The organism is Pontiella desulfatans (genome assembly GCF_900890425.1).
Classification (GTDB): Bacteria; Verrucomicrobiota; Kiritimatiellia; order Kiritimatiellales; family Pontiellaceae; genus Pontiella; species Pontiella desulfatans.
On record NZ_CAAHFG010000005.1, the window covers coordinates 400,281 to 456,172 of the forward strand.

At 57.7% G+C, this 55,892-nt stretch carries 44 protein-coding genes, 1 tRNA gene and 1 pseudogene (1 of these 46 only partly in view); 30 read left to right on the forward strand and 16 right to left on the reverse strand.

Annotation, left to right across the window (positions count from 1 at the left end):
- The 4 genes from E9954_RS31945 to E9954_RS31960 form a co-directional block, all read right to left on the reverse strand.
- Positions 1-779, reverse strand: the 5' portion of a protein-coding gene (locus E9954_RS31945) for a Gfo/Idh/MocA family oxidoreductase (RefSeq protein ID WP_136083361.1). The gene continues 508 nt to the left of window position 1, outside the view; only the first 779 of its 1,287 coding nucleotides appear in the window; its start codon is at positions 777-779; its stop codon lies off the left edge, out of view.
- A gap of 64 nt (positions 780-843) precedes the next feature.
- Positions 844-1,836, reverse strand: a complete 993-nt coding sequence (locus E9954_RS31950) for a sugar phosphate isomerase/epimerase family protein (RefSeq protein ID WP_136083362.1) — start codon at positions 1,834-1,836, stop codon at positions 844-846.
- 101 nt (positions 1,837-1,937) lie between these two features.
- On the reverse strand, positions 1,938-3,098 hold the full coding sequence (locus E9954_RS31955; protein ID WP_136083363.1) for a Gfo/Idh/MocA family protein: 1,161 nt from the start codon (positions 3,096-3,098) through the stop codon (positions 1,938-1,940).
- 108 nt (positions 3,099-3,206) lie between these two features.
- Positions 3,207-4,475, reverse strand: coding sequence for an MFS transporter (locus tag E9954_RS31960; RefSeq protein ID WP_136083364.1), 1,269 nt, complete (start codon positions 4,473-4,475; stop codon positions 3,207-3,209).
- A 195-nt stretch (positions 4,476-4,670) separates the two neighbouring features.
- Between E9954_RS31960 and E9954_RS31965 the strand changes: the two genes are divergently transcribed.
- The 3 genes from E9954_RS31965 to E9954_RS31975 all read left to right on the forward strand — a co-directional run bounded on the left by E9954_RS31965 (position 4,671) and on the right by E9954_RS31975 (position 6,750).
- Positions 4,671-5,414 carry an AraC family transcriptional regulator gene (locus E9954_RS31965; protein ID WP_168442748.1) on the forward strand — a complete coding sequence of 248 codons (744 nt, stop codon included), beginning with the start codon at positions 4,671-4,673 and terminating at the stop codon, positions 5,412-5,414.
- A 662-nt stretch (positions 5,415-6,076) separates the two neighbouring features.
- Positions 6,077-6,343: a DUF1573 domain-containing protein gene (locus E9954_RS34015; RefSeq protein WP_136083366.1), complete on the forward strand. Its 267-nt coding sequence runs from the start codon at positions 6,077-6,079 to the stop codon at positions 6,341-6,343.
- Positions 6,292-6,750 (forward strand): hypothetical protein, encoded by a 459-nt coding sequence (locus tag E9954_RS31975; protein ID WP_168442702.1) that lies wholly within the window; start codon positions 6,292-6,294, stop codon positions 6,748-6,750. Before E9954_RS34015 ends, E9954_RS31975 begins: the two co-directional genes overlap by 52 nt.
- A gap of 44 nt (positions 6,751-6,794) precedes the next feature.
- Here the strand turns inward: E9954_RS31975 and E9954_RS31980 are convergent, their stop codons facing one another.
- Positions 6,795-7,505 carry a hypothetical protein gene (locus E9954_RS31980; RefSeq protein ID WP_136083368.1) on the reverse strand — a complete coding sequence of 237 codons (711 nt, stop codon included), beginning with the start codon at positions 7,503-7,505 and terminating at the stop codon, positions 6,795-6,797.
- Positions 7,506-7,592: 87 nt separating this feature from the next.
- On the opposite strand from E9954_RS31980, the gene E9954_RS31985 reads away from it, so the two are divergent.
- The 6 genes from E9954_RS31985 to E9954_RS32010 all read left to right on the forward strand — a co-directional run bounded on the left by E9954_RS31985 (position 7,593) and on the right by E9954_RS32010 (position 13,999).
- Positions 7,593-8,333 carry a metallophosphoesterase family protein gene (locus tag E9954_RS31985; protein ID WP_136083369.1) on the forward strand — a complete coding sequence of 247 codons (741 nt, stop codon included), beginning with the start codon at positions 7,593-7,595 and terminating at the stop codon, positions 8,331-8,333.
- Positions 8,334-8,335: 2 nt separating this feature from the next.
- Positions 8,336-9,241: a CDF family Co(II)/Ni(II) efflux transporter DmeF gene (gene dmeF / locus E9954_RS31990; protein ID WP_136083370.1), complete on the forward strand. Its 906-nt coding sequence runs from the start codon at positions 8,336-8,338 to the stop codon at positions 9,239-9,241.
- Positions 9,242-9,451: 210 nt separating this feature from the next.
- On the forward strand, positions 9,452-12,115 hold the full coding sequence (gene alaS, locus E9954_RS31995) for an alanine--tRNA ligase (protein ID WP_136083371.1): 2,664 nt from the start codon (positions 9,452-9,454) through the stop codon (positions 12,113-12,115).
- Between the two features lie 105 nt (positions 12,116-12,220).
- A complete protein-coding gene (locus tag E9954_RS32000; protein WP_136083372.1) occupies positions 12,221-12,466 on the forward strand; it encodes a DUF504 domain-containing protein in 246 nt (81 codons plus the stop codon).
- 51 nt (positions 12,467-12,517) lie between these two features.
- A complete protein-coding gene (locus E9954_RS32005; RefSeq protein ID WP_136083373.1) occupies positions 12,518-13,198 on the forward strand; it encodes a GOLPH3/VPS74 family protein in 681 nt (226 codons plus the stop codon).
- Between the two features lie 54 nt (positions 13,199-13,252).
- Positions 13,253-13,999 carry a DUF2007 domain-containing protein gene (locus E9954_RS32010; RefSeq protein WP_136083374.1) on the forward strand — a complete coding sequence of 249 codons (747 nt, stop codon included), beginning with the start codon at positions 13,253-13,255 and terminating at the stop codon, positions 13,997-13,999.
- Positions 14,000-14,006: 7 nt separating this feature from the next.
- Here the strand turns inward: E9954_RS32010 and E9954_RS32015 are convergent, their stop codons facing one another.
- Entirely contained in the window at positions 14,007-15,407 is a 1,401-nt protein-coding gene (locus E9954_RS32015; RefSeq protein ID WP_168442749.1) for a PQQ-dependent sugar dehydrogenase, read from the reverse strand.
- Between the two features lie 61 nt (positions 15,408-15,468).
- On the opposite strand from E9954_RS32015, the gene E9954_RS32020 reads away from it, so the two are divergent.
- The 3 genes from E9954_RS32020 to E9954_RS32030 are packed head-to-tail and all read left to right on the forward strand — an operon-like array spanning position 15,469 to position 17,491.
- The gene (locus E9954_RS32020; RefSeq protein WP_168442750.1) at positions 15,469-16,401 is read left to right on the forward strand and encodes a radical SAM protein; all 933 of its coding nucleotides are present in this window, start codon (positions 15,469-15,471) and stop codon (positions 16,399-16,401) included.
- A gap of 1 nt (position 16,402) precedes the next feature.
- Entirely contained in the window at positions 16,403-17,065 is a 663-nt protein-coding gene (locus tag E9954_RS32025) for an alpha/beta fold hydrolase (protein ID WP_136083377.1), read from the forward strand.
- A 15-nt stretch (positions 17,066-17,080) separates the two neighbouring features.
- The gene (locus E9954_RS32030; protein WP_136083378.1) at positions 17,081-17,491 is read left to right on the forward strand and encodes an Ig-like domain-containing protein; all 411 of its coding nucleotides are present in this window, start codon (positions 17,081-17,083) and stop codon (positions 17,489-17,491) included.
- A 97-nt stretch (positions 17,492-17,588) separates the two neighbouring features.
- On the opposite strand, the gene E9954_RS32035 is transcribed toward E9954_RS32030, so the two are convergent.
- On the reverse strand, positions 17,589-18,245 hold the full coding sequence (locus E9954_RS32035) for a c-type cytochrome (protein ID WP_168442751.1): 657 nt from the start codon (positions 18,243-18,245) through the stop codon (positions 17,589-17,591).
- A gap of 172 nt (positions 18,246-18,417) precedes the next feature.
- On the opposite strand from E9954_RS32035, the gene E9954_RS32040 reads away from it, so the two are divergent.
- The 9 genes from E9954_RS32040 (at position 18,418) to E9954_RS32075 (ending at position 32,012) form a co-directional block, all read left to right on the forward strand.
- Entirely contained in the window at positions 18,418-19,893 is a 1,476-nt protein-coding gene (locus E9954_RS32040) for a PQQ-binding-like beta-propeller repeat protein (protein ID WP_136083380.1), read from the forward strand.
- Between the two features lie 49 nt (positions 19,894-19,942).
- Complete coding sequence (locus tag E9954_RS32045; protein ID WP_136083381.1) at positions 19,943-20,884, forward strand: radical SAM protein; 942 nt, start codon at positions 19,943-19,945, stop codon at positions 20,882-20,884.
- 244 nt (positions 20,885-21,128) lie between these two features.
- Positions 21,129-21,254, forward strand: a complete 126-nt coding sequence (locus E9954_RS33575; protein WP_281281283.1) for a hypothetical protein — start codon at positions 21,129-21,131, stop codon at positions 21,252-21,254.
- Entirely contained in the window at positions 21,251-21,454 is a 204-nt protein-coding gene (locus E9954_RS33230) for a PH domain-containing protein (protein ID WP_222847395.1), read from the forward strand. The genes E9954_RS33575 and E9954_RS33230 overlap by 4 nt, the downstream gene beginning before the upstream one ends.
- A gap of 127 nt (positions 21,455-21,581) precedes the next feature.
- A complete protein-coding gene (locus E9954_RS32055) occupies positions 21,582-23,180 on the forward strand; it encodes an RDD family protein (RefSeq protein WP_136083382.1) in 1,599 nt (532 codons plus the stop codon).
- Between the two features lie 75 nt (positions 23,181-23,255).
- Positions 23,256-24,530 (forward strand): hypothetical protein, encoded by a 1,275-nt coding sequence (locus tag E9954_RS32060; RefSeq protein ID WP_136083383.1) that lies wholly within the window; start codon positions 23,256-23,258, stop codon positions 24,528-24,530.
- Positions 24,531-24,641: 111 nt separating this feature from the next.
- Complete coding sequence (locus E9954_RS32065) at positions 24,642-28,946, forward strand: DUF3108 domain-containing protein (RefSeq protein WP_136083384.1); 4,305 nt, start codon at positions 24,642-24,644, stop codon at positions 28,944-28,946.
- A gap of 1 nt (position 28,947) precedes the next feature.
- Positions 28,948-31,215 (forward strand): sensor histidine kinase, encoded by a 2,268-nt coding sequence (locus E9954_RS32070; RefSeq protein ID WP_168442752.1) that lies wholly within the window; start codon positions 28,948-28,950, stop codon positions 31,213-31,215.
- Between the two features lie 116 nt (positions 31,216-31,331).
- Positions 31,332-32,012, forward strand: coding sequence for a response regulator transcription factor (locus E9954_RS32075; protein ID WP_136083386.1), 681 nt, complete (start codon positions 31,332-31,334; stop codon positions 32,010-32,012).
- An 88-nt stretch (positions 32,013-32,100) separates the two neighbouring features.
- On the opposite strand, the gene E9954_RS32080 is transcribed toward E9954_RS32075, so the two are convergent.
- Positions 32,101-32,574 carry a nucleoside deaminase gene (locus E9954_RS32080; RefSeq protein WP_136083387.1) on the reverse strand — a complete coding sequence of 158 codons (474 nt, stop codon included), beginning with the start codon at positions 32,572-32,574 and terminating at the stop codon, positions 32,101-32,103.
- Positions 32,574-33,179 (reverse strand): ankyrin repeat domain-containing protein, encoded by a 606-nt coding sequence (locus E9954_RS32085; protein ID WP_136083388.1) that lies wholly within the window; start codon positions 33,177-33,179, stop codon positions 32,574-32,576. The genes E9954_RS32080 and E9954_RS32085 overlap by 1 nt, the downstream gene beginning before the upstream one ends.
- Before the next feature lie 134 nt (positions 33,180-33,313).
- Here E9954_RS32085 and E9954_RS32090 point away from each other — a divergent pair, with 134 nt between their 5' ends.
- Complete coding sequence (locus E9954_RS32090) at positions 33,314-34,738, forward strand: peptidoglycan DD-metalloendopeptidase family protein (protein ID WP_168442753.1); 1,425 nt, start codon at positions 33,314-33,316, stop codon at positions 34,736-34,738.
- A 147-nt stretch (positions 34,739-34,885) separates the two neighbouring features.
- Here the strand turns inward: E9954_RS32090 and E9954_RS32095 are convergent, their stop codons facing one another.
- From E9954_RS32095 to E9954_RS32105, 3 genes are all read right to left on the reverse strand, one after another.
- Positions 34,886-36,052 carry a phosphopentomutase gene (locus E9954_RS32095; RefSeq protein WP_136083390.1) on the reverse strand — a complete coding sequence of 389 codons (1,167 nt, stop codon included), beginning with the start codon at positions 36,050-36,052 and terminating at the stop codon, positions 34,886-34,888.
- Positions 36,053-36,212: 160 nt separating this feature from the next.
- Positions 36,213-39,146, reverse strand: a complete 2,934-nt coding sequence (locus tag E9954_RS32100; RefSeq protein ID WP_136083391.1) for a hypothetical protein — start codon at positions 39,144-39,146, stop codon at positions 36,213-36,215.
- Positions 39,147-39,162: 16 nt separating this feature from the next.
- Entirely contained in the window at positions 39,163-42,363 is a 3,201-nt protein-coding gene (locus tag E9954_RS32105; protein WP_136083392.1) for a choice-of-anchor Q domain-containing protein, read from the reverse strand.
- A gap of 270 nt (positions 42,364-42,633) precedes the next feature.
- On the opposite strand from E9954_RS32105, the gene E9954_RS32110 reads away from it, so the two are divergent.
- The 5 genes from E9954_RS32110 to E9954_RS32130 all read left to right on the forward strand — a co-directional run bounded on the left by E9954_RS32110 (position 42,634) and on the right by E9954_RS32130 (position 48,796).
- Complete coding sequence (locus E9954_RS32110; protein ID WP_136083393.1) at positions 42,634-43,212, forward strand: thioredoxin family protein; 579 nt, start codon at positions 42,634-42,636, stop codon at positions 43,210-43,212.
- 124 nt (positions 43,213-43,336) lie between these two features.
- Positions 43,337-43,933 carry a hypothetical protein gene (locus E9954_RS32115; RefSeq protein WP_136083394.1) on the forward strand — a complete coding sequence of 199 codons (597 nt, stop codon included), beginning with the start codon at positions 43,337-43,339 and terminating at the stop codon, positions 43,931-43,933.
- A 75-nt stretch (positions 43,934-44,008) separates the two neighbouring features.
- Positions 44,009-44,653 carry an HAD family hydrolase gene (locus E9954_RS32120; RefSeq protein ID WP_136083395.1) on the forward strand — a complete coding sequence of 215 codons (645 nt, stop codon included), beginning with the start codon at positions 44,009-44,011 and terminating at the stop codon, positions 44,651-44,653.
- Positions 44,654-44,806: 153 nt separating this feature from the next.
- Positions 44,807-47,401: a glycoside hydrolase family 2 protein gene (locus E9954_RS32125; protein ID WP_136083396.1), complete on the forward strand. Its 2,595-nt coding sequence runs from the start codon at positions 44,807-44,809 to the stop codon at positions 47,399-47,401.
- 30 nt (positions 47,402-47,431) lie between these two features.
- On the forward strand, positions 47,432-48,796 hold the full coding sequence (locus tag E9954_RS32130; protein WP_222847396.1) for a glycoside hydrolase family protein: 1,365 nt from the start codon (positions 47,432-47,434) through the stop codon (positions 48,794-48,796).
- A gap of 92 nt (positions 48,797-48,888) precedes the next feature.
- Here the strand turns inward: E9954_RS32130 and E9954_RS32135 are convergent, their stop codons facing one another.
- The 3 genes from E9954_RS32135 to E9954_RS32145 all read right to left on the reverse strand — a co-directional run bounded on the left by E9954_RS32135 (position 48,889) and on the right by E9954_RS32145 (position 52,677).
- On the reverse strand, positions 48,889-50,037 hold the full coding sequence (locus E9954_RS32135; protein WP_168442754.1) for an AraC family transcriptional regulator: 1,149 nt from the start codon (positions 50,035-50,037) through the stop codon (positions 48,889-48,891).
- A 1,015-nt stretch (positions 50,038-51,052) separates the two neighbouring features.
- Positions 51,053-52,173 (reverse strand): IS3 family transposase gene (locus tag E9954_RS32140; protein ID WP_407947718.1). Its coding sequence is split into 2 segments (ribosomal slippage): positions 51,053-51,907 and positions 51,910-52,173, totalling 1,119 coding nucleotides; the frame shifts between segments, so codons are not numbered across the junction.
- 321 nt (positions 52,174-52,494) lie between these two features.
- Positions 52,495-52,677, reverse strand: a complete 183-nt coding sequence (locus E9954_RS32145; protein ID WP_136083398.1) for a hypothetical protein — start codon at positions 52,675-52,677, stop codon at positions 52,495-52,497.
- Between the two features lie 220 nt (positions 52,678-52,897).
- Between E9954_RS32145 and E9954_RS32150 the strand changes: the two genes are divergently transcribed.
- The 3 genes from E9954_RS32150 to E9954_RS32160 all read left to right on the forward strand — a co-directional run bounded on the left by E9954_RS32150 (position 52,898) and on the right by E9954_RS32160 (position 55,156).
- Positions 52,898-53,863: a CRISPR-associated protein Cas4 gene (locus tag E9954_RS32150; protein ID WP_136083399.1), complete on the forward strand. Its 966-nt coding sequence runs from the start codon at positions 52,898-52,900 to the stop codon at positions 53,861-53,863.
- An 84-nt stretch (positions 53,864-53,947) separates the two neighbouring features.
- Positions 53,948-54,024: transfer RNA gene (locus E9954_RS32155), tRNA-Arg, on the forward strand.
- Between the two features lie 193 nt (positions 54,025-54,217).
- Positions 54,218-55,156 carry a hypothetical protein gene (locus tag E9954_RS32160; protein ID WP_136083400.1) on the forward strand — a complete coding sequence of 313 codons (939 nt, stop codon included), beginning with the start codon at positions 54,218-54,220 and terminating at the stop codon, positions 55,154-55,156.
- A gap of 105 nt (positions 55,157-55,261) precedes the next feature.
- Here E9954_RS32160 and E9954_RS32165 read toward each other — a convergent pair.
- Positions 55,262-55,892, reverse strand: a pseudogene (locus tag E9954_RS32165) (IS3 family transposase); the annotation flags it as partial.

Below are 55,892 nucleotides of genomic sequence, written 5' to 3' on the forward strand. Positions count from 1 at the left end.
ATGTTGTGTCCCGCCCAGTCGGTGATCTGGCCGCCGGAGAAGTCGCGCATCCAGCGCCAGTTCCAGTGCATGCTGCCGCCGCGGCCGAGGTCGCGGTGCGGCTGGGAGGGCGCCGGGCCGAGCCACATGTCGTAGTCGAACCCTTCCGGAACCGGCACCGGTTTCGGGTTGGAGCCCCCATAGCCCCCCGGCAGGCGGGCTTCGGCGAATTTCATTTTTCCAAGGCGGCCGTTGCGCACGAGCTCGCAGGCCAGACGGAAGCGGCCGTCGGAGCGCTGCTGGCTACCGGTCTGCCAGATCACGCCGTTGCGTTCGACGGCATCGACGATGGCGCGGCCTTCGGTGATGGTGCGGGCGAGGGGCTTCTGGCCATAGATATCCTTGCCGGCATTGGCGGCGGCCACGCAGATGATGCCGTGCCAATGGTCGGGCAGGGCGTGGAAGATGGCATCGATGTCGTCGCGGGCGAGCAACGCGCGGTAGTCGTTGTATTCCGCGCAATCGGTGTTGCCGTATTTGCCATCGATGACCCGTTTGGCGGTGGCGCGGTGCTTTTTGTCGACATCGCACACGGCAAGCAGGCGGGTGCCGTTGGCGTTCAGGAAGCCTTTGAGGTTGCCCATGCCCATCGAGCCGGTGCCGATGCCGCCGATGGTGATCGTGTTGCTTGGCGCCGATGCGCCCAGCACCGTGGAGGGTACGATCGACGGAAAGCCCGCCGCCGCACCGAGCACGGCCGAGGATTTCAGCAGGTTGCGTCTGGATAAACGGTTTTTCATAACGTTCTCATTGGGGTGGAAAAAAACGGACGGATCGGTCGGATCCGTCCGGTCTTGAGGAGGATTAACTATCGAAGGCTTCGTCGAAGACGCGGTCCGATTTCGGGAAATCGACCTGCTTGGTGAACGCGCACGATTCGGTTGCGCCGTGGACGCGATCCATCATGGCATCTTCCCACTCAACGGAAAGCGGGCCGTCGTAGTTCTGTGCATTGAGCGTACGGATGATGTCTTCGAAGTTGACATCGCCCCGGCCCACGCTGCGGAAATCCCATCCGCGGCCCGGGGTGCCGAAGTTCAGGTGCGAACCCAGAATGCCGCTTTCGCCATCGAGCGTAACGGAGCAATCCTTCATGTGGACGTGGTAGATGCGGTCGGGGAACGCCTTGAGGAACTTCACGGGATCAACGCCCTGCCATTCCAGGTGCGAAGGATCGAAGTTGAAGCCGAATGCCTTGCGGTTGTTGACGGCGGCCAGCGCGCGGCGCGCGGTAACGATGTCGAACGCGATTTCGGTCGGGTGGACTTCGAGGGCGAACCGGACACCCACCTTGTCGAACACGTCGAGGATCGGGTTCCACATCTTGGCGAAAAACGCAAAGCCGTCGTCGAGCATTTTATCGGATGCCGGCGGGAAGGAGTAGAGCATGTGCCAGATGGAGGAACCGGTGAAGCCGTTGACGACCTTCACGCCCATGTTGGCCGCCGCCTTCGCGGTGTTTTTCATGGTTTTCACGGCCCACTTGCGCTGCCCTTCGGGGTCGCCCGCGAGTTCCGCCGGGGCGAACATGTCGGAACGGCCGTCGTTGTTGAGGTCGCACACCAGCTGGCCGGCCAGATGGTGGCTGATGGCATGGCACTGGAGGCCGTGGTCGGCCAGCAGTTCTTTTTTCTCGGTGCAGTATTTTTTGGATTTGGCGGCTTTGTCGACATCCATATGGTCGCCCCAGCAGGCGAGTTCGAGGCCGTCGAAGCCCATATCCTTGGCCAGCGGGGCCAGCTCCGCGAGCGGAATGTCCGCCCACTGTCCGGTAAAGAGTGTTACAGGTCTGCTCATTTTGATGCTCCTTGATTATTGCGTATTACGTACTACGTATTGCAAATGCCCGTCTCGGCGGGAGTTCCTTCAGCAATACGTAATACGCAGTACGAAGTACGTTATAATTTAGTCCACGCCGCGTTGTTGTTGGAGCTAGCAACGACGGCTTCGATGAATTTCATGCCGAGAACGCCTTCCTTAATGCCCGGGAAGTCCTTCTCGAGGTCGGTCGGCTTGCGCTTTGCCGCTTTGGCGCGAATGGTGTCGGCAAAGTTGCAGTAGTTGTTGGCGAAGGCTTCGAGGAAGGCTTCCGGGTGGCCGAACGGCAGGCGCGTGGCCCGGCCGGCGGCTTCGGATTTGGCGCCGATGTAGTCGTTGCCGCGCTTCCAGATCTGGGTCGGTTCGCCGAGCTTGTCGACGTAGAGCCAGTTCGGATGCTCCTGGTGCCATTCCAGCGAACCGTCTTCGCCATGAATCCAGATGGCGAGGTTGTTTTCCTGGCCGATCGAAACCTGGCTGGCGTGCAGCAGGCCCTTGGCCCCCTTGCTCAGCCGAAGCAGGCAGTTGCCGTCGTCGTCGAGGCGGCGGCCCTTGACAAAGGTCGTCAGGTCGGCGGCGATTTCCTTGATCGCCAGGCCCGTGATGTATTCGGCCAGGTTGGCGGCGTGGGTGCCGATGTCGCCCATGCAGCCGGCAATGCCCGATTTTTTGGGATCGGTACGCCAGGCGGCCTGTTGGGAACCTTCTTTTTCGGTGGCGCGCGCCAGCCAGCCCTGCGGATACTGCACGATCACTTTGCGGATCTTGCCGATGTCGCCCTGCTTCACCATGTCCTTGGCCAGCTTGACCATCGGGTAGGCGGTATAGTTGTGCATCAGGCCGAACACCTTCTTCGACTTCTGCGCAACCACCTTGAGCTGCTCCGCCTCATCGACCGAGAGGGTCATCGGTTTTTCGCACATGACGTTGAAGCCCGCTTCGAGGAATGCCTTGGCGATCGGGAAGTGGGTGTGGTTCGGCGTGCAGACCGAGACAAAGTCGATGCGCTCTTCTTCCGAAAGGGCCAGCTCGCCCTCGATCATCGCCGCAACATCGCCATAGACGCGCTTCGGGTCGATGGCCAGTTCCTTGCCCATCTGCTTCGACTTCTTGGGGTCGATATCGAAGGCGCCGGCCACGATTTCGATCTGCCCGTCCATGCGGGCCGCTTTGCGGTGTACGTCGCCGATGAAGGCGCCCGGGCCGCCACCGACCATTCCCATGCGTAGTTTTCTGTCCATTGTTTAACTCCTTGAATTTAGATTGCTGGATTCGTGGATCATTGGATGGCTGGATGGGGCGCTGTTTTCAGCAATCCTCGCATCCAGTAATGCATCATTCCATTGCCCTTACTCTTCGTCCGAAACGTGGACGGCCTTGTAGCCGCCCTTCATCTGGAAGCCGATATGCAACGCGGTGAAGACCACGATCAGCGCGATCGCCAAGTAGGACACCATTTTCAGTGCCGCGCCGGCACCGGCGGTATCAAGCTGCCCACCCATGATCGGCAGAACGAAGGCGATGGAAGCCATGCCGGCTCCGCCCATCAGGTTCATGGCCAGTGCGCCGCCTTTCGGGAAGCGTTCGGCAACAATGCCGAGCATGGTCGGCCAGAAGAAACTCTTGCCGATTCCGAAGATGGTTGCCGCAGTGAAGGCCACTGCCGCTGAAGCGCCGGTTTTCAGTGTGCCCAGCCAGAAGAGGCCAATGAAGGTCAGCACGGAACAGACAATCAGAACGATCAGCGGGGAAAACTTGTGAACGAGGCCGCCACCGAAGAAGCGGATCACAAACACGAGGCCGGCGGTGTAGCAGAGGAAGATGATGCCTTCCATGCCGGTCAGCTCTTTCATCAGCGCCGGGAACCATTGGTCGGGGCCAAGCTCAACGGCAGCGGTGAGCCACATGAGAAGGAAGAGCAGGATAAAGAGCGGTTTGAAGGTGCCCTTGACCATGTCGGCCGTGGAAACTTTTGCCGCAACGCGTTCGGTCTGCGGATATTTGCGCATCAGGCACATCACCAGATAAATGACGGTCGGAATGGCGATCATGCCCATTTTAGCCTGCCAGCTGGCACCGCCTTTGGTCAGTGCGAGGGCGAGCAATCCGCCGATAATCATACCGCCCGGCCACCAGGCATGCAGTACGTTGAGCATCTGGCCTTTCTTGTCCGGATAAATCGTCGCCGCCAGCGGATTGATGACACCTTCCACAATGCCCTGGGCAATGCCCATGATCAGGAATCCGATAAATAGCATACTGGTTCCTGGAGTTGCGAAGATGCCCGAGACGATCTCTCCCTCGGCCAATTCAGGCATTGGAGCGGCGATAATGCAGCCAAGCCCAACCAGGAATCCGACGGCTGAGAGCACATGCATGACCTTCATCCCGAGCGCATCAACGGCAAATCCGCAGATAAAGATCGAGAAGGTGAAGCCGAGAAAGGCGGGCGACCACATTTTACCCATCAGTTCTGCATTCAGATGGAAGTCGGCACTCAGGGCCGCTGAAATGTCGCCTCGAATGGCAAAAATCATCGAGGTGGTTAGCAATGAAATGCAGCTGGCTATAAAGAGCCACATGCGGTGGGCGTGTACGGTATTGTCGTTGTCGGACATGTTCTCATCCTCCTGGTTGTTTTTCTCCTGTGCGGGATTTGGATGATCGGAACAATGATTCTTTCCCTATGTCCCTGCCCGATGTTTCATCCACCCACACCACTCAAGTGTCGGACAAAGTACCCGAAAGCATAAAGAGAGGTCTTGTAGATGCCTAGCCTATTCTTGTATATTTTCGGCACAAATGGGAGCCACATGGACAAGGTTGGATTTAAGAAGGACTTTCTGGCAAGGATGCATAGCCCGGAGCAGATGCAACTGCTCTTCAACCACCTGCCGGACGTCTACTATTTCGTGAAGGATCGCGACGGACGCTTTGTGATGGCGAACGATACGTTCGTGAAACAGTGCGGCGCCTCCACGGAGGACGAGATCATCGGCAAAACCGATTTCGACTTCTTCCCGCTCGGCCGCGCCGAAACCTATGTCAACGACGACAACCACGTGATGTCGACCGGCGAAAGCATCATCGACCGCGTCGAGCTGGCTCCGGACCCCGGCAACTCCATCAACTGGTTCATCACCTGCAAGGTGCCGGTCTACTCCAACGAAGGCGACATCATCGGCCTCGCCGGAACCGCGCGCGACATCACCCGCGCCGGCCTCGCCCTGCGGCCCTACACCGAAATGCGCGCCGTGCTCGAATTCGTGCGCGACAACTATCCCCAGGCGATCGAGATCAAGGAACTGGCCGCGCTGGTGCACCTCTCCATCAGCCAGTTCGAACGGCGCTTCCGCAAGGTCTTCCAGATTTCACCCCTCAAGCACATCATGAACGTGCGCATCCGCGCCGCCAGCCTGCGGCTCACCACCACCAACGACACCATCGCCGCCATCGCACTCGACTGCGGCTTCTACGACCACTCCCACTTCACCCGCAACTTCCGCAAGGTCATGGGCGTCTCTCCCAAGGAATATCGCAAGCAATATATGGGGTAGGCGCAATGCCATCTTCAGTTTGCTTGTGGGAGAAACTTGCTTTTGGGGGCGTAGAAGCGACACCCTCGTCGATTACAGTGCAGTGGCAAGCGGTGGGGGCACCGCTTCTACGATTAGGACGATTCCAAAATGAAGATGGTATAAGTGCCAAGGTGGAGATGGGTCATCTCACGACGGTCAGCCGGGCGATGAAGTTTTACGATGAAGCAGAGGGCGTCCGGGCGTAGGAGAAGGAACGGATTCTAAAATTCATCGGCCGACCCCTTTTTGGACCCCTCGAATTCAAGTTATGTCCGGGGGGGGGGAGGAACCCAAAGAGGGGTCGTTATGGGAGTTGAAAGTTAAAATGACGATTTAGGCGGCCTGACCCTTTGGCTAGGCGGCCTGACCCTTTGGCCCCTGACCTTTTTTTCTGACCCTTTTTTTCCGGGGTGTTCCTCTTCTGGTGGAGGGTCGTTGTCCTCAACGACCGATTCCGACCGGGCGGCAGACCGGGAGGAACCGGTTTCTCCCAATGTGGAGCAGGCTTTCTTGCCTGCCCATGGCGGGGATGGGCAGACAGGAATGTCCGCCGCCCCACAGCTTACCAATCCGGTGCTGGCGCTGCTTGGGCAGGATGGGGAGATGCCTATGCGTTCTGTGCGTTCTTTTGCGGTTAAAAAATGATCCTGTCATTCCATCATCCTGACCAAAAGCTTTTGTCTTTGTGTTTCTTGAACCTTTTTGTGGCCATCCCCTCGTTGGCTAGGCCGAAGCTGGGTTGCGAGTCTCCGAAGTATGATTTCGGGACGGTGATTGGCCAGGAGAAGATCCCCCATGAATTCATCCTGAAGAATACGGGCGACGAGCCGGTGGTTGTGTCGAGGATCAAGACCTGTTGCAATCCGGTAATGCAATCTACCAAGTGCTTACGGCAACCAACCTGTTGAAAGAAAACGTGGTTCTTGAATCTGTGCGGTCAACCATTCAGGGGATCGTGGGCGAGCTGGCGGACGCGGATCGGATATCCACGCCACGACGCAATTGGACGATCAAACTCAAAGCCACGGATGCGCTGAAGCCAGGCAAGCTGAATGGCCGCATCCAACTCAAATTTTCAACCGGAGCCATAAACATTCCGGTTTTGGGCAACGTCAAGCCGGCCATCCAGGTGGTGCCCGAGCGCCTTGTCATGCTGCGTAGCGCAAAGCCGTTCGAGGTTTTGTCCGCAAAGCTGGAAAACGCCGAAGGTTCGGTGGAACCCAAACGGCTTACGGACGGCAAGTGGCAACTAAGAATTGTTCTTGATGCCTCAACCGTTCGGCCTGGTTCGGGGCTGGTGGCCGGAACCTCCTAACAGCCTCAAGTGCTTGTCCCGTTGTTGCTCCCCAAGCCGTAACCTCACAGCCCCAGGAACTGGATCGCTAGTCCGGAGAGGCAGACGGCGGCCCCGGCGAGGGCGTGGCTGAAGCGCTCGAGCGAGCCGATTTTGACGAACTGGATGCCCCATGCGGAAACCAGCACCACGGTTAACATGGTGCCGATCGTGGTGAGGGCGAAGATGCCGGCCACCAGCAGCATGCCGCCGAAGCTGTGTTCCGCCGCGGGATACATGATTAGCGGAATGAGCGGTTCGCAGGGGCCGAGGACAAAAATGGTGAACAGCACCCAGGGGGTGATGCTGCGGGTTTTCATTTCGTGGGGATGGGCGTGGTCTTTCAGGTGCGAATGCTTGTGCGTGTGCAATACCTCGTCTGTATGGGCATGTGCGTGGGTGTGGGGCTTTTTCTTGATGGCGCGGTGGACGCCCCAGATGCAGTAGGTGAACCCGAAGATGATCAGCAGTTGCGCCGCCAGGTTGCCGCGCCACGCCTCGAACAGTTCCAGCTTGCCGAGCGCCACGCCCAGCATTGCACCTAGCAGGCCCAGCACGATGGAGCCGATCACATGCCCAATGCCGCACAGGAAGGTGATCCACAGGGTCTTGCCCATCGACCAGTTCCGCGCCTTGCCCATCACGATGAAGGGAAGATAGTGGTCGGGGCCGGCCAGGGTGTGGCCGAGGCCGATCAGGGCGGCGGTGCCGGCGAGGATGGGAATGGCATCGTTCATTTGCCGTACAACATGCTATTCCCGGGCGGTAAAGTCCAATGCATAATTGCCTTTGCGCATCGGGCCAAATCGACTTAATTTAACGGCATGCAAACTGCGAAACCAACCCGCATCGGATTACTGACCGACCTCCACTACGATGGCGGTGCCAAGGCGATGAACCGGCTCTATGAATCCGTTGCCACACTCAACGCCGGGAATATCGATGCCATGGTGGTGATGGGCGATCTGGTGAATGGCACAAGTGAGCAGAATACCAAGCGCCTGTTGCGCGAGGTGTCGGCGCTGTGCGATGCCTTCAGCGGGCAGATCTGGTTCATGCATGGCAACCATGATCTCGATTACCTTTCGAAACCGCAGTTCTACAATGCCCTGGGCCGGGCCGGCGACCGGTCGCGGTTCCATTTCGAACTGGGCGGGTACGGTTTCATCTGCATCGATGGCAATTTCCGGCCGGATGGCACGGAATACGACTGCGGGAATTTTGAGTGGGAGACGGCGGCCGTCCCCGAGGAACAGCTCGACTGGCTGCGGGGCCGTCTGGCGGCCTCCCTGCTCCCGGTGGTGGTCATCAGCCACCAGCGCATCGACAAGGCATGCACCCACGCCGTCCGCAACCATGCCGAGGTGCGGGAGATGATTTCGCTCTCCGGAAAGGTGAGGGCGGTCTTCCAGGGCCATAACCACGAGGATGACCTGCTGCAGATCGACGGAACCTCATACTATACGCTCAGCGCCCACAAGGACGATGCCGGCCCGGCCGTGCTTGAACTCGGTGCCAAGGGGATCCGCCTGCTGCGCGACTTCCATCTTTCCGAGGTGGTTTGACCATGAGGCATTGCCCATTGCACGAACACGATTTCCTTCACGGCCAGGAGCACGGCGAGCGGCGGGTCTACATGGTGCTGTTCCTCACCATCGTCACCATGGCGGTGGAGATTGTTGCCGGATTCGTTTTCAACTCCATGGCCCTCACCGCCGACGGTTGGCACATGGGTACGCATGCCGCGGCCTTCGGCATCACCATCTTTGCCTACCGCTATGCCCGCAGGCATGCCAAGAACCCGCGCTTCAGCTTTGGCACCGGCAAGGTCGGTGTGCTGGGTGGATTCGCCAGCGCGGTCGCCCTGGGGGTGGTGGCGTTGCTTATGGCGGTCGAGTCCATCCACCGTATGATCGAACCGCGCGAAATCCGCTTTACCGAAGCCATCTGGGTGGCCGTGATTGGCCTGGTGGTCAACCTCGTGTCCGCCTTTTTGCTCAAAGGCGAGCACCACCACCATCACGGGCATGACCACGAGCACCACCACCATCGGGAAGACCACAACCTCAAGGCCGCCTATTTCCATGTGCTGGCCGATGCCATGACGTCGGTCGCCGCCATCATCGCCCTCGTTTTCGGGCGGATGTTCGGTTGGACGATTCTCGATCCGGTCATGGGGGTGGTCGGCTCGCTCGTCATCGCCCGCTGGGCATTCGGGCTGCTCGGGCAAACCTCGGGCATCCTGCTCGATGGCAGCATCGGTCCGGAAATCCGCGAGGCCATTCGCGCTGCGGTCGAAGCCGACCCGGAATTGCACGTAACCGACCTCCACGTCTGGGCCATCGCCCCCGGCCATTTGGCGGTTATTCTGGCGGTGGGCAGCGCCCGCCCCCGCACGCCGGCGGAAGTGAAGGCCTTGCTGCGGGATATCCCGCACCTGGTACACATCAATGCGGAAGTGCACGCAGGTTGACCGATCTCATACTTGCATAAGTATGATGTTCGGTTTTCTTTCACTGCATCGCACGTCTTGCATAAGCCAGGGGCAATCAGTATAAACCCCGCTTGTTTAAAAAGCTTGTAGTCCCGCCTTTAGGCGGAACCCGGAGGTTTGGCTAAGCTTGCGAGGCCGCCTGAAGGCGGAACTACAAACCCTCCCTTTAAGGAAAGTAGGTAAGACGAAATGACATCCAATGAAATCCGCCAATCGTTTTTCGATTTTTTTGAATCGAAGCAGCACACCATTGTCAAATCGGGCAGTCTGCTTCCCGACGCCCCGAACCTGCTTTTCACCAACGCCGGCATGAACCAGTTCGTACCGATCTTCCTTGGCCAGGCCAACTGCCCCTACACGCCCGGCCGCGCCGCCGACACCCAGAAGTGCATCCGCGCCGGCGGCAAGCACAACGACCTCGACGATGTCGGTCTCGACACCTACCACCACACCTTTTTCGAAATGCTCGGCAACTGGTCGTTCGGCGACTATTTCAAGAAGGAGGCCATCGACTGGTCCTGGGAACTCATTACCCAGGTGTGGGGTTTCCCGGCGGAGCGCGTCTATGCAACCTACTTCGGTGGCGACGACATCTCGGAGGCCGACCTCGAAGCCAAGGAACTCTGGCTGCGCCACCTGCCCGCCGAGCGCGTCGTTCCCGGCAACCGCAAGGATAATTTCTGGATGATGGGCGACACCGGCCCCTGCGGCCCGTGCTCCGAGCTGCACGTCGACCTGACGCCCAACGGCGACTGCGGCGCCGGCATGGTGAATGCCGACAGCGCCGACTGCATCGAGATCTGGAACCTTGTGTTCATGCAGTTCAATGCGAACGTCGATGGCTCCTTCGCGCCGCTTCCCGCCCAGCATGTCGATACCGGCATGGGCTTCGAGCGCGCCTGCTCGATCATCCAATGCACCCAGAATTTCACCGACTTCTCGGGCGTCATCTCCAACTACGAAACCGATGTCTTCACCCCGATCTTCAACGCGCTCGCGGAAATGAGCGGGAAGCAATACACCAGCACGCTGCCCGCCGACCCGGCCAAGCAGACCGAACAGGAAGCCATCGATGTCGCGTTCCGTGTAATCGCCGACCACATCCGCTGCCTCTCGTTCTCCATCGCCGACGGCATCATCCCGTCGAACGAAGGGCGGGGCTATGTGCTGCGCCGCATCCTGCGCCGCGCCGTCCGCTATGGCCGGACGCTCGGTTTCACCCAACCCTTCTTTTTCAAGCTCGCGGACACCGTGGTGGAATCCTTCGGCGGGGCCTTCCCGGAGCTCGTCAAGAACCACGCCCGCGTCAGCAAGACGCTCAAGGCCGAGGAGGAATCCTTCAACCGCACGCTGGATAAAGGCATGGACGTGTTCGATGCCATTCTGGGCAGCACCAAATCGAAAACGATTGATGGTGCGGATGTTTTCAAGCTCTACGACACCTATGGCTTCCCGTACGACCTGACCGAGCTGATGGCCCGGGAGCAGGGCATGCGGATCGATGAGGATGGCTTCGAGCGCCTGATGAACGCGCAGCGCGAAAAGGCCCGCGCCGACCACGCCTCCAAAAAATCCGTCGTGCTCGCGGAAGATGGCGGCTTCGATGCCGATGCAACGCCCTTCGCGGGCTATGAAACCACCCAGCTCGAAACCGAAGTGCTCGACGTGATCGACGGCACCACGGTCATCCTGAAGCAAACCCCGTTCTATCCCGAGTCCGGCGGACAGCAGGGCGACCATGGAACGCTCAAGGCCGACGGCGTGGAGTTCCGGGTAACCGATACGCAGAAAACGGCCGACGGCGTCATCCTGCACACCGGGGAACCCGTTTCCGGCGAACTCAAGAAAGGCGCCGCCGTCACCGCCAACGTGTGCCGCGGCCGGCGCGACAAGATCCGCCGCAACCACACCTCCACCCACCTGCTCAACGCCGCCCTGCGCGAGGTGGTCGATTCCTCCGTCAAGCAGGCCGGTTCCATGGTGGCTTCCGACTATCTCCGGTTCGACTTCAATTATTTCGAAGCCGTGAAGCCCGAACAGCTGCGCGAAATCGAACGGTTGGTGAACAAGCAGATTCTAAAGAACACCGAAGTGGCCACCGCCGAAATGTCGCTCGCCGACGTGCAGAAGGCCGACGATATCCAGGCCGTCTTCGACGACAAGTATGGCGAAACCGTCCGCGTTGTGGGCATCGGCGACTTCAGCAAGGAACTCTGCGGCGGAGTCCACGTTTCCACCACCGGCCAGATTGGCCAGTTCCGCATCGTTTCCGAATCCTCCGTGGCGGCCGGCATCCGCCGCATCGAAGCCGTCACTGGTTTGGCCGCCTTCGAATGGGCCGCCGAGGAGCACGACCTGCTGGTCGGCCTCAGCAAGAACCTCAGCGTGAAACCCGCCGATCTGCCCGAGCGCATCAAAACCATGGCCGACCAGGCCAAGGCCGCCGAAAAGCAACTCAAGGAAATGCAGACCAAGGCGGCGGTTTCCAACATCGACGGACTCGTCGACAAGGTTGAGAAGGCCGGCGATGTGCAAGTGCTCGCGTCCGACCTCGGCGAGATGTCGATGGATGCCTTGCGCCAGGTGCTCGATGGCCTCCGCCAGAAGATCGGGAGCGCGGTCATCGTGGTCGGCAGCTGCAACGATGGCAAGGCCTGCCTGGCCGCCAGTATTTCGGACGACCTCGTGGCGAAGGGCATCCATGCCGGCAAGCTGATTGGCCAGATCGCGAAAATCTGCAACGGCGGCGGCGGTGGTAAGCCCGACAAGGCCCAGGCCGGCGGCAAGGACGGCTCCAAGGTTGGCGAAGCCATCCAGGCCGTCGCCGGCATCGTCGAGCAAATGAACGGCTAAATCAGCGCCTTCAACGCAAAGACGCTAGGAACGCAAAGAGTCCGACTGTGAAAGCGGTTGGTTTTCTATGTGTTCTCTGCGCTCTTTTGCGGCTAAATTCCTTTCATGGAAACGATCCACCAGCTTTTGAGCCGGATCCATTGGGATGCAGAGTTTGGCCAAGGCGAGTTCTCGGTTGGGATCTACGACCGGGTCGAGGATGCGGTCGGGTTCCTTTCCCTGGATCGGCTGTCGCTGGAAAAGGGCAACCACTTTTCATTCACGGTCAACATCGACGGCGAAATCGTCACGATCCCCTTCCACCGCATCCGCGAAGTGCGCAAGAACGGCGAAACCATTTGGAAACGTTGACTGCATTGGGCTATGCTGTCCGCGTACCGTGTAAAACGATAGGGGACACCAATGGAACGCTCGAAATGTCTATTCTTGTATGAAGAAATAATGCTGCTGGCCCTGCGCAACGACAAGGGCACGGTTGCCGCCGGCTTCGTGGAGTATGCCGTCGCGGGCGCCGTGTTGGCCGAGCTGCTGCTCGATGGCCGAATCTCCGTTGGCGACACGAAGAAAAAGCTGGTCGATCTCAAGACCGCGGATCCGGTTGGCGATCCGGTTATCGATGAGTGCCTGGAGCGAATGGGGGCTGCAAAGAGGCGCGCCTCCTTGAATACCTGGGTTTCCCGGCTGGCCGGCATCAAAGGCCTCAGGCACAAGGTGGCGCAACAGCTCTGCGACCGCGGCATTCTCCGCGCCGAGGAGGGCTCCGTGCTGTTTATCTTCACGCGCAAGACCTATCCCGAGCTTAATCCCGAGCCGGAAATGAAGATCGTCGAACGGTTGCGATCGGCGATCTTTTGCGAAGGAGACCGGCTTGATCCACGCACGGTCGTCTTGATCTCCCTGGCCCACAGCAACAACCTGCTAAGCGAAAACCTGGGGCGGAAGGAAATACGATCCCAAAAGAAGCGGATTGAACGGATTGTCAATGGCGAGCTGATCGGCAAGGCCACGAAGGAAGTGATTGAAGCCTGCCAGGCCGCCGTGATGGTTGCGGTGATCGTTCCGACCATCATGGCCAGTAGTTGAACGATTCCCATTTATTTGGGATAAGGCGCAGGATGGTGCCGGCGGAGATTGTGAATGGGTATGGATAACCAGGTGGTGCTGACATCGTTTGTTCAGGAACTGGATGCGCAAATGGTCGTGATGGAGCTGCAGGCGGGCGGCATCGATGCCGTTCTCCAGAAGGACGATTGCGGCGGGATGCGCCCATTCATCACATCGGAGCGGGGCATCGAGGTTCTGGTGCCTGCCGCGGATCTGCAACGGGCCCGGGAAATCCTCGCCCTGATCCCGAATGAAGAAGCTGAGGCGGTTGCATTGGAAAAGCCCCGGCGGCGACTCTCGAAGATTGATCTGACGGCCATGCTCGTGGTTGGTATTGTGGTCGGATCTATCGGCTCCTGGGTGTATGTGAAGGACAAATATTTCGTACGGGAAGCAGAGATTGACCGCAACGGGGACGGAGTTACCGACCAAGTGTGGTTCTACGGCAAAGATGGCTACTGTACAGGGGGGCATGCCGATAATAACTTTGATGGCAAATGGGACGAGTGGCATACGTTTGTGGATGGCGCCATTGACCTCACGAAAACCGATACGGATTTCAACGGGGTGCCGGATGTGGAATGGAAGTATCTATTCGGAGTTGCCGCGCAGGAAAACTGGCGGCCGAATGGGGCCGAGGTGGTGAACAAGCGGGTTTTTCTCAAGCACGGCATTCCGGTCAGGGAGCTGGTGGATAGCGATCGTAATGGAACATTCGACCTGGAAACTGGCTTCGATGCCTTCGGCAACAAAACCAATTCCATGCCCGTCCAAAAGTGAGACCGCCTTATTGTTCCTTGGGTGTTAGGCGCAGGATGGTGTCGGGCGAGTTCAGCACGATGTAGAGGGCGCCGTCGGGGCCGCAGGCGACATCGCGGACGCGGCCGGCATTCTTGAGGATCATCTCTTCGTGCATGACGCGGTCCTTTTCGATATCGAGCACGCGCACATCCTCGTATTTCAGGGCGCCGACCAGCAGCTTGTTGTTCCATTTGGGGAAGAGGTTTCCGGAATAGAACCCGATGCCGCAGACGGCGGTGGAGGGTTTCCAATACCAGGCGGGTTGCTCCATGCCTTCCTTGCGGACGACCTCGGTGATGGTGGTGCCGTTGTAGTTCTTGCCATAGGTGATGACGGGCCATCCATAGTTCTTTCCCGCCTCGACGAGGTTGAGTTCGTCGCCGCCCAGCGGCCCATGCTCGGCCGCCCAGATTTGGCCGGTGGTTGGATGGACGGAGATGCCTTGCGGATTACGATGGCCGTAGGAAAAGATGGAGGGCAGGGCGCCTTCCGTCTGTACGAAAGGATTATCGTTTGGGATTGAGCCGTCGCGGCGGATGCGGTGCATCTTGCCATTGGGCTTGGAAAGATCCTGCGCGTCGTCGCCGGTGCCGCGGTCGCCGATGGAAAAATAGAGGTTGTTCCCGGCATCGAAAACAATGCGGGTGCCGAAGTGGACGCGGGTGGTGCGGTATTCTTCGTGACGGGCTTCAAAGAGCGTTTGTTCATCGATCCACCGGTTGTTCCGGATGCGGCCGCGGACGACCTTGGTCATGGCGGGTGCGCGTTTTTCGCCGGCCTTCTTTTCGAGCCCATGGCTGAAGGCCAGGTAGATCCACTGGTTGCCCTTTTCCCGGTAGTCGGGATCGAACGCGACGGCGAGCAGGCCGCCCTGGCCTTCGGCAACGACGGATGGAGAGCCTTCGACCGGTTTGGGATTCAGCGTCCCGTTCCGCATAATACGCAACCGACCGGGACGTTCGGTGATCAGCGCGAGCTTATCGTCGAGAAAGGCGAGGTTCCATGGGATGTCCAGCCCCTCGGCCCAGATCTCTACATCGATGTCGTAGTCCTGCGTCTGGAGGGATGTCGGGCTGGGCGGCGTGGCGGCCCCTGCTTGTTTTTCGGCTTCGAAGAGATAGTTGACCAAGCTCTTGATCTGTGGGTCGGTCAGCGATTTTTCATAGGCTGGCATGCCGAGATGGGTGATGCCGAACTTAATGTTGCGGGAAATGTGTCCGGCGCTGTCGCCGAACTGCCAAATGCCATCGATGAGGCTTTGGGCATTGCCCCCTTGGAATTTTGCCCCGTGGCAGTGTGAGCAATGTTCCTGGTAGAGGTTGTCCGCGCTTTGGCCTAATGCGGATGAAACCGTAAGCAATATGGGAAGGATGATCTTTGCTTTCATGCCGAGGACTATGAACGTTGTTTGCTTGCACCGCCAACGGAAAATGGACAGTCTTTCGCGCATGACAAAGCCATATGATTATCTTTTTGGCCCGGTGCCTTCGCGGCGGCTGGGGCGTTCACTGGGAGTGGATCTGATTCCGTTCAAGACCTGCACGATGGATTGCGCCTATTGCCAGCTGGGCGAAACCACCTGCCCGGTGAGCGAGCGCGGCGACTATGTCCCGATGCAGGACGTGCTTGCCGAGCTTGACCGGTGGTGGAAAAACGATGGCCAGGCCGACCATATTACGCTGGCCGGTTCCGGCGAGCCTACCTTGCACACCCATTTTGGCGATGTGTTCCGATGGGTGAAGGAAAACACCGAAATCCCATCCGTGCTGCTCACCAACGGAACACTGATGCATAATGCCAATGTGCGTGCCGATGCGGTGCTGGCCAACAAGGTGAAGGTGACGCTCAGTGCCTGGGACGAGGCCAGCTTCCAGCAGATTCACCGTCCGGCCCAGGGCGTGTCGTTCGAATTGCTGGTGAAGGGCGAGCAGGCGTTCCGCTCGGAATTTTCCGGCGAACTTTCGGTCGAGGTCTTCATCATCGAAGGCGTCAATTCGCATGTGTTCGATGTCCGGAAAATCGCCGAGGTGGTGAAGTCGATCCATCCCGACCGGGTCGATATCAACACCGCAGTGCGCCCCCCGGCGGATCCCTCGGTCAAGGCCGCCAGGGAAGAGCATCTGCATGCCCTCGCCGAGCTGTTCGGGCCCAATGCCTCCGTGGCCGCGACGTTCAAGAGGCAGGGATTCGAGTCGATCGAAATCAGCCAGGAGGCCTTGCTCGGACTCATCAAGCGCCACCCGGCCACCTGCAAGCAGCTGGCGGACGAGTTCAACCTGCCCTCCGACAAAATGTACAAGACGCTGAAAAGCCTAGTGGCCACGGGGCAGTTGCGCGAGGACAAGAGCGGGTTGGAAACCTGCTATTTCCACCGGGCATAGCATGGGCAAATCCCCCGTCATCATGCTTTCGGGAATGGGCGCCGATGCGCGCGTGTTTAAAAAGCAGTTGGAAGCGATTCCCCAAATGAGCGTCCCCAAGTGGATTGAACCGCAACCGGGCGAGTCCCTGCGGGATTATGCCGGACGTTTTGCCAAGCGGATTGATCCCGGCATGCCGTGCCATATCGGCGGAGCCTCGTTCGGCGGTTTTGTTGCGCTGGAAATGGTTCGCCATTTGCATGTGGCAGGCTGTTTTTTGGTGGGGAGTGTGCGCGTGCCGGAAGAGCTGCCCCGTGGATTCAAGGTGTTGAATGGAATTCCGGGTGTTGCGGGTGCGGTTCCATTCGAGGTGGCGGCGCTGCTGGGCAAGGCCGCGCTGCTTTCGACGGGGCGGGATTCGCAGGCGCATCATGCCGAGCTCATGAAGCAGCTGGCGGATTCCGATGCGGCGTTCCTGCGCTGGGCCTGCCGTGCCGTGCTGGGTTGGAGCGGTGCGCCGGACACGGGGGACACGCCGATCCACCAAATCCACGGTTCGGCCGATGTGGTTCTGCCGGTGCGCAACACCCGCCCGGACGTCGTGGTGCCCGGAGCGGGCCATGCCCTTTCCATGAGCCATCCGGACGAGGTCACGGAGTTCATTCTGAAGCGGATTCAACCATAGTAGGAGGACCAAACCATGAAGAAGACACATGCCATTACCTTGGCGGCATCGCTGGGCGTTGCGCTCGCCTATGGGGCCGGGAACGAAATCACGGTGGGGAACATGCCGCCGTCGGTGGTGAAAACGGTGCCGGCCTGCGGCGACACGGAGGTCGATCCCGACCTGAAGGAAATCACGGTGACCTTCAGCAAGGACATGATGACGGAAAAGATGTGGTCGGTCTGCCAAATCTCTTCCGAGCACTATCCGAAACGGCGGAAGGATCTGTTCTACCGCGATGGGCGCACGTTTGTTTTCCCGGTCATCCTGAAGCCGGGCAAGACCTACGTGATGTGGTTCAACCGCGCCCAGTACAACTCGTTCCGTGACACCGGCAACCGCCCGGCCGTCCCGTACCAGCTGGTGTTCAAGACCAAGGATAAATAGCCGTGAACGGTGAAGTGAGAGAATTTTAACCACAAAGGACGAAGTGCTCAAAGAGGCATGTTGCTGGTGGGCTTAGCGTTCTTGGAGTCTTCGTGGTTTAATATTCCAGCCGGTCGGGTTTGGATTTCCAGCGGTTGAAGACGGCCTTCTTTTCGAGCCCATGGCTGAAGGCCAGGTAGATCCACTGGTTGCCCTTTTCCCGGTAGTCGGGATCGAACGCGACGGCGAGCAGGCCGCCCTGGCCTTCGGCAACGACGGATGGAGAGCCTTCGACCGGTTTGGGATTCAGCGTCCCGTTCCGCATAATACGCAACCGACCGGGACGTTCGGTGATCAGCGCGAGCTTATCGTCGAGAAAGGCGAGGTTCCATGGGATGTCCAGCCCCTCGGCCCAGATCTCTACGTCGATGTCGTAGTCCTGCGTCTGGAGGGATGTCGGGCTGGGCGGCGTGGCGGCCCCTGCTTGTTTTTCGGCTTCGAAGAGATAGTTGACCAAGCTCTTGATCTGTGGGTCGGTCAGCGATTTTTCATAGGCTGGCATGCCGAGATGGGTGATGCCGAACTTAATGTTGCGGGAAATGTGTCCGGCGCTGTCGCCGAACTGCCAAATGCCATCGACGAGGCTCTGAGCATTGCCGCCCTGGAATTTGACCCCGTGGCAGTGCGAGCAGTGTTGCTGGTAAAGGCTTTCGGCGCTTTGACCGAAAGCACTGGACGCGGCCAGTAGAATAAAAAAGAGGATTTGCTTTTTCATGCGGTGGAGTATGGCGCTTGTTTGCTTCAAGAACCAAGGGAAATTAATTTGAAAGAAATGGTGCTGAAAACAAAATACACATTGTTTTACAGCAGGTTGCTCGTTATAGATGGAGCTAAATGGATGCGTTCTTGAGTCGGCGCAAATCGGATCAATATGAAAAGGGCTTCCCATGGTATATCTAACACACACGTTTAAGCAGCAGGCTGCGATTGTTCTCTCGATCCTTTGGTGTTCATTGGCATTCGCTGTTGGCGAACCATCCGCGCTGCCGGATGGGTTCAGCCCGTCGAATCTTTTGTGGGAGCTGAAGCTGGCTTCGCATCAATATACCACTCCGGTGTTGGATGCTGGGCAATTGTTCGTTGGGGTGAATGATCACTATCTGGATCATTCCGCGCTGAGCTCATCCGGCGGCGGGCTCTTAAAATGTCTGGATCCGAATAACGGTACCCTGAATTGGCAAATGATTATTCCGCGGTATGAAGAGGGCGACATTGCGCCTTCGCATTATAACCGCTGGAAATGCGGCGTTTGTTCTCGTCCGGCGATGAATGAGAAATATCTGTATATAGTGGGACCGCGCGGCGATGTATTGTGTCTGGATCGGAAGGGGCAAGCCGATGGCAACAACGGGCCGTTTCTTGGTGAGGCCCGCTATATGGAAGCTGCTGCCGACTATGCTCTTCAATCCACCGATGGAGATATTATCTGGGAATACAACATGGTCTTCCAAAACAAGGTGGTTCCGCACGATGTTTGCGGCAGCTCTCCCTTGCTGGTCGGCGACTATTTGTATGCGTGCACCTCAAACGGTCAGGACAATAGGCATTCCTATATCGTGAATCCAGAGGCTCCGGCGCTGATTGTGCTGGATAAACATACGGGGCAGCTGGTGGCGGTTGAAGACGAGGGCATCAGCAAGCGAACCTTCCATTGCAACTGGTCGTCGCCGGTGGCCGCAACCATCGACGGCAAGCCCGTCGTTCTCTTCGGCGGCGGAGATGGGATTTTGTATGCTTTCGAGGCGATTTCGAAAACGACCGATCAGCCCCGGACGTTAAAAAAGCTTTGGCAGTATGACTGTTGCCCCGAAGACTACCGCATGCTGAACGGCGTGCCGAAGGCCTGTTCCCGCCACAGCAAGAGAACGCCGGATGGCCCCAGCGAAATTATTTCAATCCCGACGGTGGTTGATGGGCGTGTGTATGTGCCCATCGGGCAAAGCCCGAATCATGGCCCCGGGCAAGGCATGCTGACGTGCATCGACATTGCGACCGGAAAAAAAGTCTGGGAGTCCGCGGCGGTGGATCGTACCACCGCGCAACCGGCGGTTGTGGATGGGCTGGTTTACATCAGCGATTATTCGGGAAAGCTCAGCTGCCTGAGTGCTGAGAGTGGAGAGCTGTTCTGGCAGCATGATCTCGACGCCGGAGTGTGGTGCGCATCGCCGGTGGTGGCCGGCGGGAACGTGTACATCGGCACTGAAAAAAATGTGTTATGGATTCTTAAGGCGGGCAAGGAAAAGCAGGTGGTGAAACGATCGAGACTGAAGTCGCCAGCCATCACGCCGCTGGCACAGGACGGTGTTTTGTTTCTGCCCACGCAAAAGCGCCTGTTTGCTCTGAAGGGCGATTTTCTCGACTGATCCGTACCGCGTGGTTGAATGTTCTGCTGAAAACGGGCAGGTTGCGGGCATGTCGAAACCCTATCAATATTTGTTTGGCCCCGTGCCGTCGCGCCGTCTGGGGCGGTCGCTGGGTGTGGATCTGATTCCGTTCAAGACCTGTACGCTGGACTGCACCTTTTGCCAACTCGGCGAAACCCCGTGTGCCGTGAACGAGCGCGGCGACTATGTGCCGATGCCTGATGTGCTCGCCGAACTCTTCCAATGGTTGGAAGCCGACGGGCAGGCCGACCACATTACGCTGGCCGGTTCCGGCGAGCCGACGCTGCACAGTCATTTTGGCGATGTGTTTCGCTGGGTGAAAGAGCACACCGAAATTCCTTCGGTGTTGCTGACCAACGGAACGATGTTGCACGTTCCTGAAGTGCGCGAAAATGCAGCGCTGGCCGATAAGGTGAAAGTGACGCTCAGCGCGTGGGACGAAACCAGTTTCCAGCAAATGCACCGACCGGCACAGGGCGTGACGTTCGATCTGCTGCTGAAGGGCGAGCAAGCCTTTCGTAAGGAATATACCGGCGAGCTTTCGGTGGAGGTGTTTATTGTTGAAGGCGTCAATTCGCAGGTTTCCAATGCTCGGAAGATGGTCGAGGTGGTCCATTCGATCAACCCCGACCGGATTGATATTAATACCGCCGTGCGCCCGCCCGCCGACTCTGGTGTAAAGGCAGCAACGGAGGAACACCTTCATGTGCTGGCCGAACTGTTCGGTCCCAAAGCCTCGGTAACGGCCTCGTTCAGGAAGCAGGGTTTCCAGGCATTGGAAGTCAGCGAGGATGCCTTGCTGGGGCTGATCAAGCGTCACCCCGCGAGCTGCAGCCAACTGGCCAAAGAGTTCAGCCTGCCCGAAGACAGGATGTTCAAAATGCTCCGGCAGATGACGGGGGCCGGCCAGCTGAAAGAAGAACAGCGCGACGGAGAAATTTATTTCTTCCATCGTGCCTCATCCACATGATCCATCATAATTGCCCCCGCTTCCAAAGGCTGGAAAAATGACGAACCCCACGTAACATGATGGTAACAATATCAGGTCATGTTTTGGAGTCATTGGGAGAGAGATGGCCGAAGAGCCGGTATTCAATTGAGGGAGTAAATCAAGAGACTATATGCGCGGCACTATGGATAACTATACGGGGAACAATCCGGCAATTCCGTACCATTAAAACGAAGGATCAGTAGAAGGAAGAGGAGTTGGGAAGATGAAGAATGTTCGGTATGAATTCAGTGCTCCCTGGGGGCGGTTGTTGATGGGCATGAGCGGAGGGGTGGTGGTTCTGTTCGTCGGGCTGATTTCCAATCATTGGAAGTCGATCCGCACGCCATGAAGGGTTCGATCCGGCTCTGCGGAAACGGGGGTCTTTTCTCGTTCACCGGCCTCTATCGCAATAAGAAGTTGGGCAACTACCGCGTATTCGTCAATGACCTCAATCGTGCGGTCGTATTGCGCTTTTCAAAACGAACCACCGTGGTTACGCCTGATGATCCGGCGGCGTTTGTGGAAAGGGTGAAGCAAGGATGTTCGTAGTTCCGCCTTTAGGCCATTCCCCAGAGCCGCCTGAAGGCGGAACTACATACAATAAGGAAATGAACGTAACACAAAAGTAACAGGTTCCTGCGAGGTTCTGCGGCGAAGAAAGAAACAGGAGGATGATATGATATCGAGTGATCAAGGAGAGTTTGCCGGGTTTTGGATTCGGTTTGTTGCGTTTTGGATCGACTGCCTTGCGGTGTGGGCCGTGGTGATGAATCTGATTTGGGTTGCCCGACAAGGCGGCGTATTTCTTCCCGTGGAGCTGTCATTTTTTGTTTTCGCACTGATTTATTGGGTGGCGCTGACCGGTTGGCGGGGGCAAACCCTCGGAAAGTCCGCATGCGGACTCCGGGTGGTTTCTCGCGAAGGAGAGACGGCGGGATTCTGGCGTATTGTTTTGCGCGAATGGGTCGGGAAGCTGGTTTCGATCGTTCCCTTCCTGCTGGGCTTTTTCTGGATCGGGTTTACACGACGCAAACGAGCCTGGCATGACTGCCTAAGCGGCACCCGGGTTGAATGTATTCTGAATCAGGCAAGACGCCGACGGTGGGCCGTGAGCGTTTTGATCCTGTTGGTTTCTGTTTATACGGTTCCTCGGATCAACATGATTTGGAATCATCGGGCCTTTATTCGGGATGCGCAGGCGGCATCGGCAAGACCATCCGAAAATCCCGTTGTGGACGATGTGCCGACCGGAGACCTGTCGGGCTGGCTTGCAGAACATGCGCAAGAGCCCATTCCGTATTTGATTGATTTTGCGAGCCGTCATCAGGTGACGGTGGTCGGGGAGTACCACGGCAAGAAACAGGCCCTCGACCTTCTCAATGATTCGATTTCCGATCTGTATCACAAGGCCGGCGTCCGGGTGATTGCGCTGGAATGCTGTCAGAGGTCGCAGGATGCCAAGCTTGACCGGTTGGTGACGGCGGACACTTATGACCGTGACCTGATGCTTGAGATCGCCCGCAACGTGCCCTGGAGATCGTGGGGATTCAAAGAACATTGGGATGTGCTGGAGAGTGTCTGGCGGCTGAATCAATCGCTTCCGGCAGGGGCGGAACCGTTGAAGGTGATTGGTATCTTTCCGTCGGTTGACCTCATTCCATTCCGCCTGATGACGGAGGGGCTGAGGGAGGGCCAACCGTGGCGGGTGTTCCGGGCGCTGAAGGATTTTCCTGAAATGATCATGCACGATTCTATTTATGCCCGGCAGGTTGAACGGCAGGCTTTTGATCAGGGGAAAAGAACGCTGGTCTGGGTGGGTGCAAGTCATGCGTGGAAATGTATCCAGGATCAAGGTCGGATCGCCGGCAAGGTGAAGCGCACGTTCCGGATGGGGGCCATGCTGCACGGCCGGTATGGGGATCAGGTTGGCGTCATTCTGCTGCATAACTCAGGTACGTTTCCCAAAATCAGAAAACCCGTTGAATCCAGCCTGAAAGATCTCGGCAAGAATCAACTGGCCTTTGATGTCGCCAGCTCACCTCTTGCTTCATACACGCCTAAATCCGGGGTGGTTCAACCCCTGACGAATTCCATTTGCGGCTATATCGTGGTGGCTCCAGTTCGGAAGATTGAATCCTGTCAGTGGATAGAGGGCTACATCACACCGCGAATGTTTGGGCGCGATCGCGAATTCTATGAAATAGCCTGCGAGCCGACGGTGTCGGACCATCACGATGTGAACCGGGCAATGCGGAATGGACAGGTCAACCTTTAAAGGAACAAATGCGTAACATAGCGGTAACAAACTCCTGCGAGGGTATGCGGCGAAGGAATACACAAGAGAAATCAAATGAAGAGATTTGAATCGGGGTTTATGGTTATCGTCGCAATGGCCTGCTGGGGCCGTGTAGACGTATGGGCAGGTCCAGAGAATGTCGGCAGTGGAACGGCCCATGCCGCCGAATCGAACAACGGCAGCGCGAGCGCGGCAGAAGACAATCTGAAGCCGGGGCCCATCGATGTGAATGATCTGAAGGATCCGGATCTGGAGCCTTATGCGGCGCATCTGAGGGAATCTGGAAAACCGCCGATCCAATATGTGGTCGAGAAGTTCAAACACCATGATGTGGTCATCGTCGGTGAGAGCCATGAGATCCGAGAGGTCTGTGAGTTCTATGCCGACCTTATGGATCCTATCTATCATCAAGCCGGCGTCCGATATTTTGCGATGGAGGTCTTGAAGCACAAGAATACGCACTTGGCCAATCAGCTGGTGACGGGCGAAACATATGACGAGGAGCTCGTGATGAACCTCTTTCGCGATTGCGTTCAACCCACTTGGGCCTTCCAGGAGTACATGGATATTCTCAAGGCCATCTGGCAGGTCAACCGGGCGCTTCCGAGCGGGGCAGAGCCGTTCAAGGTCATCGGCCTGGACGTTGATGCGGACATTTCGTTGTATGTACGAGGGCAGAACCCTCCTGAACTTGCCGCCAATACGGAAGCCCTCGAGAATCGCGACGAGTTCATGGCCGACACGCTGGCCCGCGAAGTGATAGAAAAAGGCGGCAAGGCGCTCGTTCAGATCGGCGCGAACCACTCCTTCACCCATTACCGACAGCCTGTAATTAGGGATGGCCAGGTGGTTCGAGAATGGGCGAGATTCGGTTACATCCTCCATGAATCTTACGGGGAGAAGATCTTTCAGGTTGTTTTGCATATGACCCAACTCAACTCGGCTGGCACGAAATCCCGTCAGACTCTGGGCGGATTGCTTAACAAGGTGTTTGCGCACAACGAAAACCGGGCCCTTGGGTTTGATGTGTATGGTTCCCCTTTCGCTCACTTGCGCGACCGAAAGAGTTACTACTTCGCGCATCAGGACACCGTGGTATTCTCGGATATGGCCAGGGGCTATGTATTTCTCAAGCCGCTACGCGAATTGCATAGAATGACCTGGGCCAACGGATTTGTCTCAGAGGATAACTTTGAACGGGTTATGCGCTTCGTAACGCAAAGAAAGTTCATCAAGATGGGAATTAAGAAGGGGTTGATAAAGGAAGGACAGTGCGATACACCCGAGGGCCTCGATGCGTACCTCAAGATGCTGATTGAACACAACTAGTTCCAAGGACGTACCCTTTTTAAAAGGAACAATGCGGCAATAAGGCGTAACATAGCGGTAACAGGCTCCTGTCAGGTTAAGCGGCCTAACAAGGAATCAGGAGGTAGAAGAATGAAGACGGGAAATTTAATAGGTTGCGTAGTTGTAGGAAGTTGCTTGCTCGTTCAGGGGGCGTTCGCTGCGCCGGGAAGTGATGATGCCGATAAAATGGTTGTCTATGAAGTAAACCGTAGTGTTGCTGACTTCCCCATGGAGGAGGATTTCTCGACCCCGGAATCGGCCTATGCGGCGATCAACCGCGTCATGGCTAAGAGCGGAAATGCGGCCGACTGGGATCGGGTTTCTGGAAAGTCGCAGAAGAAGAATCAGGAATTTTCTGATAGAGGCACTATGTGGACCGAGGCCTTTATTCGAGAGGTGAATGTCTATAAGGGAGTGGTTGCCCGCGTTTTTGCTCAAGTGCGAACCAAAGATGGCGAAGTAAAGTTCGACCAGCGCAGCGTCATCTTAAAGGATGGTCAATGGTTTAACCAAGGTCAGGATGGACTGGTCGACAGCCTGGAAGAGGCCCGTGCGATTTTTGAAAAGAAAAAGGAGCGTCTCAATCCATCATGGAAGTCGCGGCAGAACAGGATGGCTCGGGAATACGCCGCCGCACACCCCGACGAATTCCGCGCAGCTGCAACCCGGCTGTTCGAGGCCATCCGTACTGCCGGCCGCATCACAGATCACGAAGAAATGATAAAGCACTTAGATGAGTCCAATATCTACTATACGGTACACTCGGATTATCCCGCCTGGACTGCCTGGATCTACCGATCCTTCAAAGACAATCCGATTGTCGATGTGTCGCTGGGTGAACCGCTGATTGAAGGGGAGGAGCTTCCGGCCTTCCCATACAGCCTGACGCTAGAGGATGGCACTAAGCTGGAAGGCAGGCTGCCCTTTAAATATTACCCACAAGGGAATTCCTGGTGCGGGATTGAGGGTTTGGACTGGCACCTGAAACCAGCCAGAGTTCGCCCAGCAGGCCCGATAGCAGTTTTGCTGGAGCAGGGGATCTATACCGAGGAGACGGTCGGGGATTTATCTCGGGCGATTGAAATCTATTCCGAGATCGTGGATGCCGATCAGGCAAATCGTAAGGTAGTGGCCGAAGCACTGTTTCGGCTGGGACGCTGCTATGTCGAAGAAGGGAAAACCGCCGAGGCAGTTCGGGAGCTGAGAAAAATCGTAAATCACTACCTGGATCAGGAGCGCTATGTCAGGCGGGCGGAAAAATTGATCGATAAAATATCCTTTCATGAGGACTTTCAGATGCCTTTCTTTCCTCAGGTTGTGGACTGTCGCCTTTTGTTTGCGATCCAGATGGATCTGGAAGATTCTCCAAAAGTTAAAGTGGGCCCTACGTTGACCTGTTACCAAACCGACATGGTTTCCCTTTCTCTTAATCTCAAATCAACGCTTGAAGGGAAAATTGATTGTTTTGATTTAGTTCGGAGGCCGGTCGGCGGTGCTATCGGCGAGTCTATGGTTGAAACGGTGGACGGATCGTTCCGGTCGGGCTATGAGCGCAGTTTGGAAAACGAAAAACCGGGCTTGTACGATTGCGAAGTAATCGGATATCAGGGAACGAAGGTGGTGACGCATTACCAATGTCAGATGGAAATCAAACCCGCCATCATGACTCAAATCAGTATAAACGATATCATGCCGGACGGCTCCATTCAGTTTTCCAGCATCCAGCAGACGCCTGGCTTGCAGCAAAGAATGACCACTCAAAGTTTCATTAGTTCCGATTTTGTACACATCGAGGAAATGTTTGATGAATTCGGCACCCCGGTTGAGTTCAGCGAAACGCACGAAAGGAATATTTTCCGCTACAGCATGAAACTGAATAAACCCGCAGAAATCGGAGATACTCTTTATCTTGAATCCCGCGGATGGATCGATGGTCTGGTGAATAAAGTATCGAATACTGCAGATGAGTTCATTTATCGCATGAACCATTCTCCAAGTGCTGGCCGGACTGTGCGCCGGGTTGAAATTTATCGTATCCCGCCGGAGACAGAGTGGTTGGATTGGCCTGAGGGCACGTCATCGCATCGCACATTGAATGATGGAAAGAACGAGCTCTATCTCGAACGTGAGATTCCAGCAGGAGGAAGCCTGCTGACGGAGTTCCGCTATCGGTTGTCGAATGAGTCAGGTAAATATGTGAAGCAATTCGCTCCATTGAAAAAGAAGGCCGATACCGAAGAAAAGCGGGAAGCCTTGGAGCGGGTTGAGCAGATCACAGCAAACGCCACCTTTCATGTGGGAGCATTGGTCGAGTTGGCCAAATTGGTGCCGACTGCGGAGTTCAATCATCAACGTATCGTGAAAGCCGCCGAGCTCGCCTCGATGTTTGTTTATAACACCCTTCCGCTGTTGGAAGTCGCAAGGATTGCGGCAAAGGCCGACCGCGAGTGTGAAGAACTCGACGAAATTCTGGAGTTGGTCGTCCGCAAACTGGGTAGCTCTCCGATGCTGGTGCAACTGGCGCGGGACGCTATTAAAGCGGCCGATGCCGACGAGAAGGAGGCCATACGTGCTCGAATCACGGAGTTTCAGGAGTCGGCGGATTACCAGACCTTGGCGGAAGCGCTAGAAGGTCAAAAAACGCTGCTGGATCCGCCGGCAAGTAAGTATAAGCCGCTCGGTCTACAGCCGGCTCCGTGGAAGGATGGCGATGCATTGCGCTTTCGGCTTTTGACCAAAACCGGCATGGAGATGGGGCACTTGGTCTGGGCCGTGAATGGTGTGGAGCATGAGGGCAAGGCATGCTGGAAAGTCGAGCAACGTTTGGTGGTTCCCTCAGCCGGTTCGATCATGGCCTCGCACGTGATAGCGGAAAAAGAGAGTTTCATCCCTATTTCCGGCCACACCACGCATCAACTCGGCTCGGTCGATGCCACTTATCTGCCGGGCAAAGTGCTGCTGCGGAGCAATGGGGCTGCAGCGCCCCGCGAGGTGGAGGTGCCCGATCCCATCTACGACAATGAGCAGGTCATCTTCCTGATGCGGCACCTGCCGCTCGCTGAACAGTACAAGGCGTCATTCCCGATCATGAGCGTTCTTTCCGGCGCGGAGGGATTGGAGTGCCGCATCCGGGTGCTGAAGCGCGAATCGATCGATGTTGCCTCGGAGTCCCACGATTGCTGGAAGATCCGCATCCAGGTTTACATGGGCGCGATGAAGGCGGTCGAACAGACGGCTTGGTTCACGGTGGAGAATCACGTACCCGTAAAATTCGTGACGGATCAGATGGATATGTTGCTGGCCGAACACACCTCCGCTCGCCAGGAAACCATGGAGCTCAAAGCGCATGGGGCCAGAATCGATCTGCCGAAGGATTGGTTTGGCTATGTACTGCCAAGCGCGGGCAAGGATTCGGAAATCGTCCGTCTGCTGCCGCCGGATATGAAACTGACGGCCATGCTGTGCAAGGACATCCGGGACACCGGGGTGGGATCGCCGAAGAGTGCCGCATCGAAAGATATCAAGGTGCTCAAGGGTTATCATAAAAACTACCAGGTTCGGCAAAACTCCCAACGAACGAACTATGCTGATGGCTTGAAGGTGAGTCATGTCTTTGCCGCGGACTACGAGGAGCAGGGGCGGGAGATGACGGAATACCGCGCCTACTTCACGGCGGACTCCCGGGTCTTCTGGTTCGTCTTCCGCATGGATCGCGGCGAATTTGAATCGGTGCGTGATGAGCTGGATGCCATCATCGACGGATTGAAGATCATTCTCGATCCGGATGCTGGAATTACGCCGTTTGCCCATGCCAGAAAACTCAAGGTTGAATTTACATCGGAAGAAGCAGAAGTGCCGTTCTATTGTCGAGCCAATGTTCCGGAGTCTAAGGAACTTGAAGGTGAATACACCACGCCAGTTGTGTTGACATCCGAACAGAATCGGCTGGATGTAACCATACTGCCGACATCGTCTGGTTCAGTGAGAGCCGATTTGCGAGCAGGTGTTCTCAACAATGTTTCTTACAGCGGCTCCACCCCTTTCCGGTTGCAAGCTGGCAAAAACGGTACCAGTTCCAGTGGCGATTCCCGGTTTCAGACTTTCTTCACAACGATCAGAGTGATGGATGGCGATGCTCACGTTGGAACTGGAAAATTCCGTTTTTATCGACAGAAAATGACTGTTATTCAGTTGGATGGCTATGTATTGAAAGTTGATGCTGCCGTTGAATTCCCGGACACTTTAACTTTGAAGATGCAGTTACTGAAAGCTGAAGGATCTGAAGTCTTGACTTCACCTTCCCTAACACTGAAGGGAGGGGAAGAAGCTCGTATGAAGATTTCGGCTGATGGAACTCCTTCCTACACCATTGAAGTCGAAACGATGGAACTCTAGCGTGAAAAAGCAACGCATACAAAACCCGCGCTTTCTGGCCGCCTTGGGATTCTTCGGATTCCTGGGGTTGCTGGGATTCGACAATCCGGAGGTTCAGCGGTGGGCCAAACTGTCGTGGCTGTCGGTGTTGTCGCTGCTGGTGCTGCTTCCGACGGTGAACGTGGAAAGCAAGCAGGCGAATTACCGGCTTAATCCCCGGCGCAAAGGATTGCTGGCTTTTCTAGTGTTTCTTCCATTCCTGGGGTTCCTTGGAACCGGGTATGAGTCGTTAGTTGGCGTGGCATGGCTCTCCATGGTTTCGCAATTTGCCATCGATCAAAAAAAACGGACAAGCGCGGTGCCCTTGAGGGCGGAAATAATCATAGGCATCATCTTTGTCGGGGCGACCGTTCTTTTTATTGCGTTGGGCTTAGCGAAGATCTGGATGGTTGTTATGGCGCTGACGCTTCCGGTCTCGTTAGCGCTGGCTCCGGTTTTTGATATCAAGGAGCGGCTGCCGCTGCGCGAGTTGCGCTGGATTGCGCTCTTTTTGGTGATGGCTGTCATTTTTCCGGTCGGTGGCATGACCTGGTTCATGACGGCGGCGATGCGCAACGAGCGGGCCGCCGTGAAGCAGCAGATGCTGGAACTTCAGAAGAGTCAGCTCGCCTCGGCGGCCTCGCGATTGAATGACGAGTTTCTGCGCCTTAAGGATTGTCTGGAAAAACAGCCGGAGTTATCCGCACCGGAACAGTTTTGTCTTCTGGTGCAGAGGCGCTTGGGAGATAGCATTCTTGTTCTCAGTGAAGACGGATCGCAGTTTTCATATCCGGAATCTGAATGGTTTGAAACAGAGGTGGATGCCTCTCCTGAGGGGCTGGAGCTGAAAACGCGTGTTCTCGGTTTGATCCGCTCAAAGAATTGGACGGAAGCTAAGGCGCTGTTGGAACAGATGGAAGACGATGAAACGCTGCGGGTGGCGTGCGATTCGTCCGGTCGGGCCATTCTTCCCGCATTGCTGTTGTTCTATGCTCAGTCGAATCCCGCCGATACCGGAATGTTGGGCGTGCTGCGCAGCCTTGTTCTGGATTATTCGCTTCCGATGCCATCGGTGCGTCGTCTGTTTTATCTAATGTCGCTCGCGGAATTGGGCGTTGACGTGATGCCGTGGTTGCACGCGGAGCAGATAGCGCAGCAGGCCTCGGCCTATGCAAAGTTGCCGGACTTTGTGGATGATTCGGGATTTACCCGGTTGCAAAACGCAGACCTTTGGATGCTCCCAAACGCGGAGGCAAAGACCGCCATTATTTTTCGCGAATCCACGCTGGTTGAGCATTTCCAGTTGATCGTCGATTCCGCTGTTGTCATGAAGAACGTCCGGATGGTCTTAAGCAGGAAACGAGACCGAATGGCATCGGAGGTGAACGCAACCTGGAGCGGCTGGTATGTCAATCTGTATCTGGATGGAGATCATCCCTTTTCCGAAGAGATGGATCGACGAATCCTGGTTTACATTCTGACGGGGATCGGGTTGATCGTGTTTATCAGTGTTGCCGCCGCGCTGCTGGTACGCTCTCTTGTCGCGCAGCAGCGTCTTACACACATGAAGAATGATTTCGTGGCGACGGTTACGCACGAGCTGAAGACACCGCTGGCTTCGACGCGCATGTTGGTCGATACCCTGCTGGAAGGGCGCTGTAAGAGTGAATCGCAGCAGCGAGAATATCTCGAGCTCATCGCCCGAGAAAACAAACGGCTCTCACGCCTGATCGACAACTTTCTGACCTTCTCGCGGATGGAGCGCAACAAACGCTCGCTTCACTTTGAGGATGTCGCTCCGGGCGAACTGGTGCACATTGCGGTTGAAACGGTACATGAAAACTATGAGCAGTGCGGCTGTAGTTTGACGGTCGAGATTGCTGAAAATCCGCCACCGATTCTGGCCGACCGAGATTCGATGGTGCAGGTGCTCTTAAATCTACTCGATAACGCCTGTAAATATTCGGATGGAGATAAATGTATTCGGCTGCGGGTTTTTGAAAAGGAACAGGCGGTTTGTTTCGAGGTGGCCGATAACGGCATTGGCATGACCGCCCGCGAGCAGTCAAAAATATTTGACCGATTCTATCAGGTCGATCAGAGCATGACGCGTAAAGTCGGCGGGGCCGGGTTAGGGCTGAGTATCGTCAACTTCATTGTCGGGGCGCACGGTGGTAAAATCGATATTGAAAGCGAACTGGGCAGTGGTTCGGTCTTTACGGTACGCATTCCTTTGAATGGAGATTCTTGATAGAATGAATCACAAGATACATAAAACTTACAAAGTAAGTGAGTCCCTGCTTTTGGTTCTCTTGTGTTGTTTTGTGCATTTTGTGGTAAAAAACTTCACATGGATAAGGAGTTGAGATGGCAGGGGAAACCATACTGATTGTTGAAGACGATGCGGCGATGATGCGCGGGCTGAAGGATAACTTCGAGTATTCCGGCTATAACGTTGTGACGGCCTGCGAAGGCGAGCAGGGGCTCGAAACGGCACTGAACCTGAAGCCGGATCTGATTTTGCTCGACCTCATGTTGCCCGGTATTAACGGCTATGAAATCTGCCGCCTCATCCGCGCCGAAGGAGTCGAAATCCCGATCATCATGCTTACGGCAAAGAGCCAGGAATCGGACATTGTGCTGGGACTGAATATCGGAGCGAACGACTATGTCACGAAACCGTTCAGCATTAAGGAACTGCTCGCCCGGGTGAATGCCATGCTGCGCAACGTCCGTAAGCCGGAGGCGCAGGTCTTCAGTTTTGGCGAATGCGAACTGAACCTGAGTTCGCAAACCTTATCCCGTAGCGGGAAGGCGGTTGAACTGACTCCCAAAGAGCTCGGTCTACTGACCCTGTTTGTGAAACATCCCGGCCAGGCGCTGACGCGCGATCAGATTCTGAATGCCGTGTGGGGGTATGATATCATCGTGACTCAACGCAGTGTGGACCGCTGTATTAACTCATTGCGGCACAAAGTGGGGAATCCGAATCATATCCAGACCGTCCGCGAAATCGGCTACCGCTTCGAGCTGGGGGCTGATTCATAAACACCTGCTCGAAGACTCGCTCAAGACACGAAGCAACGCAAAGAAAAGCAACTTAGAGTGCTTAGTGTCTTTGTGTTTCATTATTGCGTTAGTATGGGGTGCGGTCGGGCTTGTTTTTCCAGCTATTGAATACGTTTTGCGCCTCAGTTTGCAGGTGCTGTTCGGTTTCCAAGGTTCGGACGTTCCAATCTTTGGAAACTTCTTCATAGAGGAATCGGTCGTCGAAACCGGCATCGGCGGCATCGGATTGAGAACCCGCAAAGTAGAGCGCATCGAGCCGGGCCCAGTAGATGGTGGAGAGGCACATGGGGCAGGGCTCGCAGCTGGAATAGATTTCGCATCCCTCGAGCGTGAAGGTTTTCTGCGTTTTACAGGCCTTTCGGATGGCCTCAACTTCTCCATGCGCGGTTGGATCGTTCTGCGAGGTGACGCAGTTCCAGCCTTTGGAAATAATGTTGCCATCTTTCACAATGACGGCTGCAAAAGGGCCTCCGTCACCGGCTTCCATATGTTCTCTGGAGAGCCGGATTGCTTCGCGGAGGAATGATTCTTCGAAGGGCATTACTCTGCGGCAGCTTCTTTCTTCGGCGCTTCCGTTTTTGCGGCAGCTTCTTTCAGGATTTGGGCAACTGCGGCGTGGCCAGCTTTGTCGGCGAACGTTTCGGCCGTGTCGCCATCAATATCCTCGAGGGAGAGGTTGGCCTTGTTTTTCAAGAGGAGCTTGACGTTCTCGGCCTGGCCTTCGGCCGCGGCCCACATGAGGGCTGAAAAGTGTTCGTTGTTGTCGACCATGTTGATCTTGGCACCGCTATCGAGCAGAAGCTGGACGGTCTCGGTCCCGGCGGGAGCACTGGCGGCAAACATGAGCGGAGAGGTGCCAATTTGATCCTGGGCGTTGACGTCCGCACCGGCGTCGATCAGCTTCTTGACGATGTCGGTCTGGCCGTTGAAGGCGGCATACATGAGCACGGTGCGGTTTTCGGGATCGCGCTCGTTGACCTTGTAGCCCTGCTTGAGCGCCTTCTCGACCACGTCGGTTTTTCCGTAGAGGGCGGCCTCGACCACTTCCTGCTGGGTGATGGCGGCGACCGTGTTGGTGGTTTCGGCCCGGACTCCAAGAAGGGTGGAGGCCAGCACGGCGAGGGTCAGGATTCGGATAGGGGTCATGGTGGTTCCTTTTAATAGGGTTTAAGGGGAACATCCGACCACAGTTCCACGGGCAAGGCAAGGGGAATAACGGTTGCGGGATGCGTGGCGGGCCGGTAGACTCCAAGGCGTGGGAAGTGAAAGGAGCCACTACGATGGAAGCGAACAAACGGATCCGGTTTATCGGGTTGCTGGCGGTCGGCCTGCTTCTGGCTGTCGGCGCGGAGGACCGCAAAAGCAATATCACCTCCGCCGATGCCCGCCGGACCGTGGGCGAAGTGGCGGCATTCCAGCAGTTTCCGGCCGACTACCGGCTGGCGCGCATGGGGAGCATCCGGGGCGGGGAGGCCTTCTTCCACATCTTCACAACCTGGCTCAAGGATACGGGGAAGTGGCGGACGCTGGTGTTCGAGAACAGCGGGGCCTACCTGGGCTACTACGAGACCAGCAACGAGCCGGCCGAGCTGGAAAAGTCGGGCATCACCTATCCCGGCCACAGCTATAGCGCCGAGTCTGGCGACAATGCCGAGGGCGAGTTCGACAGCGGCGATTCGCACACCATCGTTTTTTCCACGAACGGGCCGCCGGATCTCGTGAAGTTCGAGGAAAAAACCTTCACCTTTGTTTCGTCCCCCAAGCGCATCCGGCCGGATACCCCCGGCTATCGCTTCGTCCTCGTGGCCAACCGCATGGCCGATTCCATCAACCAGGGCCGCTATCTGCGCATCCGCGACGATTTCAGCGCGCGGGCCCTCGCCAAGCTTTCCGAGGAGCGGACGAAAACCGCCTTTGCCAACCTGCGCCAGCGGCTGGGCAAGATCGAACGCCTCGATGCCCCCTGGGTGCAGCAGGAAAGCATCGCGGTCTTTCCGGTCTCGTTCGAGAAGGGGGTGGTTGGCCTGGAACTTTCGCTGGATGCCGACGACAAGATTAGCGGACTCCGGATTCTGCCCTTCACGACCGCCTTCCCCGAGCTGCCGCCCCACCAGACGGCCCTCACGTTGCCCTACGGAGGGCGGTGGCGCGTGATGTGGGGAGGCGACAACCGGCAGACGAGCAAATATTTCGGCAACCGTGTCCGGCAACATGCGCGCGAGTTCGTGATTGCCGATCGCTATGGGCTGACCTATCTCGAAGAAGGGAAAAAGAACGCCGACTTCTTCGCCTTCGGCCGCCCGGTCGTGGCGCCCGCCGCCGGCGAGGTGATCGCCGTGGTGAACGGGGTGGAGGACAACCGGCCGCGCTCGCCCAACACCTTTGCGGGGCTCGGAAACATGGTGGTCATCCAGCATGCGACCAACGAGGTGTCGGTGATTGGCCACCTGATGAACGACAGCATCCTGGTCAAGACCGGCCAGGTGGTGGCGGTGCGACAGCCCATTGCACGATGCGGCAACTCCGGCGACTCGACCCAACCGAGCATCTACTACCACCTGCAGGACAATCCCGCGCCCGACACCGGCTCGGGTTATCGACCCCAATTCCGCAACGTGCTCATTTGGGATCGTGGCCGGGGGCGGGTCGATGCCAAGCACTCGCCGTCGCGCGGCGAATATGTCGAGCAGCATTCAGCGCCGTAGGGAAACCCCAACGCGGCTTATGCAGGGAAATTAGGCAAAATGATTTAATGCAAAATGTTGAACACGCGACCATCCAACTCGAAGCCAACATTTTGCATTAAATGATTTTGCTATCATCGTTCTGGCGCATAGGGGGGGCGGTTTTCGTTAAACCAGGAAGGCCTTTCCCCTCGGCAACGGGTTGATCCCGAAGCGGGTGGCGAGGGATTGGGCCATGTCGTAGAAGCCTTGGCGGATGCCGAGGCTTTTCCCATCACGCCCCGGTTCGTAGGAAAGCAACGGCACAAATTCGCGCGTGTGGTCGGTGCCCCTGAAGGTGGGGTCGTTCCCGTGGTCGGCGGTCAGCAGCAGCGCATCGCCGGGTTCCAGCTTCGGCAGGAACGAGGCGAGCCACGCGTCGGTTTGCTCCAGTGCCTGCGCATAGCCCGCGGGATCGCGCCGGTGGCCGTAGAGCATGTCGAAGTCGATGAAGTTCGCGAAGATGAGACCGTCGCCCTCCTTCTCCATGAACTGATCGACCACCTTTTGCGACTCCTCGGTATTGCCCGAATGGATGCTCTCCGTAATACCACGGTGCGCCACGATGTCCTCGATCTTGCCGACGGCATAGACGGGGATGCCGGCATCGAACAGGCGTTCGGTAATGAGCGGCTCCTCGGGCGTGAAGGCATAGTCGCGCCGGTCTTCGGTGCGCTCGAAGGCGCCCGGTTTCCCAATGAACGGACGGGCAATCACGCGGCCAACCTTCAGCGGATCGCACAGGCGCCGGGCCATCTCGCAACCGCGGTAGAGCTCGTCAAGCGGGATGGTTTCGTTGTGCGCGGCCAGCTGCATCACCGAGTCGGCGCTGGTATAGGCGATCCACGCGCCGGTGCGCATGTGCTCTTCGCCCAGCTCGTCGATGATCGCGATGCCGCTGGCCGCCTTGTTGCCAATGACCAGGCGACCGGTGGCCGCCTCGAACGCCTCCAGCAGCTCCGGCGGGAAGGAAGGGAACTCCATCGGAAAATTATGGAAGCCCGGATCGATCTCCAATCCGCAGATTTCCCAATGGCCGGTAATGGTGTCCTTGCCGACCGAGGCTTCCTGCATCATGCCGAATGAAGCCAACGGCTGTTCCGCCGGAGGAATTCCAGGGATTGGAAAATCGGGACGAATGTTTCCGAGGCCGAGTTTTCCAAGGGTTGGAAGTTTGAGCCCGCCGACGGCCTCGCCGATATGTTGGAGCGTGGCGCTGCCTCCGTCGCCATAGTCCGCCGCATCCGGCGCCGCGCCGATCCCCACCGAATCCAGAACAATCAAAACCACTTTCATAACGAAAGAGGCTGGGGCAAAGGGGTGCTGTTTACAAAGTAATTATCGACAAAATGAGTAGAGCCTGCGCTACCGAGTGAGGCCACGTTGCCGAGGCCAACTCGGCTCACGTGGCGCGCTGGCTGCCCCGAAAGCGGAGAGCCACCACGTAGTGGAGGCTTTACTCCTCGTAGCGCAGGTTGTAGGGGAAGGGGATTTCGCGCGGGGCGGCGGTTTCGCCTTCGGCCAGGGCGGAGTAGCTGCTTTCGGGCAGTTGGCGCGAGACGGCGTAGTGGTAGAAGTAGAGTTCGATGTCGTCGAGCTCGTCGATGTCGAGCACGGGGATGCCGAGGTCTTCGGTCGGGATGGTGAGGTTCCAGCCGGTGGTGGCCACGCTGCGCTCCTTGAAAATGTCGATTTCCTGAACGGTGGGTGGCACGCGGGGATCGGCGCTGAGCTGCATGGTGACGGGCGACTTGAGCGCCTCGCTGAAGCGCCACTTGGCGGAGGGGGCGTGGAAATACCAGTAGCGCGTGCCGTAGGCGGTCTCTTCGTTCTGCAGCCGGTCGGGGCGCTCGGGATGGAAGGTGCCGACATCGAAGTTGCGGATGAAGCCGGTGCCGCCGTAGGAGAGCTCGCCGGCGAGCTGGGTGCGGCCGAGCGAATGGTCGCCGGGCAGGTTGATCTTCAGCCATTTGATCTTGTCGAGGAAGAGGCCGGCGCTGAGCACGGTGCCTTCGTCGTCGCGCCGCGCCCCGCGGTAGAAGGTTCCACCGGGGATTTCGCGCCGCGTGCTGAAGGTCAGTTTAATGTTGCCGATGGCATCCATTTTGGTGCGAAGGTAGCTACGGAACGCCTCGGACGCCGTGAGCGTGGCCGGGGATTCGGGGTCGGCCGGATCGGCATAGAAGAGCTGGTTGGTGCCGTTGAACTCCCGGTAGCCGAGGAAATCCTCGCGAACGGAAAACCAGTCGAAATAGTCGTCCTGCGGAAGTTGCACGAGGCTGTTGAAGCTGACCATGGCGTTGTACATCTGTTCGAGCTCATTGGCGTTGCGCAATTTGAAGAGGGTGTCGGTCGACCATTTGCGCCCGAGGAAGAAATAGTTCATGAAGGGGGTGTTCCATTTGTATTCGAGTGCGCGCGCCATGAAGTAGATCCACTTTTGCGCCTCGTCGAACGAGAGGTTAGCCAGCAGGGTCTGGTGCTGGTGGCGCAGGCGGTGGACGGGGTCGGCGAAGTAGCGCCCGGAGAGGCTCTGCCGGCTCCCGGCCAAGGTCCGCTCCAGATCCTCTTTCTCGCCGATCAGCGCGGCGAGGCGCCCGAGTTCCTGCTTGAGCAGGATTGCGGCTTCCTGCGAATCGATCGCCAGCGTTTTCATGCCCAGCATCAGGGTTTCCACCTTGGCGGCGCTTTCGATGTTTTCCAGCTTCGCGTTTTCCTGGGCGGCCAGTTTTTCCTTCTCGGCCTCCAGCTGCCCCTTGCCCTCTTCGGCTGCGGCTTGCACCACCGCATTGGCGGCATGCGCGGCAACGCCGGGGCTCACGCTCACGCTGAAGCCCAAAAAACCGCCGGAGACCGAGATGCCATCGGCGGCCGCCGCCATCTCGTTGGCGAACGCCTGCGCGGCGTTGATGTGGCCGATCCACTCCGTCAGGCTCGCTTGCCGGTTGCCGTAGTAGACATAGGTGCTCTGGATGGATTGCGAACGCCCGACCTCGATGCGCACCTCGGCCTCCAGGTTGGCGATCTCGGTCCGGTTGCGCTGGATTTGCAGTTTGGCGATATCGATGCTTCTGAGCTGTTGCCAGATTTCGCAGCCTTCGTTTGTATCGGGGCGCTCGTATTCGGGTTCGCCGGGATAGGCGCCGGTAATTTGGAAAAGGCGGTCCTCGGCGGTTTCGGTAATGTAGCCGAGCTGGGTTTCGAGCTGGTCCTGGTAGCCGCGGTAGTCGTCGTAGGACGCAACGGCACTCGCCTGCAATTCCATGGCATAGCGCAACGGGCTGGAGAGGTCGGTGGGATTCAGCCGGAGTTCGTAGGCATCGAACGAATCGAAAACATCCTCCGATTGCCCCGCAAATTTTTGCACCAGCATCAGGAAATCGTCCTCGAACCCGAGTGGGCCGGACCCGTCCCGGATGGATTGGGCCAGGGCCTCCAGGTTGGCCAGGCTAACAGCCACGCCTTCGGCGGATTCCGCCAGGCCGGAGGCGTCGTCGATGTCAAGATTCGGGAAAAGGCCGAGCAATGTTGACTGCTGCAGGAAAAGGAAGCGCAGGGCATCGGTGGCCAGGGTTTTGGCGTCTTCCGGATCCCCCGCATTGTTTCGGCTGGCCTTGAGCTGTCCGAGGGCTTCCGCCGAGCGGCCGAAGTCGCGCAGGCCGTTGAACAGCAGGACCAGATCCTTGTAGCCGTCGAACAGGGGGGCGGTGCTTCCGCTCACGGAAACCAGGTTGGTGCCGTCGAGGTAGCTGGCCGGTTCCAGTCCGCGGGCGGGCACGAGATTCCTGAAGACCGTGTAGCCCGCCGGCGGGGAGCCGGGCTGGCCCAGGTTGTCGGCCAGGAGGGCGAGGAAGCCTGCGAGCGCAGAACGGTAGGCCTCCAGGGCCTGCGCATGCAGGTTGATCTCGTCGTCGATAACCAGGCCGGTGGCAACCGTCGCCGGTCCCATGCGTATTCTGTCGGCGGTCCGGCCATCCGGCATTCGCATGTTTCCGGCCAGGATGAATTCCGCCGCCAGACGGTCGTAATAGAGGTCGAGCAGGAGGTTTTGCAGGAGCGTGCTTTCCGGCTGGGAGGCCAAGCCTGCGCGCAGTTCGTTTTCGGCGGTTTGGGCGCGGCTGCGTTCGGCCGCCCCGTAGAGCGCGCCCATGTTCGCGGCATCCGCCCGGATGCCGGTTCCGCTGTCGGTATAGAGCAGCACCTTGTAGCGGAAGGCCGCGATGTCCCGTTGCGCCGGGGCGGCATCCGGCCAATAGAGCTTTTGCCTTACGCTTTCGGCGACGTTCGTCTCATTGGCGAAGGCCGTGCCGAAGCAGGCCAGGCAGGCGAGACCAACGAAGACGGTCAAGCACGGCACATGGAATTTCGTGAGTGGATTCAGTGTTTTCATGATCGGTCTCCTTTCTTCAGGGAACGGGGTGGAGGGGAACTTCGTGACCGGAGGCTGCGGTGGGAGGGCGGTCCAGCACGAACGGGGCGGTCTGCACCGAGTTGAGATGCGGCTTGCCCGGTAGCTTGACGACCAGCGTTGCCGTGCCTTCGATGCGGTCGGGGCCGACGTTGGTCTCCCCGGGACTGTTGGCCGCTTCGAGCCGAAGATCCATGAGGTTGATGAACCCCGCCGGGGTGTCCGCGAAAACCGGCAGCGCAATGTTCGTGGCCACTGCCGTGAAGGCGCTTTCCGAGAAGGCAAGCTGGACGAGGGCGTTGGAGGGGAAAAAGCCGAACCCGTCGCTCTGGAGCCGCCCGTTGAATGTGCCGCCATCTTGCAGCATCGTGAGGGAGAATCCCAGCATGCCGCACCCGGTTTCGATCACAATCTGCCAGTCGGCATCGTTTTCCTCGATGGTCATCCGGCAGGTCTGGCTACCGAGCTCCACCTCGCCGCTTGCGGCATCGAGCGACAGGGTCAGGTGTTCGAGCTGCCCGGTTCCGGCGTCGTCTTCGAGGAAGGCGGCGGGCAACGGAACAACAGCCGTGGTACCGTTCACCTCCACCGATCCCGCATGGCCGATCCCTGTTTCATCCGTCCAGGTATAATCGAGGGTGCCGGTGAAGACGCCGCTGAACACCACGACGGCCCCGGCGGCGCGTGTGCCCTCCGTGGTTCCAACCTCCCCGGAATGGAATCCGGCCTGCAGCAGGCCCTGCCCGGTTGCCCGGTAGAAACCGGAATTCCCGGGAGCCGATCCCAGATCGATCTCATAGTGGCCGCCGCCGAGGTCCTGGAGGTTCGTGGCGCATGCCCACGTGCTGGTGGCCGACAAGTCCGGGCGGTATTCCACCACATGGCCGGTGGAGGTTCCGGAGCCGTATACCCGCAAGCTCATGATTCCGGCGGAAACCGACGAACATCCAAGGGAGAGCAACCCCGCCGGATCCAGCGGTACGACGCTCAGGGTGAAGGTCTGGCAGGCGGACTGCATGCCGTCGCTGGCCGTCACGGTGATCTGGGCGGAACCCGAATGGTTGGGATCCGGAATGATGCCAAGGCTGTTGCCGTCCGGCACGAGCCCGCCCGCCGGAAGCAGGACGGGGTTGTTGCATTCCACCCGTATTTCCACACCGGCGGGAGCCGCGGCAAACCAAACCTGGGTGCTGCCGCCTTGTGCAAGAACGAGGTCGGGCAATGCGGAGAGCGTGGGCAACTCCGTGGCGAGTGCCGGCATGGTTAGCACCTGGTCGGAGCCATGCACCACGCCAATCCGGTTCGAGGCGACCGCGCGGTAGTGGTATGACATCCATGGCAGACGATCCGGCGGGGCACTGCCGATGCCGTGGATGGCATCGGGGGCGCCGGCAACAAGGATCGTTTCGGTGGCGGCTCCGTATGCCGGTGCCAGGCCATATTCGAACCATGCATACGTCTCCGAACCCTTTGGGTTCACTTCCCCCTGCATGACCGAATTGGTGGTCGGCAATGTGGTGGGGATCGGCCACCAGACTTGCAGCTCGACCGCGCCGATATCCGCCCGGCCGTTGAAGACGCGCGGGAGGCCCCGCTGGTCGGTGGCGGGCAGGTTCGTTACAGCCCCCGCATGGATGGCCGGGCTGGCCGCCTGCGGCAGATGCGTGTGGGTCGGACCGCCATTCTCGGCCAGCGGTTCCAGAAGGGCTTCCACGTTGAGCAGGTCGTTTGAAGCCGAATTAAAACCGGATGCGCTGTTGGTGGTTCCAATGAGATTGTGGCCCATCGATACGAAAGCGCCGCCAACATCGTCGGGGCTGGAAAGATTGGTGTTCGAGGCCACGATGGTGTTAACGCACCCGGCGGTTGCGCCGTTAATGATGCCCCCGACCGTGCCGCCGGAGCCGGTGGTTCCCGTGGTTCCATGCCCGTACAAGCCGCCGGATCCGCCCGCTCCCCCCGTTCCGCCCGGACCGGCCGAGTTGTAGGCGATGGTGCCGCTTGCCACGGAAAGGGTGCCGGAATTCCATAGGCCTCCACCGCTGCCGCCTGAACCGCCGTTGCCGCCATTGCCGCCATTGCCATGATACAGGGCGCCGTCGCCACCGTTGCCGCCGCGCCCGCCGTTTCCGCCCGCGGCATTCTGGTTTCCGCTGAAGGTGCAGTGGTCAACCGTCAGGATTCCGGCGTTGTGGATTGCCCCGCCGCTTCCACCGTTTCCACCGCTTCCGCCGGGGCCGCCCGTATCCCCCCAGCCCAGCCACGAAACATCGCCGGTCCCGCCGTAACCGCCGCTTCCTCCCAAGCCGCTGGAATTGCCGCTTAGGGTGCAACGCCTCAAGACCAGCGTTCCGGTGGAAGGGTTGTGGATGCCGCCGCCGTGGCCTCCGGAGCCCCCGTTCCCACCCGATATTTTGCTGCTGTAATGTCCCGATCGGCCTGCGCCGCCCCAGCCGGCCTGGTTCATGGTGACGGCGCATTCGGTCAGGGTTAGGTTGCCGGCATTGTAGATTCCTCCCCCCGAATCTCCGGGGCCGCCGGGGGCTCCGGTGTAGGAACCATATGCGCCATTGGCGCCGCGCCCGTTGCGGATGGCGAGGCCGGAGATTGCGACCGTGTTGCTCTCGCCGATGTTGAACACGCGGCTGGAATGGTTGCCGCTGATGGCCAGCAGATCGGCACCCGGGCCGGTGATGGTGAGATCCTTGTTGATTGCGAGTTCCCCGCTGGTCAGGACAAGCGTGCCGCTGTTGGTCAGGACAATGGCCGATCCGGCGGGCGCGCCGGCGATCACCTCGCGCAGGGAGCCGGCGCCGCTATCGGCCAGGTTGATGTCGTCCAGCTGCCAGATCCCGAAAAGTGCGTCGGCGCCATAGGCCGTGCCGCTGCTGTTCGATGCCGCGATCCGGTAGTGGTAGGAGAGGTTGGCAACCAATCCGGTCGCCGTGGTTGCGATGGGCATGGCGACGGTGCCGTTGCCCGCATCGATCTCGGCCGTGCTGTTGCCGTAGGCGGTGGTTGCGCCCCATTCGAACCAGACCGTGGTGGCGGCGCCGGTGGGGGAGGCCGTTCCGTTGAGCATGTCGGTGGCCGGGAGGGTTTCAACGCTCGGGGCCTGGGCCGCCGAGCGGGGGATTGCGGCCATCAGGGCGATTGCCGCCGGCAGAATGCCGAGTAGGGTGCTTCGGTGCTTTTTCATGGGATTTCCTTTCGGGATGTGGACGGGGCTGTCCGGGGAAAGGGTGAGGGGGGCGGGGCGGTGGCGAACCATCGTCTGCGGAGAGTTCGAAATGGGGTGGATCCGTACATGCGCACCTCCCGAACGGCGGCAACCTACTCCTGTTTCGGGGAAAGGCAATCCAAAATCCGGGCTTATAAATAGGTATTTTCGTTCTTGAATTCACCCGTCTTTACATTTGCCATTTCGGGCCTTGAACGCACTAATAGGCCAACTTAACCGGAGGTAGTCATGGCATTCACGTTGGAGATCGGGGAGCAGGCACCCGCGTTCAGCCTGCCGGCGACGGATGGGAAGACCTATGCGCTGGGCGATTTCGATGAAAAGGTGCTGGTGGTGTTTTTCACCTGCAACCATTGCCCGTATGTGATCGGGTCGGACGAGAACACGCGGAAGATTGCGGAGCGGTTCGCCCCGGAGGGGGTGAAATTCGTGGCGATCAATTCAAACAGTCCGAACACCTATGCGGAAGACGATTTCGACCATATGGTCGAGCGGATGGAGGAACACCAGTTCCCGTGGCTCTACCTGCACGACGCCTCGCAGGAGATTGCCGAGGCCTATGGGGCGTTGCGGACGCCGCATTTCTATGTTTTCGATGCATCCCGCAAGCTGGCCTATGTGGGCCGGGCGATCGATCATCCGCGCGACCACACGCAGTCGACCACCCACGAGCTGGTGGATGCGCTGGCGGAGTTGCTGGCCGGGAATCCGGTCTCGGTTCCGGTCACCAATCCGGTGGGGTGCAACGTGAAGTGGGAGGGCAAGGACCGCAAATGGATGCCGCCGGAAGCCTGCGACCTTGTCTAGGGATACGCTTACGCAACCTGAATAATTTATGCTCAGAGGGGTTGAATTTGAAAAAAGCGTACCTATACTGGTTACATTTCTGGGGAAAGTTATAAATAACCTTACTAACGGAGGAAGAGTACAGATGAATAAAATTGCGATGATGTTGTTGGCCGGTTGTGCGATTGGAATGCTGACGGGTTGTGGTGTGCCGGAGGAAGAGCATTTGGCTGCGTTGGCCGCTCAGGATGCCAAGTTTGCCGCTGCCGAGGAAAAGTTTAATATCAAGATTGCCGAGCAGGAAACCCTCATTAAGAACGAGAAGGCCAAGGTTCGCACGGCCCGCATCGAACTGGACGACGCTTCCGAGCGCATCAAGGGCCTTCAGCAGAAAACCGCCGAAACCGCCTCGGAACTTGCAACCGAAAAGGCTTCCGTCGCGGATCTCGAATCCAAGCTGAAGTCCTCCAAGTCCAGCGCTGCTTTTGCACAGGAACAGGCGACTGAATGGGAAAACAAGTTCAACACGCTCGACGTCGAGTATCAGGAACTGAAGCGCCGCTTCGAAATGTTCCAGAAAAACATGAGCGCGCTCAACAGTGCCTCTACCCCGGCACCTGCCGCCGAGCCGGCTGCTGATTCGATGGATTCGCTGGAAGCCCTGGGGCAGCCCGTCGTTGAAGAGCCGGAATCCAACGCCCAGAAGGTGAACAGCCTGCTTGACCAGATGGGCAACATGTAGGCCTGAGCTGGATTGAGTTTCATAGCCCGGAGTTTTCCGGGCTTTTTTGTGCCTGCGCACCCTGGTTGGAAATCGATGAACGACTTCAAGCACATTATCTGGGACTGGAACGGGACGTTGTGGGACGACACCTGGCTCTGTACCGAAATCAACAACCACATGCTGCAGCGCCGGAAGCTGCCGGAAATCGACATTGGGGTGTATCGGGACAAGCTGTGCTTCCCGGTCGACCAATACTACTGCCAGCTGGGCTTCGACTATGGCCAGGATCCGTACAACCGGCTGGCCGAGGAGTTCATCGAGGAATATGAACGCCGCCGCTTCGAGTGCGCGCTGCATGCAGGCGCCCGGGAGCTGATCGCCAGGCTACACGGGCAGGGCATTCCGCAGGCCGTGCTTTCGGCCTATCAGCAGGATGCGCTGCTGCAGGCAACGGACTATTTTGAGTTGACCCGCTTTTTCGACGATATTGTTGGCCTCAACGACATCTATGCCGCCGGCAAGGTGGAGAATGGCCTGAAATACATGTCCGGGCTCGATCTGGTTCCGGACGAGGTGCTCTTCATCGGGGATACCATCCACGATTTCGAGGTGGCCGAGGCCATGGGCGTTAAGAGCGTACTGGTGGCCAATGGGCACAATAGCCGGTCTCGACTCGAAGCCTGCGGCGTGCCCGTCTTCTCTTCCCTCTTCGGGGTTGGGGCATTCATCAAGGGCTGATCTGCCGATCGTGGGACTTGGCAAAATATCGTATAAATTTTACGTGATGTCCGGTGTCCGCTTTCCGGTGGTTGGCCTATCTTTGTCAGTGTAGATGGCAAAGTGGCTTTTCCTGCGTTGCCCGTATGGGAATGAACGAATCGGAGAGATGGGATGAACAGGTTTACGGTGTTGCTGATCGGGGCCATGCTCGCGGCGGCGGGGCAGGCGCAACAGTTTTCGACGGCGGGTTTCCATGCGGTGGAGGGGAGCCCCCGGAAGGTTATGAACTTTAATCCGGGCTGGCGCTTTCTCCTGGGCGATGCCAAAGGAGCCGAGGCGGTTGGTTTCGATGACCGCCAGTGGGAGGCGGCCAACCTGCCGCATGGCTTGGAGGTCCTCGGCGAGAATGCCAGCGGCGGGCGGAACTACCAGGGCGTGGCGTGGTACCGAAAGCAGTTTTCCGTTGAACGGTTGACGGGGAAAACCTTCCTCTATTTTGAAGCCGTGATGGGCGTGGCGAAGGTTTGGGTGAACGGCCAGTTGGTGGCGGAGCATTTTGGCGGCTATCTCCCGTTTGCCGCAGACGTTACGGGCGTACTGAAGGATGGCGTGAATGTTGTGGCGGTGATGGCCGACAATTCCAACAGCAAGCTCTACCCGCCGGGCAAGGAGCAATACAAACTCGACTTCACCTACCTGGGCGGCATCTATCGCGACACCTACCTGATCCAGACCAGCCCCACGCATGTGACGCTGCGCGAGCTGAGCAGCACCGTTGCGGGCGGCGGCGTCTTTGTCGCAACGCTGGATGTGAACGGCAACGATGCAACGATGGAAGTCCGGACGGAAGTCATGAACTCGGGCAACAAGACCTATGGCATTACGGTTCGCAACACGCTGGAGGATGCCGATGGAAAAGCGGTGGCCTCGGTTGAGGAAAAAACGACGTTGAAGAGCGGGGAAATCCGCCAGCTGGCCAAGCAGTTCACCGCGAAGCATGTTCGCCTGTGGCATCCGGACGATCCCTATCTGCACTTTATCCGCACCGACATTCTGGTGAGCGGTATTGTGGTGGACAGCCTGCGCACCCGCGTCGGAATCCGCCTGTTCGAGATGCGCGGGGCGGACGGACTCTTCGTGAACAAAAAGTGGATCGGCAAAAAGCTGATCGGCGCCAACCGCCACCAGGACTATACCTACATCGGCAACGCCTTGCCCAACTCCGGGCAGTGGCGCGATGTGAAGTTGCTGCGCGAGGGCGGATGCAACGTGATCCGCGCCGCGCACTATCCGCAGGATCCGGCGTTCTACGATGCCTGCGACGAGTTCGGCATGCTGACCACCACCGCCAACCCCGGCTGGCACTTCTTCAACTTCAAGGAAAAGATTTTCGAGCAGCGATTGTTCGAGGATACGCGCCAGCTCGTGCGCCGCGACCGCAACGTGGCCGCGATGCTGATGTGGGAAACCTGCATCAACGAATTCCCGAGCCAGCCGGACTATGCCATGAACCGGATGCACACCATTGCCCACGAGGAATATCCGTTCCCCGGCCTGTACACCGTGGCCGACCACGACGAGGCCATCAAGGGCGGGCTCGACATGTTCTACCACGGCGGCTCCAAGACCGTGAACTCGTTCAACCGCGAATATGGCGACGGCGGCGAGGTGGACAACTGGTATTCGCAGAACGCCCGCACCCGCGTGAAGATGGAATGGGGCGAGGGGCCGCTGCTGCGGCAGTCGCTCATTCAGGCCGCGACCCTGGCGCAACGGCACCGGACGGATCGGGTTCGCCTGGGCGGCACGCTCTGGTGCGGCATCGACCACCAGCGCGGTTACCACCCCGACCCGTTCCGCGGCGGCCTGCTCAACGGCCTGCGTATCCCGCGCTACACCTACTATCTTTACCAGAGCCAGTATGACCCGGACTACGCCATTCCGGGCATCGGGGAAAAGCCGATGGTCTACATGGCCCACGAGCTGACCCAGCTTTCGGACAAGGATGTCGTCGTCTATTCCAACTGCGACGAGGTTCGCCTAACCTGGATGGGGGAAGCGGTCGGCACGCGGAAGCCTTCGGCCGAGGGACAGTGGTCGGGGCTCCCGCATCCGCCGTTTGTCTTCGAGGATGTATTCGATTTCACGGTCATCAAGAGCCGCGGCCGCAAGGCGATTGAAGCGGTGATGGTTGCCGAAGGTTTGGTTGATGGGAAGGTGGTGGTCCGGGAAGTGAAGGGCTATCCGCAACGCAGCACCAAACTGGCGCTGAGTATCGCGGACGAGGGCATGGGTTTGGTTGCCGATGGTTCCGACCTCGTTCCCGTGCGGGCCACGGTGGTCGATGAAAACGGCTACACGAAGGTGCTTGCCTCCGAAGAGGTCTATTTAGAGATCGAGGGGGCCGGCGAGTTGGTCGGCGACAACCCCATGAAAACCTCGTTCGGTGTTGCAACCATCCTCGTCCGGGCAACGACCCAGCCCGGCGGCATCAAGGTTACCGCCCATTCCAACGGGTTGGAAAGTGGCAGCATCGGGTTCGACACCAAGCCGGCGAAGAAGGCCCTGTTGTTCGAAGAGGCCTATGCGGTGGCGTCCAAAAAGCCGGCGCCGAAGGGTGCTGTTGTGATTGTGCAGTCGGCCGCAAGCGAGCTGCCGACCGATGTGAAAAAACTGCAGGATGAATTGAAGAAGGCGCAGCTCGATATCGTGGGGAAGGATCAGGACATCATGGAACTGCGCAGCCGGTTGGGTTTGTCCAGATAAGGGCGCGGGCGAGCTACGGAGTTGATGCTGATGCAAAAAACATGGTTGTGCTCGGTTGTTTTCCTGATGGCGGTTGTGCCAATGGGCGTGGTTGGGAAAACCGTGGAATCGACGTATCAGGTGCCGGAAGGTTTGGTGCGCGGCGGGGCGTTCATCGACCGCTTCCTGCCCGTGCCGCTGCAAGGGGAGCTGCGCTCGGATGTTTGGGGTGGGGACAATGTTGTCCCGCGCGACGTGAACAACGGGATCGAAGACGCGGCATATTCGTATTGGGGCGGCAACATTGTGGTGGGGGACGATGGGAAAAACCATCTGTTCGTTTGCCGCTGGCCCGAAAACAATGTGAAGGGGGGTGGGAAAAAGTCCGGCCACCACACCTGGTGGAGTTCAGTGGTGGTGCATGCCGTCAGCGATTCGCCGCTTGGGCCGTACAAGGTGGTCGAGGAGATCGGGCCGGGGCATAACCCGGAAATCTACCGCATCAAGGATGGCTCCTACATCGTCGGCTGCGTTTGGGAAAATGCCTACAAGGCTCCAACCATCAACGGCCCGTGGAAAAAGATCCCCTACCGTTTCGAATGGCTGGACAAGGAGCAAAACCAGACCAACCGCACCTATGTTCCGCGCGAGGATGGTTCGGTGCTGATGGTCAACAAGCGCGGCTTTGTTTTCATCAGCGACAAGGCGGATGAGCACTTCAGGCAAATCACGCCGAAGTCGTTCTATCCGCATATCGAGGGGGCGCATCTGGAGGACCCGGTGGTCTGGAAGGATGAGGTGCAATACAACCTGGTGGTGAACGATTGCTACGGGCGGGTGGCGTTTTATTTCCGCTCGCCGGACGGGATCACGTGGAAGTGGGCGCCCGGCCATGCCTACGATGTCCATATCATGAAGCACGAAGGCGGAACGGCCGAGCGCTGGTGGAAGTTCGAACGCCCCAAGGTGCGCCAAGACCGGTATGGCCGCGCCACCCACATGAACTTTGCCGTGATCGATTCGACAAAGGATGCGGATGTTGCCAACGATAACCACAGTTCCAAGAACATTGTTGTTCCGCTGGTGGTTCCCCGCCGGTTGCAGATCCTGGACACCGATCCCATCACGCCGGAAACGAAGGAGATCCGGGTGCGGATTCTGGCCGAGGAAAACTTCCAGCCGCTGCAGGAGGTGGATGTCCAATCGCTGACCTTCGGTGCGCCCGAGCAGGTGAATTTCGGGAAAGGATGCAAGCCGCGTTCCTCCAGGGCTGCCGGCGACGACCTGGTTGTGACGTTCGATGGCGCCGGGAACGGGGTTTCAAACGATAGTTTTGCAGCGAAGCTGATTGGGCGCAGCAAGGGGGGTGGGTTGCTGTTCGGCTACGCAACACTGCCTGCCTCCGCCAAGGAATAGCCGGTTTCGGCCGAGGGTTGTCCGACCGCCGCTGGCGTGGCATCAACGGAGGGGGCCGCGGCCATGATCCTGTCCTCTTTAAATGGAGAGGATCAACCCGGGCGCATCTTCTTGCGGTAGTCGCGTGGGGTCATTTCGGTGACTTGCTTGAAAACGTGGGTCAGATAGTTGTAGGTGGCATAGCCGCAGGCCTCGGCGATTTCCTGCATCGGAAGATCGGTTTCGGCCAGCAGCCGCCGCGCCTTATCGATCCGCAAGCGGCGGATTTCGTCGAGCGGCGAGCGGCCGAACACCTGCTGGAAGCGGCGCTCCAGCGACCGCCGGGCCATGGGTACCGCCTTCAGGATATCGCTCATCGTGATCGGTTCGAAGGCGTGCTGCTGGATGAACGCCACGACTTGCTTCAGTTTCGGATCCTCCACCGCGAGGGTGTCGGTGGAAAGGCGCTCCATGATTCCGAGCGGGGGAAGGTAGATCGTTTCGTGGGGGACTTTTTCCCCCTGCATCATTTCGTGCAGCAGCTGGGCCGCCTTGTAGCCGATCTGCTCCGTCGGGGACAGGATGCCGGACAAAGCGGGGAAGCAGGCGTGGCTGAGCAGTTCGTCGTAGCTTCCGCTCAATACGGCGATGTCGTGGGGAACCGAGATGCCGGCCTCCATGCAGCAATCCACCACCGTGCGCCCGTTGCCATGCCCCCAAACCAGCAGGGCAATCGGTTTCGGTAGCTCCTTTAGCCATTCGATCAGCTTCTTCGACTCTTCGCGCGAGTTGTCTTCAATGTAGTATTTTTCGCACGAGAGGTCGCGCTCGGCCAGTGCCTGCTCAAAGGCTTCGCCATACCAGATGGGATTGGGGCTGTGTAGCGATCCCACATAACCAATGTTGCGGAATCCCCGGTCGATGAAGTGTTCCGCCGCCATTTCGGTGCCCACCCGGTCGTCCGTCCTGACGCAGGGCGCGGAAAATCCTTCGAGCGGCGTGTCGGCCACATTGACCACGGGGACGTTGAATTCGGCAATTTGCTCGGCCAGGTTGGTGGTGACCACCCGGGCAATCACGCCATCGCCACGCCAGCCCGGGGGGAGTTCGTTTGATTTGTCGAGGGTCTGGGGTCTGATCCAGACATGCCAGGGGCCAACCTCGTTGGCATAGGAAAGAATACCTTTGATGATCCGTCGTCCCCATTCCAGCGAAGTGCTGACCAGAATCGCCACCTGAAAAACATCGTCGTGTTTCTTCATATGGCGAAATGTCGCATATTGCATACGGAGGCGCAATGCCGAAGGCTTGAAACTAAGAAGGGAGCGGCGGTTTTAGTTGGCCACGAAGAGGCGCAAAAAACGCAAAGACCACAGCCGGGATCTTCATGAATCTTGAGCCTCTTTATGGAGGGCGAGGTTCCATCCGGGCCGGTGCAGAGTTCTTTCGTGGAGGGGCGGACTCTGTCCGCCCGGGCGCACGGCGTGCGCCCCTCCATCCGCCGCTTCCCCGGCGCGGAATGGTTAGTGCGGGAGTAGGGAAATTCCTGTCCCCGACGGGGGCCAGAAAGCCTCCAACCACCCATCGACCCTATCCGAGGCCCTTGGGGCACGGGATGAACTCGCGCCAGCGGCTGCAGATCCCGGGCCTGGAACGCCTGAACTAAAAAAACGATAATGCAATCCAAATGCTTTGTGGTATAAAAAATATACCATAAAATTTGAATTTGCTCCCAAGAAGAGCGAGAAGAACAAGGGCAAACACGGTCTCGATTTTGTTGAGGACCACGCCTTGTTGAATGATCCATTCACTGGATAAAGAAGCAAAGCGTTTGGGCGTTCCCTGACAATCACAGATCAAGGTTTTAGTTGCAGAGCACATTCAAAAATCAACTGCATAAAACGGTTCGAACCACCATTAATATGGAATTAATCTAAATAGAATTGAGTGTTCCGCCCATACAGGAAAATGGATCGCCATAAAAAGGCACAAGAAGCACAAAGACAATTCCGGCCAGCAGGTTTTCGTCTGTGCTTTCTCATGACTCCTATCCTTTGAAGTTAGGGAGCCATGCGCCAAATCTAACTTAACCTATTGCGCCTACCCCCAATCTTAAACCACGGATCGGTGAACTTAAGGTGGAACCTGCGGTTCCCTGTTCCGTGTTCTGGCGGCCAACGAGCCGCCCTTCCATGATGCCGTCGCGGAGCGGAGCCCGTCCCCGAAGGGGCGGCCCGGAGGGCCGAGGGCGGAGCGCAGCGACGGCATCACTTGCGATCATGTTCTGACTGCTCCTTCCATGAATACCTCGGCGGGGGTGCGTTTGTCCAGAGCGCTGTGCTTCCTCTCGTGGTTGTAATATTTAAAATAGCTGTCAAGGCCCCGATGCAACGCATGCCCGTCGGCATAGCATGCGGGATAGATTTTCTCATACTTCACCGACCACCACAGTCGTTCGATGAATACGTTGTCCAACGCCCGGCCTCGCCCGTCCATGCTGATGGTGATGTTCTCGTTTAACAGGACACCGGTGAAGGCGTTCGAGGTGAACTGGCTTCCTTGGTCGGTGTTGAATATCTCCGGATTCCCCTGCGTCAGCGCACGCTCCAGCGCATCAACGCAGAACGTGCTCTCCATGGTGCTTGAGAGCTCCCAGGCGAGCACATAGCGGCTGTACCAGTCGATTACGGCGGTCAGGTACATGTATCCATGCCGCATCGGGATGTAGGTGATGTCCGTACTCCAAACCTGGTTCACCCGTTCGATGTCCACATTGCGCAGCAAATAAGGGTAGATCTTGTGCCTCGGGGCGGGCTTGCTCGTGTGCGGACCGGGCGTGATGGCCTGAATCCCCATCAGCTGCATGAGGCGGGCGACCCGCTTGTGATTGACATCATAGTCTTGATCACGCAACCAGTCCGTCATGCGTGGATAGCCGAACTCCGGATGCCGGAGATACTGCTCGTCGATCAAACGCATCAGAAGCAGGTTCTCCGGCGTTTCCGGGGCGGGGTCGTAGTAGAAGCCCGATCTGGGGACGCCTGCGAGCCTACACTGCCGCCGAACCGAATAATCGGTGCCGGGCTCCACCCAGCTGCGGCGCGTTGAAAGCGGCAGGCTCATAGCTTTTTTTCGAGCCACTTCACGTCCATCTTCAGACGCCCGATCTCTTCGTAAAGTGGAGCCGTAAGCTCTTCTTCCGTTTGAGCCTGCTTCTTTTTCCCCGATGCAAAAAGATCCGGCGCATTCGAAAGCAACTGCTTCTTCCAATCCGAAATCTGGTTCGGATGGACCTGATATTCCGATGCCAGCTCCGCCAATGTCTTCACGCCCTTGATGGCCTCAATCGCCACCTTGGCCTTGAACTTGTCCGTGAATGTTCTTCGTTTTCTTCCCATTTCCATGCGTCCTTTTGTACCATGTTGAGGACGCAGGTTCCACTTAAGCCGGTGGTCCGAAAATCGGGGTTAAGCGCATATGGTCCAAATCCAAAAATCCTCCTTTCCTACAAAAGATATCGCCGAGCGACATCGGTCCTATGAAATAAGGTTTGCTCTCGGGGGCCAGTAAAATGATTATTCATTCAGCTGCTAAGTGCGCCTCTTGCCGCAATCCGAAGGGTTGCGTTTTTGTGTCTGTCTCCAATCGCCCCGGCTTCGGATGGAGACAGACACAAAAAAACCGCCCCAATGGGACGGCTATGGTTGGATCAGGAGCCTTTAGGCTTTTTTCTTCCCGCACTCGCCTTTCTTGGCGCCACATTCCGCCTTTTGAGCCGAACATTCCGCCTTTTTCTCTGCCGAGCATTCGGATTTTTCACCCGCGGTACATTTTTCACCAGCAAACGCGGAGGAACCAACAACCATCAGTGCAACTGCAGCAATACCTAATACTTTACTCATGCCATTACTCCTTAAAGGTTAACTTAATAGCCTTCATTGACCCGTATGTTGCGGCAACGTTCAATTTTTTTTTCATTTTCACCGGTCGCCTCTTGCGGAGCATCGAATCACGTAGTTCCTGGCAGTGATGGAGGACATTGGGAACTATTGATGTAAGCGAAGGTTTCCAATCATCCACCAATCCTGCTATCCATTGCACCCACACAGTTTGGAGCTTTTTATGGGACAGTTGAAGAATACGTTTTCGTGGTCGTTCAGTGCGGCGGAAGATTTCGAGCAGTGCCGGCGTCGGCGCTACTGGAGCAAGTATGGCATGTGGGGCGGCTGGGCGCGCAATGCGACCGAGGAGCAGAAGACCGCCTATCGCCTTAACAAGATGGACAATCGCTGGGGTTTGATGGGGCAGGCCGCGGAGAATGCGATCATGTGGGTGCTCAAGCAGCATCAGCAGGGAATGCCGGTTGATGCCGATGCCGCGTGGAAGACCATTGCCCGCCCGTTCATGACGAAAAAGTGGAACGAGTCGACCGAGGGCAACTGGCGCAGCGCCCCCAAACAATTCTGCTGTCTTCGAGGGCACTATTATAAAACCCTCGGCGGCGAGGAGGAAAAGGAGGCCAAGCGACAGTTGGCGGCGCAGATTCAAAACTGCATCTCCAACTTTATCGGCAAGGTGTTGCCGCGGATCGGGGCGATTAAGCCGAACCAGGAATTCCAGATCGCCACGCCGGAGCAGGGGGGCGATGTGGAGCACTTCATCTACGAAGGGGTGAAAATCTATTCCATCCCGGACTATGCCTACAGGATGGGCGACGAAGTCCATATCCACGATTGGAAGGCCGGTAAGATCAAGGCCGACCAGCACAAACTGCAGCTCTCGCTCTATGCTTTGTGGGCGATCGTCAAGCACGGTGCCTCGCTAGACAAGATTTTCCTCTACGTGGAATATCTCAACGAGGGCCAGGTGTTGCCGTTCCAGATCACGGAAGAGCAACTCGAGGAAACCAAGGCGCTCATGAGCGATTCCGTCGGCGAAATGACCGAATATCTCGTTGATCACGACCGCGAAAAGAACGAGCCCTTACCGAAGGATGAATGGGAGCTGGCCATCGATCCCGCCAGCTGTGGCCAGTGCAATTTCCTGGAGCTCTGCAAACCGGAATTGGATGCCTTGGGCGGCGTTTGATTTTTTCACTTTTTCCCGTTGACCGGAGCAGGGCTTCTCTATACATTCCGTCCCTCTTAAGCGCCATAGGCACTTAATTAAAGCGCAGCCATAGCTCAATTGGATAGAGCACCTGACTACGAATCAGGAGGTTTCAGGTTCGACTCCTGATGGCTGCGCCACTTATTTCGCTCGTAATCAACAGGTTACGAGCTTTTTTATTGCCTAGGCGAAATTTGCCAAAGTTGCAATAACGGCATAAAATGCAACCAAAAGTCGTTAGTGCGTTGCATTTCAGGTTGCATTGAGATTTAGGATCCAGTTCACAAATGAAAGTGAATGTGATAATAGTCGATCTCCAACAGGAGAGTAGCAGTGCCCGAAAATAAATCTGAAAATTATATACGAAGGTCTGCCAGTAGACTTCTTACGTACAGAGACTTTGTTGAGAAATTTCAGGATCCCTTCGATGGTTCCACTGATTCCGCTCCTGGGCCTAAAAATATCGCTAAAATTTTTGGTGACATGAATGACTTACTCACCAAACCCCGCTTTCCCTCGGATGCTATCGATACATTTGATGGGCTGAAGAAATTGTTGGCCAATAGTTCATATGAGTGGAGCAAGGAGGTAGAAGCTTATGTCAAAAGTATTTTTCCGTCCATCCCACGATCTTGCCCAACTGACATTGGACAGGATAGGCTTGCCGGAGTTAAAATAGATGCCTGGCGCACGTTTGGTTGTGCCAAACAAATGCTCCGGCTTAGCTATATGTTTACCCTGCCTCCTAAGAAGTGGCGTGAATGGAAGTTATTAGAGCCTACCCCGTATAATGCCTCAGCTACCGATGATGCAGTTCGTTCTCTCAGAGAAAACCACAGGGCATACCTCCTTCCTTTTTGTGACGAGTATGGGTATTTGAAAGCGCCCTCATATAACGAGCTGTTGAGTTATATGGAGTTTGAACTATCGGACGGATCTCCAGAGGAGGTCGGTCTGCGTAAAGAGGCGTTGCTCGATGCTGTCTCGGTCTTTCAAGAATACGGACTCTATCGCATCAAGTTCGGGAAGAAGATGAGCTGGGAGCGGGATTTTTTTCGATTCGAGCGCCCGGATATAATTGAAGGACGGTTAATTTCAGGCGGTACGGGGACAATACGGGTGGTAATGCCTTCTGGATATGCTGACGTCGGGTTGAAGAACCATTTCCCCCTGCGCCTACCCCCAATCTTAAACCACGGATCGGTGAACTTAAGGTGGAACCTGCGGTTCCCTGTTCCGTGTTCTGGCGGCCAACGAGCCGCCCTTCCATGATGCCGTCGCGGAGCGGAGCCCGTCCCCGAAGGGGCGGCCCGGAGGGCCGAGGGCGGAGCGCAGCGACGGCATCACTTGCGATCATGTTCTGACTGCTCCTTCCATGAATACCTCGGCGGGGGTGCGTTTGTCCAGAGCGCTGTGCTTCCTCTCGTGGTTGTAATATTTAAAATAGCTGTCAAGGCCCCGATGCAACGCATGCCCGTCGGCATAGCATGCGGGATAGATTTTCTCATACTTCACCGACCACCACAGTCGTTCGATGAATACGTTGTCCAACGCCCGGCCTCGCCCGTCCATGCTGATGGTGATGTTCTCGTTTAACAGGACACCGGTGAAGGCGTTCGAGGTGAACTGGCTTCCTTGGTCGGTGTTGAATATCTCCGGATTCCCCTGCGTCAGCGCACGCTCCAGCGCATCAACGCAGAACGTGCTCTCCATGGTGCTTGAGAGCTCCCAGGCGAGCACATAGCGGCTGTACCAGTCGATTACGGCGGTCAGGTACATGTATCCATGCCGCATCGGGATGTAGGTGATGTCCGTACTCCAAACCTGGTTCACCCGTTCGATGTCCACATTGCGCAGCAAATAAGGGTAGATCTTGTGCCTCGGGGCGGGCTTGCTCGTGTGCGGACCGGGCGTGATGGCCTGAATCCCCATCAGCTGCATGAGGCGGGCGACCCGCTTGTGATTGACATCATAGTCTTGATCACGCAACCAGTCCGTCATGCGTGGA

Bases quoted from the DNA above. Each gene is read 5' to 3' on its own strand.
- E9954_RS31960 (WP_136083364.1), bottom strand. From the start codon at position 4,475: ATGTCCGACAACGACAATACCGTACACGCCCACCGCATGTGGCTCTTT.
- E9954_RS32045 (WP_136083381.1), top strand. From the start codon at position 19,943: ATGTCGAAACCCTATCAATATTTGTTTGGCCCCGTGCCGTCGCGCCGT.
- E9954_RS32005 (WP_136083373.1), top strand. From the start codon at position 12,518: ATGGAACGCTCGAAATGTCTATTCTTGTATGAAGAAATAATGCTGCTG.
- E9954_RS31980 (WP_136083368.1), bottom strand. From the start codon at position 7,505: ATGAACGATGCCATTCCCATCCTCGCCGGCACCGCCGCCCTGATCGGC.
- E9954_RS33575 (WP_281281283.1), top strand. From the start codon at position 21,129: ATGAAGAATGTTCGGTATGAATTCAGTGCTCCCTGGGGGCGGTTGTTG.
- E9954_RS32095 (WP_136083390.1), bottom strand. From the start codon at position 36,052: ATGAAAGTGGTTTTGATTGTTCTGGATTCGGTGGGGATCGGCGCGGCG.
- E9954_RS32030 (WP_136083378.1), top strand. From the start codon at position 17,081: ATGAAGAAGACACATGCCATTACCTTGGCGGCATCGCTGGGCGTTGCG.
- E9954_RS32145 (WP_136083398.1), bottom strand. From the start codon at position 52,677: ATGAGTAAAGTATTAGGTATTGCTGCAGTTGCACTGATGGTTGTTGGT.
- E9954_RS32080 (WP_136083387.1), bottom strand. From the start codon at position 32,574: ATGCCCTTCGAAGAATCATTCCTCCGCGAAGCAATCCGGCTCTCCAGA.
- E9954_RS31985 (WP_136083369.1), top strand. From the start codon at position 7,593: ATGCAAACTGCGAAACCAACCCGCATCGGATTACTGACCGACCTCCAC.
- E9954_RS31950 (WP_136083362.1), bottom strand. From the start codon at position 1,836: ATGAGCAGACCTGTAACACTCTTTACCGGACAGTGGGCGGACATTCCG.
- E9954_RS32040 (WP_136083380.1), top strand. From the start codon at position 18,418: ATGGTATATCTAACACACACGTTTAAGCAGCAGGCTGCGATTGTTCTC.
- E9954_RS32075 (WP_136083386.1), top strand. From the start codon at position 31,332: ATGGCAGGGGAAACCATACTGATTGTTGAAGACGATGCGGCGATGATG.
- E9954_RS32015 (WP_168442749.1), bottom strand. From the start codon at position 15,407: ATGAAAGCAAAGATCATCCTTCCCATATTGCTTACGGTTTCATCCGCA.
- E9954_RS32035 (WP_168442751.1), bottom strand. From the start codon at position 18,245: ATGAAAAAGCAAATCCTCTTTTTTATTCTACTGGCCGCGTCCAGTGCT.
- E9954_RS32150 (WP_136083399.1), top strand. From the start codon at position 52,898: ATGGGACAGTTGAAGAATACGTTTTCGTGGTCGTTCAGTGCGGCGGAA.
- E9954_RS32110 (WP_136083393.1), top strand. From the start codon at position 42,634: ATGGCATTCACGTTGGAGATCGGGGAGCAGGCACCCGCGTTCAGCCTG.
- dmeF (WP_136083370.1), top strand. From the start codon at position 8,336: ATGAGGCATTGCCCATTGCACGAACACGATTTCCTTCACGGCCAGGAG.
- E9954_RS32105 (WP_136083392.1), bottom strand. From the start codon at position 42,363: ATGAAAAAGCACCGAAGCACCCTACTCGGCATTCTGCCGGCGGCAATC.
- E9954_RS31955 (WP_136083363.1), bottom strand. From the start codon at position 3,098: ATGGACAGAAAACTACGCATGGGAATGGTCGGTGGCGGCCCGGGCGCC.
- E9954_RS32025 (WP_136083377.1), top strand. From the start codon at position 16,403: ATGGGCAAATCCCCCGTCATCATGCTTTCGGGAATGGGCGCCGATGCG.
- E9954_RS32020 (WP_168442750.1), top strand. From the start codon at position 15,469: ATGACAAAGCCATATGATTATCTTTTTGGCCCGGTGCCTTCGCGGCGG.
- E9954_RS32065 (WP_136083384.1), top strand. From the start codon at position 24,642: ATGAAGACGGGAAATTTAATAGGTTGCGTAGTTGTAGGAAGTTGCTTG.
- E9954_RS32085 (WP_136083388.1), bottom strand. From the start codon at position 33,179: ATGACCCCTATCCGAATCCTGACCCTCGCCGTGCTGGCCTCCACCCTT.
- E9954_RS32130 (WP_222847396.1), top strand. From the start codon at position 47,432: ATGCAAAAAACATGGTTGTGCTCGGTTGTTTTCCTGATGGCGGTTGTG.
- E9954_RS32100 (WP_136083391.1), bottom strand. From the start codon at position 39,146: ATGAAAACACTGAATCCACTCACGAAATTCCATGTGCCGTGCTTGACC.
- E9954_RS32090 (WP_168442753.1), top strand. From the start codon at position 33,314: ATGGAAGCGAACAAACGGATCCGGTTTATCGGGTTGCTGGCGGTCGGC.
- E9954_RS32000 (WP_136083372.1), top strand. From the start codon at position 12,221: ATGGAAACGATCCACCAGCTTTTGAGCCGGATCCATTGGGATGCAGAG.
- E9954_RS32135 (WP_168442754.1), bottom strand. From the start codon at position 50,037: ATGAAGAAACACGACGATGTTTTTCAGGTGGCGATTCTGGTCAGCACT.
- E9954_RS33230 (WP_222847395.1), top strand. From the start codon at position 21,251: ATGAAGGGTTCGATCCGGCTCTGCGGAAACGGGGGTCTTTTCTCGTTC.
- E9954_RS32120 (WP_136083395.1), top strand. From the start codon at position 44,009: ATGAACGACTTCAAGCACATTATCTGGGACTGGAACGGGACGTTGTGG.
- E9954_RS32115 (WP_136083394.1), top strand. From the start codon at position 43,337: ATGAATAAAATTGCGATGATGTTGTTGGCCGGTTGTGCGATTGGAATG.
- E9954_RS32125 (WP_136083396.1), top strand. From the start codon at position 44,807: ATGAACAGGTTTACGGTGTTGCTGATCGGGGCCATGCTCGCGGCGGCG.
- E9954_RS32010 (WP_136083374.1), top strand. From the start codon at position 13,253: ATGGGTATGGATAACCAGGTGGTGCTGACATCGTTTGTTCAGGAACTG.
- E9954_RS32055 (WP_136083382.1), top strand. From the start codon at position 21,582: ATGATATCGAGTGATCAAGGAGAGTTTGCCGGGTTTTGGATTCGGTTT.
- E9954_RS32060 (WP_136083383.1), top strand. From the start codon at position 23,256: ATGAAGAGATTTGAATCGGGGTTTATGGTTATCGTCGCAATGGCCTGC.
- E9954_RS34015 (WP_136083366.1), top strand. From the start codon at position 6,077: ATGATCCTGTCATTCCATCATCCTGACCAAAAGCTTTTGTCTTTGTGT.
- E9954_RS31965 (WP_168442748.1), top strand. From the start codon at position 4,671: ATGGACAAGGTTGGATTTAAGAAGGACTTTCTGGCAAGGATGCATAGC.
- alaS (WP_136083371.1), top strand. From the start codon at position 9,452: ATGACATCCAATGAAATCCGCCAATCGTTTTTCGATTTTTTTGAATCG.